The organism is Schaalia cardiffensis, assembly GCF_016405145.1.
GTDB lineage: Bacteria > Actinomycetota > Actinomycetes > Actinomycetales > Actinomycetaceae > Pauljensenia > Pauljensenia cardiffensis.
The window spans coordinates 1-49149 of the sequence record NZ_JAEKIA010000015.1; the positions used below are offsets into that span (position 1 = coordinate 1).

The 49149-nt window shown below is 58.5% G+C and carries 39 protein-coding genes and 2 pseudogenes; 12 read left to right on the top strand and 29 right to left on the bottom strand.

Annotated features, from left to right (window positions below; all coding sequences use genetic code 11):
* Positions 1–338: 338 nt before the first annotated feature.
* The gene (locus JFX23_RS08210; protein WP_198776492.1) at positions 339–1619 is read right to left on the bottom strand and encodes an RIO1 family regulatory kinase/ATPase domain-containing protein; all 1281 of its coding nucleotides are present in this window, start codon (positions 1617–1619) and stop codon (positions 339–341) included.
* 110 nt (positions 1620–1729) lie between these two features.
* Between JFX23_RS08210 and JFX23_RS08215 the strand changes: the two genes are divergently transcribed.
* The 4 genes from JFX23_RS08215 (at position 1730) to JFX23_RS08230 (ending at position 5410) form a co-directional block, all read left to right on the top strand.
* Complete coding sequence (locus tag JFX23_RS08215) at positions 1730–2422, top strand: DUF4191 domain-containing protein (protein WP_005963589.1); 693 nt, start codon at positions 1730–1732, stop codon at positions 2420–2422.
* Between the two features lie 314 nt (positions 2423–2736).
* Positions 2737–3672, top strand: coding sequence for an ABC transporter substrate-binding protein (locus JFX23_RS08220; RefSeq protein WP_198776493.1), 936 nt, complete (start codon positions 2737–2739; stop codon positions 3670–3672).
* A gap of 59 nt (positions 3673–3731) precedes the next feature.
* Positions 3732–4640 (top strand): amino acid ABC transporter permease, encoded by a 909-nt coding sequence (locus JFX23_RS08225; protein WP_198776494.1) that lies wholly within the window; start codon positions 3732–3734, stop codon positions 4638–4640.
* A gap of 14 nt (positions 4641–4654) precedes the next feature.
* On the top strand, positions 4655–5410 hold the full coding sequence (locus JFX23_RS08230; RefSeq protein ID WP_005963584.1) for an amino acid ABC transporter ATP-binding protein: 756 nt from the start codon (positions 4655–4657) through the stop codon (positions 5408–5410).
* 24 nt (positions 5411–5434) lie between these two features.
* On the opposite strand, the gene JFX23_RS08235 is transcribed toward JFX23_RS08230, so the two are convergent.
* Both JFX23_RS08235 and JFX23_RS08240 read right to left on the bottom strand, forming a co-directional pair.
* On the bottom strand, positions 5435–5617 hold the full coding sequence (locus JFX23_RS08235; RefSeq protein ID WP_005963582.1) for a hypothetical protein: 183 nt from the start codon (positions 5615–5617) through the stop codon (positions 5435–5437).
* A 25-nt stretch (positions 5618–5642) separates the two neighbouring features.
* Positions 5643–5831, bottom strand: coding sequence for a hypothetical protein (locus JFX23_RS08240; RefSeq protein ID WP_005963579.1), 189 nt, complete (start codon positions 5829–5831; stop codon positions 5643–5645).
* Between the two features lie 49 nt (positions 5832–5880).
* Here JFX23_RS08240 and JFX23_RS08245 point away from each other — a divergent pair, with 49 nt between their 5' ends.
* Positions 5881–6072: a hypothetical protein gene (locus JFX23_RS08245; protein ID WP_005963578.1), complete on the top strand. Its 192-nt coding sequence runs from the start codon at positions 5881–5883 to the stop codon at positions 6070–6072.
* 113 nt (positions 6073–6185) lie between these two features.
* On the opposite strand, the gene JFX23_RS08250 is transcribed toward JFX23_RS08245, so the two are convergent.
* Entirely contained in the window at positions 6186–7796 is a 1611-nt protein-coding gene (locus tag JFX23_RS08250) for an ABC-F family ATP-binding cassette domain-containing protein (protein ID WP_198776495.1), read from the bottom strand.
* 104 nt (positions 7797–7900) lie between these two features.
* On the opposite strand from JFX23_RS08250, the gene JFX23_RS08255 reads away from it, so the two are divergent.
* From JFX23_RS08255 to JFX23_RS08265, 3 genes are read left to right on the top strand one after another with little or no spacing between them, the layout of a single operon-like run.
* Positions 7901–8587 (top strand): queuosine precursor transporter, encoded by a 687-nt coding sequence (locus JFX23_RS08255; RefSeq protein WP_198776496.1) that lies wholly within the window; start codon positions 7901–7903, stop codon positions 8585–8587.
* Entirely contained in the window at positions 8584–9897 is a 1314-nt protein-coding gene (gene tgt, locus JFX23_RS08260; RefSeq protein ID WP_198776497.1) for a tRNA guanosine(34) transglycosylase Tgt, read from the top strand. Before JFX23_RS08255 ends, tgt begins: the two co-directional genes overlap by 4 nt.
* Positions 9898–9934: 37 nt before the next feature.
* Positions 9935–11665 (top strand): AMP-binding protein, encoded by a 1731-nt coding sequence (locus JFX23_RS08265; RefSeq protein ID WP_198776498.1) that lies wholly within the window; start codon positions 9935–9937, stop codon positions 11663–11665.
* 708 nt (positions 11666–12373) lie between these two features.
* Here JFX23_RS08265 and JFX23_RS08270 read toward each other — a convergent pair.
* From JFX23_RS08270 to JFX23_RS08340, 15 genes are all read right to left on the bottom strand, one after another.
* Positions 12374–12793, bottom strand: a complete 420-nt coding sequence (locus tag JFX23_RS08270) for a metal-sulfur cluster assembly factor (protein WP_198776499.1) — start codon at positions 12791–12793, stop codon at positions 12374–12376.
* Positions 12790–13260, bottom strand: a complete 471-nt coding sequence (gene sufU / locus JFX23_RS08275; protein WP_005963569.1) for a Fe-S cluster assembly sulfur transfer protein SufU — start codon at positions 13258–13260, stop codon at positions 12790–12792. Before sufU ends, JFX23_RS08270 begins: the two co-directional genes overlap by 4 nt.
* On the bottom strand, positions 13260–14552 hold the full coding sequence (locus tag JFX23_RS08280; protein ID WP_198776500.1) for a SufS family cysteine desulfurase: 1293 nt from the start codon (positions 14550–14552) through the stop codon (positions 13260–13262). The genes sufU and JFX23_RS08280 overlap by 1 nt, the downstream gene beginning before the upstream one ends.
* Complete coding sequence (gene sufC / locus JFX23_RS08285) at positions 14549–15301, bottom strand: Fe-S cluster assembly ATPase SufC (protein WP_005963567.1); 753 nt, start codon at positions 15299–15301, stop codon at positions 14549–14551. The genes JFX23_RS08280 and sufC overlap by 4 nt, the downstream gene beginning before the upstream one ends.
* A gap of 55 nt (positions 15302–15356) precedes the next feature.
* Positions 15357–16532: a Fe-S cluster assembly protein SufD gene (gene sufD, locus JFX23_RS08290; protein ID WP_198776501.1), complete on the bottom strand. Its 1176-nt coding sequence runs from the start codon at positions 16530–16532 to the stop codon at positions 15357–15359.
* A 1-nt stretch (position 16533) separates the two neighbouring features.
* Complete coding sequence (gene sufB / locus JFX23_RS08295; protein WP_233050705.1) at positions 16534–17982, bottom strand: Fe-S cluster assembly protein SufB; 1449 nt, start codon at positions 17980–17982, stop codon at positions 16534–16536.
* A gap of 35 nt (positions 17983–18017) precedes the next feature.
* Positions 18018–18728 carry a helix-turn-helix transcriptional regulator gene (locus JFX23_RS08300; RefSeq protein WP_005963562.1) on the bottom strand — a complete coding sequence of 237 codons (711 nt, stop codon included), beginning with the start codon at positions 18726–18728 and terminating at the stop codon, positions 18018–18020.
* 140 nt (positions 18729–18868) lie between these two features.
* Entirely contained in the window at positions 18869–19519 is a 651-nt protein-coding gene (locus JFX23_RS08305; RefSeq protein WP_416153028.1) for an NUDIX domain-containing protein, read from the bottom strand.
* Between the two features lie 31 nt (positions 19520–19550).
* Entirely contained in the window at positions 19551–20462 is a 912-nt protein-coding gene (locus JFX23_RS08310; RefSeq protein ID WP_198776502.1) for a copper transporter, read from the bottom strand.
* Positions 20456–21649, bottom strand: a complete 1194-nt coding sequence (gene steA / locus JFX23_RS08315; RefSeq protein ID WP_198776503.1) for a putative cytokinetic ring protein SteA — start codon at positions 21647–21649, stop codon at positions 20456–20458. The genes JFX23_RS08310 and steA overlap by 7 nt, the downstream gene beginning before the upstream one ends.
* Positions 21646–23316, bottom strand: a complete 1671-nt coding sequence (gene recN / locus JFX23_RS08320) for a DNA repair protein RecN (RefSeq protein WP_198776504.1) — start codon at positions 23314–23316, stop codon at positions 21646–21648. Before recN ends, steA begins: the two co-directional genes overlap by 4 nt.
* Positions 23313–24158: an NAD kinase gene (locus JFX23_RS08325; RefSeq protein WP_198776505.1), complete on the bottom strand. Its 846-nt coding sequence runs from the start codon at positions 24156–24158 to the stop codon at positions 23313–23315. The genes recN and JFX23_RS08325 overlap by 4 nt, the downstream gene beginning before the upstream one ends.
* The gene (locus tag JFX23_RS08330) at positions 24155–24991 is read right to left on the bottom strand and encodes a TlyA family RNA methyltransferase (RefSeq protein WP_198776506.1); all 837 of its coding nucleotides are present in this window, start codon (positions 24989–24991) and stop codon (positions 24155–24157) included. The genes JFX23_RS08325 and JFX23_RS08330 overlap by 4 nt, the downstream gene beginning before the upstream one ends.
* Positions 24992–25154: 163 nt before the next feature.
* On the bottom strand, positions 25155–28172 hold the full coding sequence (locus tag JFX23_RS08335) for an HAD hydrolase-like protein (protein ID WP_233050706.1): 3018 nt from the start codon (positions 28170–28172) through the stop codon (positions 25155–25157).
* 308 nt (positions 28173–28480) lie between these two features.
* Positions 28481–28837, bottom strand: a complete 357-nt coding sequence (locus JFX23_RS08340) for a hypothetical protein (RefSeq protein WP_198776507.1) — start codon at positions 28835–28837, stop codon at positions 28481–28483.
* Between the two features lie 671 nt (positions 28838–29508).
* Here JFX23_RS08340 and JFX23_RS09440 point away from each other — a divergent pair.
* Positions 29509–29676, top strand: a pseudogene (locus JFX23_RS09440) (IS481 family transposase); the annotation flags it as partial.
* A gap of 6 nt (positions 29677–29682) precedes the next feature.
* On the opposite strand, the pseudogene JFX23_RS08345 reads toward JFX23_RS09440, so the two are convergent.
* Positions 29683–30507: pseudogene (locus JFX23_RS08345) on the bottom strand (integrase core domain-containing protein).
* 1092 nt (positions 30508–31599) lie between these two features.
* Here JFX23_RS08345 and JFX23_RS08350 point away from each other — a divergent pair.
* From JFX23_RS08350 to JFX23_RS08360, 3 genes are all read left to right on the top strand, one after another.
* Entirely contained in the window at positions 31600–32073 is a 474-nt protein-coding gene (locus JFX23_RS08350; protein WP_198776508.1) for a hypothetical protein, read from the top strand.
* 44 nt (positions 32074–32117) lie between these two features.
* Positions 32118–32753 carry a toxin glutamine deamidase domain-containing protein gene (locus tag JFX23_RS08355; RefSeq protein ID WP_198776509.1) on the top strand — a complete coding sequence of 212 codons (636 nt, stop codon included), beginning with the start codon at positions 32118–32120 and terminating at the stop codon, positions 32751–32753.
* 385 nt (positions 32754–33138) lie between these two features.
* Entirely contained in the window at positions 33139–35754 is a 2616-nt protein-coding gene (locus JFX23_RS08360) for an ATP-binding protein (protein WP_198776510.1), read from the top strand.
* A 26-nt stretch (positions 35755–35780) separates the two neighbouring features.
* Here JFX23_RS08360 and JFX23_RS08365 read toward each other — a convergent pair whose 3' ends face one another.
* The 9 genes from JFX23_RS08365 to grpE form a co-directional block, all read right to left on the bottom strand.
* Positions 35781–36398: a vWA domain-containing protein gene (locus tag JFX23_RS08365; RefSeq protein ID WP_233050711.1), complete on the bottom strand. Its 618-nt coding sequence runs from the start codon at positions 36396–36398 to the stop codon at positions 35781–35783.
* A gap of 16 nt (positions 36399–36414) precedes the next feature.
* Positions 36415–37986, bottom strand: a complete 1572-nt coding sequence (locus JFX23_RS08370; protein ID WP_332874692.1) for an Hsp70 family protein — start codon at positions 37984–37986, stop codon at positions 36415–36417.
* A gap of 184 nt (positions 37987–38170) precedes the next feature.
* Complete coding sequence (locus tag JFX23_RS08375; RefSeq protein ID WP_198776513.1) at positions 38171–39883, bottom strand: TRAFAC clade GTPase domain-containing protein; 1713 nt, start codon at positions 39881–39883, stop codon at positions 38171–38173.
* Entirely contained in the window at positions 39883–41280 is a 1398-nt protein-coding gene (locus JFX23_RS08380) for a hypothetical protein (RefSeq protein WP_198776514.1), read from the bottom strand. Before JFX23_RS08380 ends, JFX23_RS08375 begins: the two co-directional genes overlap by 1 nt.
* A 129-nt stretch (positions 41281–41409) precedes the next feature.
* The gene (locus JFX23_RS08385; RefSeq protein ID WP_198776515.1) at positions 41410–42294 is read right to left on the bottom strand and encodes a GAP1-N2 domain-containing protein; all 885 of its coding nucleotides are present in this window, start codon (positions 42292–42294) and stop codon (positions 41410–41412) included.
* Between the two features lie 167 nt (positions 42295–42461).
* Complete coding sequence (locus JFX23_RS09445) at positions 42462–42980, bottom strand: hypothetical protein (RefSeq protein WP_233050707.1); 519 nt, start codon at positions 42978–42980, stop codon at positions 42462–42464.
* Between the two features lie 527 nt (positions 42981–43507).
* Positions 43508–46201 (bottom strand): fibronectin type III domain-containing protein, encoded by a 2694-nt coding sequence (locus JFX23_RS08395; RefSeq protein WP_198776516.1) that lies wholly within the window; start codon positions 46199–46201, stop codon positions 43508–43510.
* 56 nt (positions 46202–46257) lie between these two features.
* The gene (locus tag JFX23_RS08400) at positions 46258–47859 is read right to left on the bottom strand and encodes an Hsp70 family protein (protein WP_233050708.1); all 1602 of its coding nucleotides are present in this window, start codon (positions 47857–47859) and stop codon (positions 46258–46260) included.
* Positions 47860–47899: 40 nt separating this feature from the next.
* Entirely contained in the window at positions 47900–48718 is an 819-nt protein-coding gene (gene grpE / locus JFX23_RS09655) for a nucleotide exchange factor GrpE (protein ID WP_416153029.1), read from the bottom strand.
* Positions 48719–49149 lie beyond the last annotated feature (431 nt).

Sequence of the window (49149 nt, forward strand, 5' to 3'; positions counted from 1 at the left end):
CAGAAGAACACGACAACGCTCACACCCCACCCCCGCCGGAACAGACCAGACCCCACACCCCCCAAAAGGCAGCCGCCGCAACCAGATGAAACACCCTCTACAAAACCCGGGGCTTGACAAATACTCCCCGGAAGAAGGAACCCGATTACCAAGTCCAACTTCCGGGGAGCAGTCCATCTTCAGGCGCGGCCCCACCCCTCATTCTTCGACGGCTAAGACCTTCCCTGAAGCTGCCACATACTTGTGCTGGACCTGCACCGTTGCCCTGAACCCCGCACGCAAGACTCCCGGAGTCACGCCCGCGCTTTAGGCTCCCCCGCTTCGCCTTGGGCTTTCCCTCATTCCTCTACAGCACGGGCCTGCGTCCAGATCCACTCGGGGTTGGAGGCCACGAGATCGAAAAGAAACTCTTCACCGCCCGAAAGCTCCTGGCACTGTTCCGCTTCGCAGACTCGAGCGCTCTCCTCGCTAAGACGAACGCGCACCACCACGACGCCCTCGTCACAGGATGGATCGGCCAACACCTCAACCCGCGTTTTCAACGCTTCAAAACGCATTCCAGAACTCTTCATAGCCTCGATCCGAGCCCGGTCCTGCTCAAGCAAAGCTCCCCCGATAACCTCCTCAAGCCCCAAAGGATCACGAGACTCCAGGGCATGATCACGCAACTCGAGCGCCCGGCGCAGCGCTGAAGCGGCTTCCTCTCGACTTGGACACACCAGCCCCGATTCAGCGCTCAGGGCCGTGGAAGGGGAGGAAGAGGATAAGCCGATCATTCCCAGCCCTACGCCGAGCCCGACTCCGGCGGCGAGTACAAGAAGACCAAGAGGCGCCATCTTCCTTCGGCGGCGCACAGGGATCCGCATTGTCTCTTCGCGTGCGGCGGCGACGCGCAATCGAGATCCAGCGTCCTCATCCATGGTCAGCACCGGGGCTTGGGATGCTCTCTTCTTGCTCCGTATCCCCTCTTGAGTATCCTCCAAGCCTCCCTCCTTGCGCCTGTGAAGGCCGTCGGCCTCGAGCTCATGAACAGCCCCCTTCTTCGCCGCAGCCGCTGTGCTGCTCCGCTCCTGAGAAGGAGCACTAGTCTCGAGAGCCTTTTCGATCCTTTCCAGAGCCTCCCAATCGCTCTCGCAAGTCTTGTGTGAGGACACAGACCAGCCGACGCTTCCCTCCCCCTCATTGACGGGAACGGCGAGATCCACGATGACCGCCTTTTCCCCGTTGACAATAATGTTCGCCGGTGCGAGATCACCGTGAACAATCCCTGCGGCATGAAGAGCTCGAACACCGCAACGCAGATCCTCAATGATCTTCTCCCTAACGCCCCGAGGCCGGAGTTGATCCGTTCCGAGAAGCAGATCCAGAGGACGCCCGTCGACTCGCTCCTGGATCAACGCCCAGCGCCCGTCCTCGTGACGGACGAGATCGACGAGGCGCGCAACGCAAGGACTCGTGATCGTGGACCAGGCGCGCCAGCGTTCGAGCGTACTCTCACCGAAAGCGGAGGAATAGACGCTGATCAGCACGCTTTCACCCGAGGACGAGGTCGCCGCCCACAGTGGGCCAAGCGCACTCATATGAACGATTCCGCCGAGCTCGTACCCTTCAATCTTCATGTTTCAACTCTCAGCGCGATTCCGCTTCAAGGCAAGGGGCCGCGTATCCTGTGGATAAAGCCCCTCGGGCACGGGCGAACAGCGCCCCAGACAGCTAGGATCATCCCGCTATGAGTGAGAACAACACCCCGAAGAAGCGCCGCTGGTATCACAACCTCGCCGATGCCTACCGCATCACGAAGCGGACATACCCGTGGATCGCGTGGCTGCTCGTCGGCTCTGCGATCCTCACCCTGTGCCTCGCCCTCGTCATTGCGGCGCTGACGAATGGCAATTGGATTCTGTGGACGATTCTTGGCATCGCCCTGGGTGCGACCGTCGCGATGACGGTTCTTTCCCTTTTGGTTCGTCGCGCTATGTACGCGCAGATCGATGGAACGGTCGGCTCCGTTTACGCGGTACTCTCGCAGATCAAGTCCGGTTGGATCATTTCCGAAGAACCGGTCAATGTGACGCGTGAGCAGGATGTGATCTGGCGTCTGATCGGTAGGCCCGGCGTCGTCTTCATCTCCGAGGGCCCCTCGAACCGTGTTCAGCCTCTTCTTTCCGCTGAACGTAAGAAGGTCTCCCGCGTCATTAAGAACGTTCCCGTTCATGTCATCCAGGTCGGCCACGATGAAGGGCAGATTGAGCTCGCGAAGCTTGAGGGGCGCCTGAGGAAGCTGAAGAAGGTTCTGACGAAGGAAGAGGTTCCCGCGGTTTCGGCTCGTTTGAAGGCGCTCGGGTCTCGCGGCCTGCCGATTCCCAAGGGCGTGGATCCCACGAAGGTTCGTCCCAATCGTCGCGCCATGCGCGGCCGCTGATTCGAGGCTCCCTTCGATTCCCTGTTCTTCAAGAGCCCGGCTCGTTTCCCTCGAGCCGGGCTCTTCCGTATCTCTTTCACGTGCGCTCGTCTGTGTGGGGCAAGGGCGAATGATCGGCTGCATAGGTGTTGGTGTTGCCCAGGGGCAGGCCTGAGAGCTCGCGTGTACACGCAGGACTACAGCACTGTGAGTGCAAAGAGAGCACTGTGAGTGCAAGAAGGCTCACGGGAGCGAATCCGAGACAGATTGTGCATATTATGCATTCCAGTGCATACTTGGTTGTGTTGACGGACCCCATCACCGGAAGGCACACCATGCGCACTCTTCCTGCAGCCATCGCCCTCGCCGCTTCCGCGGCCCTCCTCCTCGGCGCCTGCTCAGACCCGACCCCCTCCACCTCGAACAGCGCCGACTCCACCTCTACAGCCACCACCGCTGCGATCACACCCTTCGACGTCACGACCATCCCTGTCTCAGAAGAAGTCGCTGCCCTCGTCCCCCAGGCGGTCAAAGATCGCGGTGTGCTGCGCAACGGTGCCTCCACGGACTACGCTCCCGGTGAATACCTCGCCGAAGACGGCCAGACCCCCGTCGGCTATGACGTCGACATCGTTAAAGCCCTTGCCCAGGCGATGGGCCTGAAGGAAGGCACCACTGAGACCGCGATCTTCGACACGATCCTGCCCGCCCTCGGCACCAAGTTCGACATCGGCGCCTCCTCCTTCACCATCACCGCCGAGCGCGAAGAGGCCGCCAACCTCATCTCCTACGTCCAGGTCGGCTCCGCCTACGCGGTTGCCAAGGGCAACCCGAAGGGCTTCAATCCGGATGACCCCTGCGGCACGACCATCGGCGTCCAGAACGGCACCTTCCAGCACGATTACGCCGAAAAGCTCTCCAAGGACTGCGTTGACGCGGGCAAAGAAAAGATCCAGGTTATGCCCCTCGACCTGCAGACCGACGTGTCCGTGAAGGTCATCGGCGGCCAGTACGACGCCACCCTCGCGGACTCGACCGTCATCGGCTTCACCATCTCCCTCGCCGAAGGCCAGCTCGAACAGGTCGGCGAAGTCCTCGAAGCGGCACCCCAGGGCATCGCAGTCGCCAAGAACGACACCGAACTCGCGCTCGCCGTCCAAGCTGCAATGCAGTACCTCATCGACGAGGGCTACCTCGAAAAGATTCTCGAACCCTACGGCTCGCAGGATGCTGCTCTCAAGACCGCCGAACTCAACCCGGCGGCGCTCTGACCGACTGAGGGCGTGGGCCGATACCCTTGCGGTATCGGCCCACTTCCAGTGAGGAACACATGGCACACATCAAAGACGGCGTCGAACTGATCGACGCAAAACCCGTCCCACGGCCCGGGCGCTGGGCGAGCGCCATCATCGTCGCCCTCTTCGCACTGCTCCTCGCTCACGCGCTTGTGACGAACCCGAACTTCCAGTGGGGAGTCGTATGGCAGTGGCTCTTCTCCAAGACCATCGTCTCAGGGGTCATGTACACCCTGCTTCTCACGGTCATCGCCATGGTGATGGGCACGGTCCTCGCGATCACCATGGCGATTATGCGCCAATCCGTGAACCCGGTCCTGCGCTGGGTCGCGACCGCGTACATCTGGTTCTTCCGCGGCACCCCGATCTACACGCAGCTCATCTTCTGGTCGCTCCTGCCGAGCCTGTACCCGCAGATGTCCCTGGGAATCCCCTTCGCTCCTCCCTTCGTCACCGTCGACACGGCCACCTACTTCACCTCCTTCTGGATGGCGTTCATCGGCTTGGGCCTCAACGAGGGTGCCTACCTCGCAGAGATCATCCGCGCGGGCCTCCTCTCCGTTGACAAGGGCCAGTGGGAGGCCGCCACTGCCCTCGGCATGCCCCGTTCAATGATCTTCCGGCGGATCATTCTGCCCCAGGCGATGCGCGTTATCGTCCCGCCCATCGGCAACGAAACGATCTCCATGCTCAAGACGACCTCTCTCGTCTCCGCGATCCCCTACACGCTTGAACTGACCTTTGTCGCTTCAACGAAGGGCCAGAACCTGTTCAAACCCGTGCCGCTCCTCATCACGGCGGCGCTCTGGTACCTCTTCATCACCACGATCCTCATGTGGGTCCAATCCCATATCGAACGCCACTTCGGCAGGGGTTTCGAGCGACGCGAGGACACGAACGCCGAAAAGACCGCCAACACTCAGTTTCTGGATGTGACACCGTGACCAATGAAACCCCTATGGTCTCCGTTCGTGGAGTCCACAAGTTCTTCGGCAATCTCCACGTCCTCAGGGGCATTGACTTGGACATCGCCCCCGGGGAGGTCTGCGTCATCCTCGGCCCTTCGGGTTCTGGCAAGTCGACCCTGCTGCGCTGCCTCAACCAGCTTGAGGAGATCAACGCCGGCAGGGTGAGCGTCGAGGGCGAGCTCCTCGGATACCGTGAGGGCGCTAAAGGCCAGCTCTACGAGCTCCCGGACAAGGTCATTGCCTCCCAGCGCTCGCGCATTGGCATGGTGTTCCAGCGTTTCAATCTTTTCCCGCACAAGACTGCCCTCGAGAACGTCATGGAAGCGCCCGTCCGCGTCGCGAAGGTCGAGAAGGCGACAGCGAAGGCGCGTGCACTCGAGTTGCTCGAGCGGGTGGGCCTGGCTGATCGCGCCGACCACTACCCTTCAGAACTCTCCGGCGGCCAGCAGCAGCGCGTCGCGATCGCGAGGGCGCTCGCCATGGATCCGGAGATCATGCTCTTCGACGAGCCGACTTCCGCCCTCGACCCCGAACTCGTCGGAGAGGTGTTGCAGGTGATGAAGGATCTGGCGGCTTCGGGTATGACGATGGCCGTCGTCACCCATGAGATCGGCTTCGCCCGCGAGGTCGCCGACACCGTCGTCTTCATGGACGAGGGGCAGATCGTCGAAATGGGCTCTCCCGCCCAGGTCATTGACAATCCTCAGGAGGAACGGACGCGCGAGTTCTTCTCGAAGGTCTTGTGACCCTGTCGCCATCGCCCCTCGGGACTACTCTTCGAGAACACGATCCGGGTCGAGGAGCGGCGCACTCACTTCGATGAGTTCCTTGCCGCCCTCACAGCGCAGCTGGATGAAATAGTTCTCGGAGAGCGCCGGGATCTGTGAGACGGATTTCCCCATCTCTTCAAGGACCTGCCGGTCGGCAAGGAGCTTGGAGTTTCGAACCTCCATCCTGCGGCCCCCGCTCTCGCTGTCTTCAGATCCCTTCGGGAACAACGAGGAAGCCCTTCGGATCATCAGGAATGACAACACCCGAGGCCGGGTAGGGATCGAGGGCGGGGTCTGGGACCGAGAGAGAGTGAAACGCCTCGAAAGTCTGATCGGAAACGTTCTCCACGGTGAAGTACCACGAGATCCTCTGCTCGCCGCCACAGATGATCCACATTCACCACTGGAACCCGCAATGAGATCGTCAAGTCGGGTAGGATGCGGGAATGGAGATCATTGCGTGGGTGGTCATTGTCCTCATCGGCATCGTCGGGCTGGGGATCTGGTGGCATTTCTCCTTGCGCAGGCGCATTGATGCCAGAATGCATGAAGCCCAGCCTGAGGAGAGGCAGGCTCTCATGGACATTCAGCGCGATATCGATCGGGGTAAGGCCGCCCGCCAGGGTTTCTTCTTTTGAGCTCCTACCAGCGAATTGACATCTTCACACCGATTGAGGGCCGCAAGTATTGTGAATAAGCCGCGGTGATCTGACAAGGCTCTAAACGCCCGCACTACATCAGCCATGCCACCTTAAGTCAGCGTGACCAGATCAAGGTAGGAATCGTCCCACAGGTCCTCATCCGCGTCGGGCAGGAGGAGCACCCGATCGGGATGCAGGGCCAGGACGGCACCCGGATCGTGGGTGACGAGGACGACCGCGCCCTCGTAGGAGCCGAGGGCGTTGAGGATCTCCTCGCGCGATGCCGGATCCAGGTTGTTCGTCGGCTCGTCGAGCAGGAGCACGTTCGCCCCCGACACGACGAGGGTCGCAAGCGCAAGCCGGGTCTTCTCCCCACCGGACAAAACCGACACCGGCTTATCGACGTCATCTCCTGAGAAGAGGAACTGGCCGAGGATATTGCGCAAATGCGTTTCGTCCAGCTCAGGGGCGGCGTGCGCCATATTGTCGCGCACACTCGCCGCATCGTCGAGGGTCTCATGCTCCTGGGCGTAATAGCCGAGCTTGAGGCCGTGCCCGGGGATGACCTCGCCCATATCCGGCTCTTCAATGCCGGACAAGAGGCGCAGCAGGGTCGTTTTGCCCGCACCGTTCAAACCGAGGACCACGACCTTCGCTCCGCGGTCGATCGCAAGATCCACACCTGTGAACACCTCGAGGGAACCATAGGACTTCGACAAGCCCTCGGCTGTCAGCGGCACCCGCCCCGAGGGCGATGGATCGGGGAAACGCAGGCGCGCAACTTTCTCCTGCACCGCTTCGGCACCGGCCTGGGCGAGAAGCTCTTCCGCCCTTCGCAGCATCTGCTGAGCGGCAACAGCTTTCGTCGCCTTCGCTCGCATCTTTTCCCCCTGGGCGCGCAGCTGTTCCGCCTTCTTCACGGCATTCGCCCGCTCCTTACGACGGCGCCTCTCGTCCTCCTCGCGCTGCTTGAGGTAGGCGGACCATCCGAGGTGGTAGATGTCGATTTCGGCCCGCAACGCGTCCAAGTAGAAGACCTGGTTGACGGTCTCCCCGAGGAGCTTGACGTCGTGAGAGATCATCATGACGCCGCCGGGGAAGGTTTTGATCCAGTCCCGCAGCCACAGGATCGAATCATGATCGAGGTGGTTCGTCGGCTCATCCAACAGCAGAACATCCGCACCGGAGAAGAGCACGCGCGCAAGTTCCACGCGGCGTCTTTGCCCGCCTGAAAGAGTGTCAAGAGTCTGTTCGAGCACCCGATCCTCGAGCCCCAAAGAGTGAGCGATCTGGGCGGCTTCGGCATTCGCCGCCCACCCGCCCTGGGCGGTGAACTCCTGGTCGAGACGCACGTAGCGTTCCATCGCCTTTTGCTGGCGGGCGCCCACGGTCGAAGCCATCTCGTGCTCCGCCTTACGGATGCGCGCGATGATCTGATCAATGCCGCGAACGGAGATGATCCTCTCCCGGGCGGTCATCGACTGGTTCCCCACATGCGTGTCCTGCGCGAGGTAGCCGAGCGCACCATTCGAGGTGATCGTCCCCTCATACTCTGCAGCCCCATGATCCGATTCACCGGCCAGGAGGCGCATTGTCGTCGTCTTCCCGGCCCCATTCCGACCTACGAGGCCGATGCGCATGCCCTTATCGATGCGGAAACTCGCATTGCGCACGAGTTCACGAGCGCCGATTCGCAAGGAGAAGTTCTGAACATTGATCACTCGACGATCCTAGTGGCTGTGGGCTGTTCTACCCTGTTCCAGTTCCTCGATTCCACGCAGGTGAAGGCACAATGGGAGGGACTTCACGACAGACAAGGCTCTTCATGATCGACTCCCCCGGCGCCAGCCCAGAGCGCGCACCCCGCATCTTCGACGTCATCGCCGTCATGTTCGTCGCTTTCCTCCTCATTTCGAACATTGCCGCAACGAAGGTGACGGCCCTGGATGCCGGGCCGATTCACCTCGTATTCGACGGGGGCGCGATCCTCTTCCCCCTCACCTACGTGCTCGGCGATGTGCTCTCCGAGGTCTACGGTTTTGCTCGGGCGAAGCGAGTTATCATCCTCGGATTCATCATGTCGGTTCTCGCCTCCCTGACCTTCCTCCTCGTGCAAGTCGCACCCATCGGCCCCGGATACGAGAATCAAGCGGCCTTCGAAGCGGTCCTCGGTTTCGTTCCCCGTATCGTTGCAGCCTCCGTTGTCGGCTATCTCGTCGGGCAACTCGTCAACTCCTTCGTACTCGTGAAGATTCGTCAGCGCTGGGGTGCCGAGCGTCTGTGGGCGCGCCTCATCGGTTCGACCCTGCTCGGTGAGGCCTTCGACACCGTCCTTTTCTGCACGATCGCCTTCGTGGGGATCATCCCTGGTCTCGACTTTTTCAACTACGTGCTCACCGGTTACGTCTACAAGGTCGGCGTGGAGGTCGTCCTCCTTCCGATCACCTACCGCGTGGTCGCCCTCGTGAGGAAACACGAAGGTCTGAAACCTGAGGAGGTTCTCGCCGCATGAACACCCACTGGCTCTCCACTGCCCCAACGCCACTTCCCACTGAGCCCCCTCGTGTTCCGACTCGCGATCGCGGCTTCGAGCTGGGCACTCGCCTCAATGCCGGGCCCGGACTTGGCCGCACCGGTGTCCTGCACACTGCGCACGGCGAGATCCACACCCCCGCTTTCATCCCGGTCGGTACGAAAGCCAATGTGAAAGCCCTCGTCCCAGAAATGGTGGCAGACTTGGGCGCCCAGGCGGTCCTCGCGAACGCCTACCACCTGTATTTACAACCCGGCTCCGATCTCGTAGACGAGGCCGGGGGGCTCGGCTCTTTCATGAACTGGCCGGGCCCCACCTACACGGACTCGGGGGGCTTCCAAGTCCTCTCCCTGGGCGCGGGCTTCAAGAAAGTCCTCTCCCAGGAGTTCTCCGGTTCGGCGAACACAGACGATCCGCGCCTCCATATGCAGGCCGTGAAAGCCTCCGAAGCGGTCGTCGACGAGGACGGGGTGGTGTTCCGCTCCCACATTGACGGCACCAGACACCGTTTCACCGCGGAAGTGTCCATGCGGATTCAGCACGAGCTCGGAAGTGACATCATGTTCTCTTTCGACGAGCTCACTTCCCTCCTGCACCCCCGCTCCTATCAGGAAGAATCCTTGGAGCGTACCCACGCTTGGGCGAGGCGCTGTCTGCGCGCCCACGCACGCCTCACCGAAGAACGAGTTGACAAGCCCTATCAGCAGCTATGGGGTGTCATCCAGGGGGCCCAGTACGAGGATCTTCGCCGAAAGGCCGCACGGACCATGGCGGAAATGGATGAAGGCGGGTGGCGTTTCGACGGTTTCGGTTTGGGCGGTGCTTTGGAGAAGGAGAACCTCGGGACGATCCTGACCTGGGTGAGTGAGGAACTCGGAGAGGATCGCCCCCGCCATCTCCTCGGCATTTCAGAACCGGAAGACTTCTTCAGTGGGGTCGAGGCCGGGGCTGACACTTTCGACTGTGTGAATCCTTCTCGCGTGGCCCGCAACGCTGCGATCTACTCTCCCGATGGCCGTTTCAATGTGACGAATGCGCGATTCAAACGCGATTTCTCGCCCCTCGTTGAAGGCTGCGGCTGCTACACCTGCACGCATTATTCGGCCGCCTACGTCCACCACCTGTTCAAGGCGAAGGAGATGCTCGCTTCCACTTTGGCGACGATCCACAACGAGTGGTTCACCGTCCGCCTAGTCGACGCGATCCGCGATTCCATTGACAATGGGGACTACGAGGCTTTCCGAGATGACATGCTCGGACGCTACACCTCGAAGGGATCGCCAGCGTGAAAGCCCACTCCAGCATCCAGACTCTTCAGGGAGGTTCATGGTGAATCAGATCGTGACCGAGGCTAGGCGCTTCTACGATCCGGGCTGCCCCTATGAGATCCCCGTCCCCGAGACCTCCCTGTTCTCCCTCCTCGAAGATGCGGCTTCCTTCTACCCGGATCGGATAGCGCTCGACTATTTCGCTAAGACGATGAGCTACCGAGATCTTTACGAGTTCTCCTTGCGCGCGGCGGGTGTCTTATGGGATGCGGGAGTGCGCAAAGGTGATGTCGTTGCCATTGCCCTGCCGAACTGTCCTCAAGCGCTCATCGTCTTCTACGCATGCATGAGGATCGGTGCTGTTACCGCCCAACACAATCCTCTTGCACCCGCCGAAGAGATCGCCGACCAACTCCGCCGCCATGGCGCGAAGATTGCGATCGTGTGGGAGAAGTGCGCTTCGAACTTTTCTCTGGACGATTCTGCTCTTGAGACTCTTTTCGTTGTGGATATCACCTACCACATGCCCGTGTCGAAACGCGTGGCGCTCAAGGCTCCCCTCGCGAAAGCACGCAGGCTTCGCGAACAGATGCGCTCACCGCGTCCCCACGATGCCCGTTCTTTTGATCTCGCCCTCGCCAGTGCTAGAAGAATCGACGAGGACGTCGAGGGGGCTGAAGGATCTGATCGTGCGGTCATCTTGCATACGGGAGGGACGAATGGTGTTCCAAAGTCTGTGCCTCTCACCCACCGCAATATCGGGGCGAATGTTAACCAGTGTCTCTTTTGGGTGTGGCGTCTTCACGAGGGCGCGGAGACTTTCTTCTCACTGCTGCCCTACTTCCATGCTTTCGGTCTGACCTTCTTTTGTTGCGCGGCCATTGGGAAAGCGGCGACGCAGATTATCTTGCCGAAATTCGATGTGGATCTCGCCCTCGAAGCCCATAGGCGACGCCCCGTCACCTTCTTCGTCGGTGTGCCCCCAATGTTTGAACGTCTGGAACGTCGAGCCGCTGAAAGTGGGGATTCTCTGCGTTCCATCCGCTACTCGGTCGCCGGCGCGATGCCGCTTTCAGTTGAATCTGCGAAGCGCTGGGAGGAGGCCACGGGCGGAATGATCGTCGAAGGATATGGGCTCACCGAAACCTCTCCGGTGCTCATGGGTGCGCCATTATCGCCTTTGCGTCGTCATGGGGTCCTTGGTTTGCCTTTTGCTTCAACCGAGGTGCGCCTCGTTGATTTGGATGATCCTTCACGTGATGTTGACGAGGGCGAGCCGGGTGAGATCCTTGTTCGCGGCCCGCAGGTCTTCGAGGGGTATCTTGACGCTCCTGAGGAAACGGCGCGCGTCTTCACCGAGGACGGCTGGTTCCGTACGGGCGATGTCGGTGTTCTTGACGATGGGTTCTTGCGGATGACCGATCGGAAGAAGGAGCTCATTCTTTCCGGTGGTTTCAACGTGTATCCGAGCCAGGTGGAGGCCGCGATCCGTGGACTGCCGGGAGTCAAGGATGTGGCGGTCGTCGGGTTGCCGAGCGGGGATGCGAAGGAGGAGGTCGCAGCGGCCCTCGTCCTCGAAGATGATGCGCCTGCGATTACTGTGGAGCAGGTGCGTCTGTGGGCGGAGCGAAGGGTCTCTCACTACGCTTTGCCGCGAGTCGTCTCCGTTCTCGTGGATTTGCCGAGGAATCCTCTGGGGAAGGTGATGCGCAGAAAGGTCCGTGAGCAATTGCTCGCTGCCCGCCAGAATCCTTCGTCTCAGGATGGGAAGAAGTCTCCGATGGCTTAGGGGCCCTTTGCGGTGAAGGCGCACTTACTTATTGCTGTGGTCGAGGTCTTTGACGTCATTGGGGCGCGGCGTCTTAGGGGCCCGGCGTTTTAGGGCTCCTCAGCCCGGGGCCCTCTCGTCATTCAAGCTGAAGTTGTGGAGCCTAAGGCAAAGGCGGGGTACTTGGGTCTCATGCGGAGATGGGGTACTTGGGTCTAGGCGGAGGCGGGGCGCGAGCATTCTTGCTGGCTGAGGGCACCTGAATGCCTCCCAAGGTCGATCCGCACAACCCCACACACAATCTCGACCCACCCCACCACAACCCGACGCAGCCGAAAACATAAACAGGGTGCCCAAACACCCCCGAACGCCGATTCCAACAACCCCACACACAATCTCGACCCACCCCACCGCCACCCGACACGGCCGAAAACATAATCAGGGTGCCCAAACACTCTCCACAATCCATCTGAACGACACATGCCCCGCGAATACCTCCGCGTTATGCGGTATCACCCCAGGATTCTTCTCAGCCCGACTGCTCCACGACAGCGCGACATTTCGGAGCAACAGAACGACAATCTGGAACGACAACGCGGTGTATGCGGACGACAGCGCCCCATTGCGGGCAGACAACGCGATGTGTGCGGACGACAGCGCGCCATTGTGGGCCGACAACGCGGCGCCCCGGCCACAAGACCGGGGCGCCTACAGTCAAGCTCGTGGAGCTCAGACGTTGAAACCAATGGCGCGCAACTGATCGCGCCCATCCTGAGTGATCCGATCCGGACCCCACGGTGGCATCCACACCCAAGAGATCACAACCTCAGGGCTCAGGGTCGACAAGATCACCTGCGCCTGACGTTCAATGACATCGGTCAGCGGGCAGGCCGCCGAAGTCAGAGTCATCTCGAGGACGATCGAGTCGTTTTGTGCAATATTGATCCCGTAAACGAGGCCCAAGTCGACAATATTGATGCCAAGCTCCGGGTCGATGACATCGCGGAGCGCTTCGAGGACGTCCTCCGCTTTGAGGCTTCCCTTCTCGATGACATCCGTTCCCTCAATCGAGCGGAGCACCGGTTCAGCAGACTCGGGAGCGGCGAAACGCTGCTCCACCGGTTCGGACTGGGCCATGGGGTTGTTCATGCTCTGTCTCCTGCGATATCGGTTCCAAGCTTCGCGAGTGCATCGCGCAGCGCATACCAGCCAAGAAGCGCGCACTTCACGCGGTTCGCGAACTGGGACGTCGATTCAAGAGCCGCCGCGTCTCCGAGCAGGTCAAGAACTTCCTCGGGCACGCCGCGATTGCGCGAATGCATCATCTGTTCCATCGCCCCATAAGCTTTCGCGACCTCGTCAATACTCGGTCGTTCATCGACGAGTTCGGCGAGCATCGACAGCGAGGCCTGCGAAATGGAGCATCCGTCTCCGTCCCACACGATCCGCTCAATGGCACCATCGGGTGCGAGCTGCACCCCCAGGGTGACTTCATCTCCACAGGTCGGGTTGACCTGGTGGCTCGATGCGTCAACGCCCTCGACCGTGCCGAGCCCGTGACGAGCTCTCGCATGATCGAGGATGACCTGTTGGTAAAGCTGTTCGAGACTCGGCATCAGTGTCCTTTGAAGAAGGAGCGGACGCGCCCGAGGGACGCGATGAAACGGTCGATCTCCTCCGGGGAGGTCATCGGTGAAACAGAAGCACGAGCCGATGAGCGTACACCGAAGAAGCTGTGAAGGGGGATGGCGCAATGGTGACCGACGCGAATCGCAACATCATCAGCGTCGAGCACCTGCCCCACGTCATGAGGATGCACACCCTTGACTGCGAAGGCGAGGACACCGATGCGCTCCAAAGCGCCGCTAGGCCCGAGGACCCGCACTCCCTCAAGATCGAGGATCTGTTCGAGGAGGCGGGCGGTGAGTTGTTCTTCCTGAGCGCGGATCCGGTCCATGCCGAGCTTCGAGAGGTATTCGAGGGCTGTGGTCCAGCCTGCGATCTGGGCGACCGGCTGTGAGCCCGCTTCGAACCTCTCAGGCGCCGGCATGTAGGTGGAGCCCTCCATTGTGACGTTTTCGATCATGGAGCCCCCGCTCAAGACAGGAGGCATCGCTTCAAGGAGCCCCCTCCTTCCCCATAGGGCGCCGACCCCGGTGGGGCCAAGCATCTTATGCGAGCTCATCACCGCGAAGTCGACGCCGAGGGCTCCAACATCAATGGGCATATGGGCGCTCGACTGGCAGGTGTCCAAAAGAACGAGGGCGCCGACACAGCGCGCTTTTTCGACGATCGGAGCGACCGGGGAGATCGCACCGGTCACATTCGAGACGTGCGTGAATGCGACGAGCTTCGTGTTCGCGCTGATCCTGTCGAGGGTCTCAAGGTCGATACGCCCATCAGGTAAAAGGTCGAGCCAGGCGAGCTCAGCGCCCGTGCGGGCGCACAATTCCTGCCAGGGCACGAGATTCGCGTGGTGTTCCGCCCGAGTCGTGACGATCCTGTCTCCCGGCCCGATCCTCAAAGGAGCAGCAGCCTTTCCTCCGCGCCCCAGGGAGGCGTGTCCGATTGAGAGAGCCACGAGGTTGATCGCCTCGGTCGCGTTCTTCGTCCACACGATCTCCTCGGGACGGCCCCCAATAAAAGAGGCGAGGGCGGCGCGCCCGTCCTCGAAAGCCGCAGTGGATTCGTCGCCGAGCAGGTGCGTACCCCGGTGGACCGCAGCGTTCGAGCGCCGGTAGAAGTCCGCTTCGGCGGAGATCACGCACTCGGGCTTCTGAGAGGTCGCTGAGGCATCAAGGTACGCGATCGGCTTCCCGCCCCGTCCCTTGCGGGACAGGATCGGGAAGTCCGCTCGAATGGCGTCAAGCTCTGCGGCGGTGAAGGCCGCGCCCGCGGAAGTGCTCACAGACCGAGGTACTCGTCGTAGCCGTTCTCTTCAAGCTGGTCGGCGAGCTCGGGGCCGCCTTCAGCGACGACGCGGCCCGCGACGAACACGTGAACGTGACTGGGCTTGATGTAGCGCAGGATGCGCGTGTAGTGGGTGATGAGCATGACGCCGCACCCGGTTTTGTCGTGGACGCGGTTCACGCCCTCGGACACGATGCGCAGCGCATCAACGTCGAGGCCGGAGTCGGTTTCGTCGAGAACCGCGAAGCTGGGCTGGAGGAGTTCAGCTTGGAGGATCTCGAGCCTCTTCTTCTCACCGCCGGAAAAACCCACGTTGACATCGCGCTCGGCGAAGTCGGGGTCCATGCGCAAAAGCTCCATGGATTCCTTGACGTCCTTCACCCAGGTGCGCAGCTTCGGAGCCTCACCGGTGATCGCGGTTTTCGCGGTGCGAAGGAAGTTGGATACGGACACGCCCGCGACCTCGACCGGGTACTGCATGGCGAGGAAGAGCCCAGCCTTCGCCCTCTCATCCACACTCATTTCGGTGATGAGCTGGTCGTCGAGCCAGGCTTCGCCCTGGGTGATCTCATAGTCGGGGTGACCGGCGAGAGCGTAGGCGAGGGTGGACTTGCCTGAGCCATTCGGACCCATGATCGCGTGGATCTCATTCGAGTTGATGACCAGGTTGACGCCCTTGAGGATCTCCTTGGGCCCCTCCGGGGTCTCAACGGAGACGTGAAGGTCCTTGATAGTCAGAGTCGACATTTCTTCTCCTGTTCGCGCAGATGCGCCAGTGTTTCGGTTGTGCGCTCTGCGCGCTTCAGTTGCGGTTCTTCGCGAGTTCGGCTTCGACCGATTCCATGAGGTGGTCGATGACCTCGGGCACGCCGATCTGGTTGATGAGTTCGGCGAAGAAGCCCCTCACGACGAGCCTGCGGGCATCCATTTCAGAAATACCGCGGCTCATCAGGTAGAAGAGCTGCTCATCGTCGAAACGTCCGGTCGCCGAAGCATGACCGGCGCCAGCGATTTCACCGTTCTCGATCTCCAGGTTCGGCACGGAGTCAGCCTTCGCGCCCTCGGTGAGCACGAGGTTGCGGTTGAGTTCGTAGGTGTCGGTGCCGTCCGCGGTTTCACGGATGAGGCAGTCGCCGATCCACACGGAGTGCGCGTCCTCGCCTTGGAGGGCGCCCTTGTAGGTGACCCGCGAGTAGCAGTTCGGCTGCGAATGGTCCACGAAGACTCGGTGCTCGAGGTGCTGTCCGCCGTCCACGAAGTACAGGCCGAGCATGGTGAGTTCCCCACCGGTCCCACGAAAGTCCGTGTCCGAGCAGATACGGACGAGGTCGCCGCCGAAGGTCACGACAATGTGCGTGAGCTTCGTGTCCTTGCCGAGGGCGAGGCGGTGATTCGAAGCGTGCAAGGAGGTGTCGTCCCATTCTTGGATGGCAACGAAGGTGAGCTTCGAGGCGTCGGCCGCGTTGAGTTCGATCGTCTGATTGAGGGCCGCTTCGGGGCTGCCGCGGTGCGAAAGGATGATCGTCGCTTCGGCGAGCTCACCGACTTCGATGCGGATGTGCTGGGGTCGGGTTCCCTCAATGGCATCGACGTTCAGGCGGATCGGCTCAGCCAGGACGCTTTCCTTGGGAATCGTGATGATGGTGGACTCGGTGAAGGTGTTCCATGCGACGACGGCTGTGCGGTCGCCGGGGGCGAGGACCGTGCCGAGGCGCTCATCGTCGCGGCCCGCCTTTTCAACGATCACGCCTTCGGGAGCCTCAACGGTGACGGGGGCGTCGCCCTCGGCGTAGGAGGCGGGGTCGAAGAGGCGGTCGATTCGCCGGATCGGGGTAAAGCGCCAGTCCTCTTCGCGCCCACGGGGCACGGGAATCGCTTCGAGGTCGAAGGAGACGGGACGATCCGCGCGCGAGGCGTGGCCTCCCTCTTCGTTCGGACCGTGCGAGTGGGGCTTGGCCATTGCTGTTGCGGTGGTCATATCAGCCGACGGATCCTTCCATCTGCAGTTCGATGAGGCGATTGAGTTCGAGCGCGTACTCCATCGGGAGTTCCTTTGCGATCGGTTCGACGAAGCCTCTGACGATCATCGCCATCGCCTCGTTCTCGTCGAGGCCCCGGCTCATGAGGTAGAAGAGCTGGTCGGCGGATACCTTTGAGACAGTCGCCTCGTGACCCATTTCGACATCATCCGTGCGCACGTCGACATAGGGGTAGGTGTCTGTCCTTGAGATCTTGTCGACGAGGAGCGCATCGCACAGCACATTCGACTTCGAGTGGCGTGCCCGCGCATTGACTTGGACGAGACCACGGTAGGAGGTGCGGCCGCCTCCTCGGGACACGGATTTCGACACGATGGACGAAGAGGTCTTCGGAGCCATGTGGACCATCTTCGCGCCGGTGTCCTGGTGCTGACCGGGGCCTGCGAAACCGATGGACAGGGTCTCGCCGCGGGCGTGATCGCCCATGAGGAAGCACGCCGGGTACTTCATGGTGATCGCAGCACCCATATTGCCGTCGACCCATTCCATGGTGCCGCCTTCTTCCACGATGGCGCGCTGCGTCACGAGGTTGAGAACGTTGGTGGACCAGTTCTGGATCGTCGTGTAGCGCACGCGTGCGCCTTTCTTCACGAAAATCTCAATGACGCCCGAGTGCAGGGAGTTCTCGTCGTAGATCGGGGCGGTGCACCCCTCGACGTAGTGAACATAGGAGCCTTCGTCGGCGATGATGAGGGTGCGTTCGAACTGGCCGAGAGCCGCAGTGTTGATACGGAAATATGCCTGCAGGGGGATGTCGACGCGCACGCCCGGCGGAACGTAGACGAAGGAACCTCCCGACCATGCCGCAGTGTTGAGTGCGGAAAACTTGTTGTCACCGGAGGGAACGGCTTTGCCGAAGTACTCGTTGAAGATCTCCGGGTATTCACGAAGACCGGAGTCGGTGTCGAGGAAGATGACGCCTTGGCGTTCGAGGTCTTCTTGGATCTGCTGGTAGACGACCTCGGATTCGTACTGCGCGGCGACACCTGCGACGAGGCGGTTTTTCTCAGCCTCCGGGATTCCGAGACGGTCGTAGGTGTTACGAATCTCCTCGGGCAGGTCCTCCCAGTTCTTCACCAGACGATCAGTCGGGTTCACGTAGTAGCGGAATGCGTCGAAGTCGATCCCGGACAGATCCGGACCCCAAGTGGGCATCGGTTTGCGGTCGAAGATTTCAAGGGCTTTGAGGCGGCGCTCGCGCATCCACTCGGGTTCGTTCTTGTGATCCGAGATGGAGCGGACGACCTCGGCGTTAATGCCGTATTCGGCATCCTTCGCATAGTCGTCGTTATCGCGCCAGCCGTACTCGTATGCGCCGATCGACTCGATGATCTCGTCATCGGTCATGTGACGGTCATCGAGGTCTGCGACCTGCGGTGACTGGGTCATATTAATGTCAACCTCTCAATTAAACGGTGTGCGCGCTACTTGCGAAGCGCGGCACGGGCTGCGGGGTGAATCACGGGTGCTCCCACAGGAATGTGGGTGGTGCACACGTGGTCCCCTCCTGCCAAGGTGGCGAGTCTTTGAACATGGACGTCGAGTAGCCTAGCGAAGGCTTTGGTCTCCGCTTCACACAGCGCCGGGAAATCGCCCGCGACCTGCTGAATCGGGCAGTGGCCCTGGCACAGTTGCACGGCGATCTGTCCGCCGCCAATATCACGGACTGTTGCGGCGTAGCCGTCTTGAGTGAGCGCATCAGCGAGGGCGAGGGCGCGGACCCGAGGGTCACTTCCCGCCGCCCGGACGATGGGCGCGTAGCGTCTTTCGATCTCGCGGGAGCGGGCTGCGGCGAATCCTTCGACGGCTTCTCCCCCGCCGACTTGCCCGAGATAGCCGAGCGCCTTGAGTGCGAGTTCCGAGTAGCCTTCGGGCAGGCTCGTGTGAGCGTTCTCGGTGGCGACGTAGTGGCGTGCGGGGCGGCCGCGTCCTCTTTTGCCGATGACTCCGGGTTCGTGTTCAACGATTTGTCCGGAGTTGAGGAGGATCGTGATGTGACGACGCACTGCGGCAGTTGTCAGGCCAAGGATCTTCGCGATCACGGTCGCCGTCACGGGGCCCTTTTCAACGATGAGGTCGAGGACTTGTTCGCGCGTGCAAACGTCTTGTTGCTCCGTCACGGCCTCTCCGTTCATCTCGCCACCTTCAGATATGGCAAGTCTACGTCCTTTTACGCGCCATAGGCTTCACTTAATTACTATTCGGGCACTTTCGTGTAGCGAAATAAACGAAGATCACAACACGGTGACACATCCGCGCTGAAATGCGCGGATTCTCAACGCATCCAGGGAGCATCGCTGGGACGAAGATCCTGCCAGTTCCTTGCGCGCGCAGCAGCTGCGGAGAGGATTCCGACAAGCGCAGTGGGATTGTGAATCCGCCCGGCCAGAACATGGCTGACCGCCTCGTCGAGACTCACCCAGGCGCTCACCATCGTCGCCTCCTCGTCCTCACGTGTGAAGGTCTGCTCAGTCTCACTCACCTCACGGGCGAGGAAAACCCTCAAGGACTCGCTCGAACCACCCGGGGAGGTGAACAGGTCGACGAGCACATCCCAGCGCCCCGCCTCCAGATCCGTCTCTTCGGCGAGCTCACGCGCGGCCGCTACCTGGTAGTCCTCTCCTTCAATGTCGAGAAGCCCAGCTGGGATCTCCCACAGTTCCGCTGACACGGGGTGACGATACTGGCGCAGGAGCAACACCTCCTCTTCACCGGCTTGTCCGCGCACCGCGAGGACTCCGACGGCCCCCGGGTGCTGCGTGTACTGGCGGATCACGGGCTCGCCTTCGTCGGACACGCGCACTAGGTCTTCCTTGAGGGCGATGATTCGCCCCTGCCAGATGCACCGCTGTTCGACGAGTTCACGACTCGTCTTCCGGTCGCACAGACGTGACTTTTCCTCGGGCGTAATCTCCTGCAAGCTCACCGGAGTCCTCCTTGGTTGAACAGGTGAAGCATCACGGAAGAGTCGGCATGAGTGACTGGGCACTCGGCTCCGATCCGAAAGCACGCGCCGAGGCGGAAGCGTCCTTCAAAGCTGCAGTGGCTGAGACTGCGGAGAGCGCGGTTCCAGGAGAGTCGATGGTCGTCACGGGGTCCGCTGCGGCCCTGATGGAGGCGACCATTGACGTAGAGTCGTGGGCGTCGCCGATAATGACACCAGACTTCGGGGCGGAAGGAAGCGCTCGGGCAAGGCCTGACCAGGCCCTCGGAGAGGCGATGGACCCGGCAGATTGATCGGCGTCTTGCGACTGGGAGGAGTCTCTGGCGCCCACGACGACGATCGCCGTCGCAGAGCCTGCAGGATCGGTGTTAATGCTCAAGATCGGTGTGGAGTCATCCGTGAGGATCTCCTGAACGAGGGCCGTCTCAGGTCCTGTTGAGGTCAGGGCCGCGACAATGGCGTAGCCGATGACCGCTTCGGAACTCGCATCTGAAGGCAGTGATGGCAGATGAGCTGCCAGCGGTGTGGCCAAGGTTTCACGGTATTTCGCCATCGCACTGGATTCCCAGTTCGAGGTGAGGGCCGCTGAGCCAACGACCTCGGCTCCGGCTGCTTGGAGGCGCTCGGACACCATCGTCGAATCCTCAGCGTTCGCACCGGGAAGGGAGACGAGGGCAACCTTCGTGCCCGTCAAAGTGCCTTTGAGACGCTCGTCGGCAAGGGAGATCAGGCCCTGAGCGTCAGTGTGCGCGATCCTCGTGACCTGTGTGAGCGCTTGCGCGTCGACCTCGTTGGTCGAGGCCTTCGTGGAACGCAAGGAGTCCGCGAGTCGTGATTGGAGCGGGCCCGCGCCAAGCACGACGCCAATCGCGAGAGCCGCGAAAACCGCGATCAATGAGACGAGGTGGTAACGGAAATTCAGCATGCGAATGCTCCTTGAATGAGCGCGGTCAAAGCGGCGGGCTCTTGGGCGGTGTGGTTCGTTCCCCACTCCACGAGCAGGCGGAAAAGATCTTGGCCAAGGGGCGTTGACCAGAAGGCGGCTCCCAGTCCTGCGAGCATCGCGATAAGGAGGAAGACGAGCCATGTGGAAGAGATGCGAGGACGGTGGGTGGCGGCGACCGCCTTCGCACTGACGAGGGCATCGCCGGCTCCAAGACGCGTGAAGAAAGAGGGGGCCATCGCGCTTCGCCCACGGTCGACGAAATCGTCGAGGTCGTGGCTTGCACCTGCGATCACAATGGAGGAGGCCCCCGAATGCGTGGCGACGAGCAGGGCCGCATCCTCTGAGGTCCCCGACATTTCAATCGTCTCGCAGCCCAACCCCATACGGTCGAGTCTTTCATGACCTGCGGTCAGGCCATCGTGGCCGCGGCGCAAGATCCGGTGCTTCGCGTGACGCAAGACACCTTCTTTCATCTGGTCCATGTCACCGACGACGAAAGTGGGCTTCAGGCGGCGTTCCTTCGCCAGGTTCGCTCCCCCGTCGATGCCAAAGACGATCGGGGCGGCGTCTGTGATCCAGCGTTTCAAAGACTTGAGATCCTCGTTTGCGTGCTCGTCGTCGAGCACGAGGAGCACGGGATGCCCCTCAATCTCCTCGCGGTACGTGGGCACGCCCTCGCCTTTCAAAAGGGCGCCGTCACGTTCGAGGTATTCGTCGATTGATGCCGCGAAGGAGCCGATCTGGGTGGAGATCATGCGCCGTTGTTCGCGTTCGTCGTTTTCAAGGTCTGAAGCGTCGAGGAGGTGCCCGTTTGCGATGACGTCTCCTGCGCGCAAGATCTCTTGTCCGCGCACTTGGAGGGTTTCTCCTTCACGCACGGTCATGATGTCGGGGCCCAGATCGTCAATGACGAGGATTCCCGCGTCGAGAAGGATCCTCGGTCCGAGGACGAAGTGGCGTCCTGAAGAGGAGGGCGCGGCGTTGAGGACCGCGATGGGGGCTTTGGACACGAGGGCGCGCGCGGAGGCTCGATCAAGGTCGCTCTGGTCGATAATCGCGATCTCGCCGGGTTCGATCCGCGTTACAAGGTTGCGGATGCGGCCGTCGACTCGTGCGAGCCCAGTGATCAGGGTCGGTGTCGCCGAAGAGTTTCGTTCTTCCATCATCCCTGTGATTGTGGCATGGCTGAGGTGAGGACCTCGATCGCGTTGCGGCGTGCCGCCTCGGAGTGGGGATTTCCACCCATCATTCGTGTCAGTTCAGCTTCCCTTTCGCTTCCGCTGACCGCCGTGACACTCGTCAGCCCTTGCGTCTTTGACACGACGAGGTGGGTGGAGGCGAAGACGGCGACTTGCGGCAGGTGAGTGACGACGATGACCTGTTTGTTCTTCGCGAGGCGGGCAAGGCGCGAACCAACTTCACTTGCGGTTCGTCCGCCAATGCCCGAGTCGACTTCGTCGAAGATGAAGGTGTGTGCACTCGAGTTCTCGCCGAGGACGACTTCTAGGGCGAGCATGATTCGTGAGAGTTCACCGCCGGAGGCCCCTTGTCCGAGGGGTCGGGCTTTCGTGCTCGGGTGTGGGCGCAAAAGGAGCGTGACTTCGTCGAGTCCGTGGGGGTTGGGGCGCGCCTTGACGACCTCGATTTCCAGGTGGGCGTCTTTCATTGCGAGCCCGGCGAGTTCAGCATCGACTTGTCGTGACAGTGCGGAGGCGAGGGCGAGTCGGGATTTGCGTAATCTTGCGCCGATCTCTAATACGCGTTCTTGAGCTTTAAGGAGAGCTTGGCGCACTTCTTCGGGGTCGGAGGCGGAGCCTGTGAGCTCGTCGAGGCGTTTGCGCGCTGCATCCGCCCACGCGAGGAGTTCAGTGACGTCTGAGACGCGCCCTTCGAGGAGGTTTTTGATCTGGGCTCGTCTTGAGTGGATCTCGGAAAGGCGAGCGGGGTCGGTGTCGAGGTTTCGCAAGTAGACGCGCAGGTCATCGGCGAGGGTCTCCACATCGATGATCGCCGATTGGAAGCGGGCGTGGAATTCCTCGAGTGAAGGATCGAGTCCCTCCCCCTGGGCGGTCCGCTCCCCCGCTTGGCGCAGGAGGGAGGCGGCACCCTCGGCGTCTTCTGTTCCTGAAAGCATCGCGGCTGCGGCGCCCACGTAGGAGCGCAGGTCCTCCACGCCCATGAGGCGTCTGCTTTCGAGTCTGAGTTCCTCGTCTTCGCCCGGATGCAGGTCAAGGGCGTCGATCTTTCCGAGGAGCTCGCTTAGCTCTTCCATCTCACTCGCGCGGTCTTCGCGGTGGAGGAGGAGGTCGTCGAGTTGGCGTTTGAGGGCGACGGCCTCGCGCCAGGCGGCGTGGTATTCGTCCATGAGTGCCGCGTGCTTTTCACCGCCGTAGGCGTCGAGGAGTTCACGCTGGGCGGCCGGGGACTTCAAACGCATCTGCTCAGCTTGGCCGTGGATTGAGATGAGGGGGGAGACGATTTCGCTGAGCAGGGAGGCTGGGACGGGTCGTCCGCCCAGGTGTGCGCGAGATCGGCCTTGAGCGGCGAGGGTGCGTGAGACGATGAGTTCTCCCTCGTCGATGCTCGCTCCCGCTTCGAGGGCGGCCTCTTTTGCGGTTTCATCGGCAAGGAAGACGCCGTCGACTTCTGCGCGTTTTTCGCCGCTTCGGACGAGGGCGGGGTCGGCGCGTCCTCCGAGGAGGAGTCCTAGGGAGGTGAGGACCATTGTTTTGCCCGCACCGGTTTCGCCTGTGAGGACTGTGAGGCCTTCACCGAATTCGAGGACGGCACGATCAATCACGCCGAGGCCTCGGATTTCGATCGTGGAGATCATCGCTTCTGCATCCTTTGGGCGCTGCGCCATCCTCGAACGGGCAGGTTGAAGCGTTCAACGAGGCGTGTTGAGAAGGTCGTGTCGTCGAGGCGCACGAGTTTCACTGGGCGCGCACCGACGGTCGTGGATACCACTGAGCCTGCGGGGAGGACCATGCAGCGGGTGCCGTCGCTCCACATTTCCGGTTCTTCCCAGTTCTCCTCGAGGATGACGACGTCGAGCCTCGTTGAGGGGCCGACGACGAGGGGGCGGGTGAAGAGCCCGTGGGCGGCCAGGGGCGCAACGACGATTGCTTCTGTGTCCGGCCAGACGACTGGCCCGCCCGCTGAGAAGGCGTAGGCCGTGGATCCTGTCGGTGTCGCGAGGATGATGCCGTCCGCACCGTAGGTTGATACGTCTTGTCCGTCCACTGCGAGTGCGAGGTGGACGGGGTGGGCGACGTCGGCGTGGATGATCGCTGTTTCGTTCCACGCCCAGTCCCGTGTGCTCGTGCCGTCGAGGAAGTGCACGACGACGTCGAGAGTCATGCGTTTTTCGATCCGATAGTGTTCGTCGGCGATACGCCGGGCCACTTCTTCGAGGTCTGGGCCAATGTCTTCGGCGAGGAAGCCCATGTGTCCGAGGTTGACGCCGAGGAGGGGCACGTCCCATTTCCTCGCGCTTTCCGCTGCGGAGAGGATCGTGCCATCGCCTCCCATTGCGAGGACGAAATCGGGGTGCTTGCTGTCTTGCTCCGCAATGACGCGGATACCGAGGTCTTCAAGTCGTGCCTGGATGACGGACGCCGCCGTGATCGCGTCAGGCCGGTGGATGTGGCGCACGAGCATGACGGTGTTGATCATCGTGTGTCCTCTCCCCCGCCGGCGGGTCTCCTTCTGACTGCGTCTTCGATGCGCGAGTGCAACTCCTCAGACGCTATCGCATCTGAATCGCCTGCGCGCATGTGAAGGAAGTACTCGACGTTGCCGGAGGGGCCGGGAAGCGGAGAAGCCTCGATCGCGAGGATCCCCAGGCCATTGTCCATGGCGCAGCGTGCGACGCTCTCCACGGTTTCGACGTGGTGCTCCGGGTTGCGAACGACGCCCCCGTGGCCGAGTCGTTCTTTGCCGATTTCGAACTGCGGTTTCACCATGAGCAGGAAGTCCGCATTTTCGGCGGCAACGGCAACGAGGGCTGGGATGACGAGGGTGAGTGAAATGAAGGACATGTCGCCCACGACGAGGCTCGGCGCCGGATCGACGTCGCCTGCTTTCATTGTGCGAACATTCGTGCGGTCGCGGACTTCGACTCGGGGGTCGGATTGGAGACGCCATGCGAGTTGCCCGTAACCGACGTCAACGGCGACGACCGAGGCGGCGCCTCTTCGCAGCAAGACATCCGTGAATCCGCCTGTGGAGGCTCCAGCGTCGAGGCAGCGACGTCCCCTGACGATAGGCGCTGCTTCGCCGAGCGAGTCGAGAGCACCAGCGAGCTTATGGGCTCCGCGTGAGACGTATTCGATCTGTTCGGATTCAGCGATGACAATCGCCTGGGCGGGGTCCATCTGACGAGCCGGTTTCATCACCACTTCCCCGTCAAGTTTGACTCTTCCCTCTGCGATCATCTCTTGGGCGTGGGTTCGTGAGCGCGCGAGCTTGCGGCGGACGAGTTCAGAGTCGATCCGTCGAAGTCTCATGACTGTTCCGGTGCGTCGAGGCTTTCTCGAAGGCCTCGCTCCAGGGTGGAGAGCATGTTGATCTTCACCTCGAGGGGGGCTTCGTCAAAGTCGGCGAGTAGGGCCTCAGCGTCGACACTCTGGGTCCCGGCGGGGGGCCGCCGGGACCCAGGAAGCGGAGTGCTCATTCGAGTTCGTCTCCGGAGCTCTTCTCGGGCTTTTCTTCGCTCTCCTCGTTCTTTTCGATCTGAGGAATGCTCAGGAGTTCGTCTTGAGTTTCTAAAAGGAGTTCGGCTTGAGCAGGAGCCTCTTCAGGCTCAGCCTCAGCAGGAACCTCCTCAGGCTCAGCCTCCGCAGGAACCTCCTCAGGCTCAGCCTCAGCGGGAACCTCTTCAGGCTCAGCGTCTCCGGGAGCCTCTTCAGACTCAGCCTCCGCAGGACCTTCTTCAGGCTCAGCCTCCGCAGGAGCCTCCTCAGGCTCGGCTTCCACTTCAGGCGTCACGCGCTCATTGTCAGCCGCTTCGCTTGCGGCCTCCTCCACGCCTTTGGCACCGGCCTTTTCAGACTCGGCCTCGTCCTCGCTGCCCTGCTCTTCCTGGGGCTCTTGCATTTTTGCAATTTGAGCAAAGTCATCGGATTCGACCCCTTCTTCCGTTTCAGCGAGGAGCCGTTCGAGCTCTTCTTCGCCGGGGAGGAAAGCCGGGGTGTCGAGTGCAGGATCGAGGCCATCAGCATCGGAAGAGAGCTCAGCATCCGTAGCATCGAACTCTTCGCCCTGCGCCTTCTCATCGGCTTCGTCGAGGACTAGCGGGGCTTCGATGACGCCGGAGGGGTCAGCGTTTTCAACGACCGTGATCGTGGCACAGCGCGGGGCGCGGCCAGACTCGTCCGCGTAGTCCCAGGCGGCAGCGGCGAGTGCACGGTAAGTGTCGAGCGTGACCGTGTACGACTCCTCGGCTTCGAGTTCGACATCATCAACCAGGAGCGTGCCGTATCGAGTCGCTTTCACGACCTGCGACTCACCACAGGTCCAGGTGTTGTCACGGTGGTGCTTGGCGCGCGGGTGCTCTTCGAGGAGGCCGCGCATGTCGAGCGCGAGGAAGCTCGGACGCTGACCGCGCTGCGCGAGGATGACCTCGCGGGCGCCGTGAACGCCGGTGAGGACGTGCAAGGAGGGGATTCCCGCTGAAACGGCGCCAGCGATGTCGGTTTCGAGGCGGTCGCCCACCGCGATCGGCTTCTCGGAGTCGACGAGTGCGGCTCCGCGCAGGTAGATGCCCGGTTCGGGCTTGCCTGCCGCGATCGGGCGGGTGTGTGTCGCATGGGAGATCGCTCTCACCAGGGAACCATTGCCGAGGGCGAAACCGCGTTCTTGCGGCAAGGTCGCGTCAAGGTTGGTGGCGAAGTAGGCTGCTCCGCGTTGAATCGCGAAGGCCCCTTCGGAGAGCATCGCCCAGTCGATGCTCTTATCGAGTCCCTGCACGACCGCGACGGGTTCGTCATCTGCCGAATCGACGAGGACGTACCCGGCGTTCTCGAGTGCCTGGCGCACGCCGCTTCCGCCGATGACGAAGACCTTCGAGCCGTCTTCGATGCTTTCCTTCATGATCGCGACAACATCCATCGCGGAGGTCATGACCATTGAAGCATCGGCTTCGAAGTCCATGCTGTTGAGTTTGTCGGCGACCTGTTCGGGGGTGCGCATCGCGTTGTTCGTGAGGAACACGGTCTTCATGCCTTGAGCGCGAGCCTCCACAACCGATGGCGCGGCGTGTTCGAGCGGAGAATCACCGTTCCACGAGGTCCCATCAAGATCGAGGAGGACCGCGTCGAAGAGTTCGACGAGCGGAGTCTCTGTTCCTCGAAGGGCGGTCCGCTTATTGTCGACGTCGCAATCCGCGAAGAGGGAGAGGTCGACGATCTCCGTGTCTTCGATTTCTTCGGGAAGATTCGCTTCGACCTCGTCAGCTTCCGATTCGCGTCCGAGTTCACGCAGACGGTCGATCTTCACTTCCATGAGTCTGCGGAGCAGTTCAGGATCCGTGTCGGCTGGCAGAGCGGCGAGTGCGTCGTCAACGATGAGGAGCCCGACCTCGTTCTCACCAAGATCAGCTCGAGCACCGGAGGAGACGAGGATGAGTTCGACCTGTTCGGAGAGCTCCATGCCCTTTGTCGTGGTGGCGTCGATGATTTCGATGGCTTTCTCGGGACGTCCGAGGCCGCGTTCGCAATCCGCTTCCACTGCGCGCAGGGAATCGTCACCGCGCATGCGTCGCACGGCGCGTACCTCGCGCAGGGCTTCTTCGTAACGGCCGGAGGCGTATGCGGTGAGAGCCGCCGCCTCACGGACCACGTCGACCCGTCCGGCGCGCGAAGATGCTGCTGCGGCGTGCTTGTAGGCCTCTTCAGGGTCAAGGTCGATGAGCTGTCCGGCCATCACGAGGTGACGGGCGACAATGTCTTTGTTCGGGCCGGAAAGGGTGTTGAGTGCGCGAAGCGCGTTGGCGTCGAGTTCCTCGGCGGACACGCCCGCGGGGATCGTCGGCTCGTCCGGATTCGGGGAGATATATTCCTCCGTGGAGGAGAAGTTCTGGTAGTCGGCGTCTTCACGGCGGGGTCCGCGCCTTTCGTCGCGGCCACCTGCAAAGCTTCCCTCTCGGCGTTGGCCGAATCCGCTTTCGCGGCGGTCATCACGACGTTCGTTGCGGCGCTCATCGCGGCCACGGTTAAAGCCTCCTGCGCGCCGGTCATCGCGGCCGCCAAAGCCTGAGCGTTCACCGCGACCACGCTCGTTGAAGTCGCGCCCGCGGTTAAAGCCTCCCTCTCGTCGATCGTCTCGCCCGCGGTTAAAGCCGCCTTCTCGACGATCACCACGCGCATTGAAGTCCCGACTGTCGCCGCGACGATCCGAACGCTCACCGTAGGAACGATTCGAATCCCGATCGAAACGACGCTCCCCATCACGACGATTCCCGAATCCGCCCTCACGACGATCGTCGCGGCCGCGACCGTAGCCTCCTGCGCGCCGCTCATCACGGCCGCCAAAGCCTGAGCGTTCACCGCGACCACGCTCGTTGAAGTCGCGCCCGCGCCCAAAACCGCCCTCACGGCGGTCATCTCGCCCTCGCGAGTCACGCCATTCCTGTCGGCGTTGGAATCCACCACGGCCTTCGTGTCCGCTTCGTCGCTGCTCGTCTGCCATAGTGTCTTCCTCTATTCCGCGCCATCTGCGCTTGTTGATTCGCACGGATTCGCACCGCGCGTTGAAAATCATGATCTGCTTCCAATCCTAACGAAGACGGGAAGCAAACAGGAGGCGCCCTCATGAGCATCTGCCCACAATCCAGAGCACCATCATCTGGCTCTTCGCGGTTGTGCGTACCCGATACCCTTGTACCTATTCTTCGCAATTGAGGGTGCAGGTCCGACTGGCGTGTCGGTGTTGGCTTGGTGTCGGCTCCCTTCATCGGAAGGCCCCGACCGGATTCTATGGGTGATTGCAGGGGGTCTTTATGGTGTTGCGTTCGACCGAAATTGACTACCCCGATCCGAACGCACAATTAACCCGGCAAGGTTGCCGCGCATGCGAACAGCGTTGATCAGGCGCATCTCATACAAGATGGAGCCGTTTTCGTGTGGGACCCGAGATTGAAAAGTGTCGACGATCCGGTTAGAGAACACGTCCCAGGCAGCGTCATTATTCGCTTTGCTGTGCTTTCGCAAGTCAGGGCGCTCGGTGACGTCCATACGGTCGCAAACGCTTCGATGCATCAGCGCCGGACCGGTGACCGCGTCCTCATCTTTTGCATCGATAACCGTGCACAGGTCGCCTGGGATAACAAGACCATAGGGATGCTTGCTTCTCACTGGCGTTTCTTCTCTCGCAAAGTGCTCCACCACTGGTTTTCGGGGCTCTTCTCATTTGAGGGTGTAGTGATGGTGTTACCTGGGGGCGGGTGGTGTTGCACGAATGGCCCCGTTGAGCCGCTGCGATCTCGAAGTTGTCGGTGGCTTCCCAAGAGCCCTTGTCGCCCACGAGTTCAGCTCTGTGGAGGAAGTTGAGTGCTTGGGCAAGCGCGTTGTCGCAGGAGTCTGCCTTGGAGCCCGCCGAAGTGACGGCATCACCATCGGCGAGGGCTTGCCCCTAGCGGATCGCCCCGTAGCGCACACCCCGATCCGAATGATGGATAAGGTTCTTCAAAGGGTCTTTGCCGCGCCTACGCTACCAAAACGCTACAATTAACGCATTCAAGGCAAGGTCGGTGTACAGGCTGGTCGAGGTGGACCAAGCGAGGATCTGAGCCGAGTAGAGGTCGGTGACGAACGCGACGTACGCCCATCCCGAGTATATTGTCACATAGGTAATATGTGCCACCTACAAGCTGTTGGACGCGAGCGCAGCGAAACGCCACTTCACTAGTTGTACTGATCGGGGATGTTGGTTGAACGAGTGCGATCCGGAGGTGTGAGCGCACGGAGCGGGCCTTGCTGGTTGAGTGGTTGTTGCGACAGTTCCCTCAAGCTAGGAAGGCCCTCTTGTGTCCCACGCTGACGCAGCTTTGACTGCGCGCGCCCGTCTTCGAGTCTCTCAACTCGTCGTCAACGAGGGGTAGCCGATCTGCGAGGTCGCCGCCCGATTCCAGTGCGCTTGGCCCGCGGTCAACCCCAGGGCCAAGCGATGCGCCGTGGGCGAACCAATGTCGAACGTTCCTCTAGTTGTGCTTCCTCGGGAGGTTGTGAGCGCGTTGCGCGGGGGTGGGGCCTTTGATGCTGGTGTGGGGACGGTGGTGATTGTAGGTGTGGAGCTAAGGCGCGTAGGCGGCTTCGCGTTCGGTTTCGCTGGTGTAGGGGCGCGTGTAGGCCCATTCGGCTGCGAGGGTGCGATTGAAGCGTTCGACATTCCCGTTCGTAGGGAGACGGTAAGGCCTGGTGTACCGGTGTTTGACTGTGCCTGTGAGCGCCTCGTTGAACACGCGCGATCGGTAGCACGAGGCGTTATCGGTCATCACCGCGGTGACCGTCACGCCCAGGCTCTCGAAGAACGCGTTGGCGCGGGTTCAGAATCCCGCTGCGCTCTGATTGCGTTCGTCGTCAAGAATCTTTGAGTACACCACCTGGGAATAGTCGTCAACAGCGTGGTGGAGGTGGCGGTAGTCGCGTGAGCCTGCCGCTCATGCTCGAGCGGTTTGGCTTTTCGCCTCGAGCTTGCTTCAAGGTCCTGAGCAAAGACTCGGCCGTGGACACGCCAACCGCTGCCGAGGATGCGTGCGAGCTTCTTGATGTCCACATGAACCAAATCACCCAAAGCGGGCCTCTCATAGCGCACCGGCAGCCCGCTAGCCCGGTCCACGTGCGCTAGGAGGAGCATACAGGTAGCGCTCCAGGACCCGCCCGACACCGGTCCACCCACCGCTTGACCGTCGTCGGCGAGCATCCAAACCGTTCAGCCACCCTGCACATCGACCACCCCCATCGAGCACCAAAGACACCTGGCATCGCCTTCCCTCCGGACTCAACGGTGCATTAGCGTGCGTCACGAAGGCCTTCTTGTACGAACTGTGAGTGTGATTACCCACATCCTGCCAAAAAGGCCTTCACCATACCCACACCGTTCACAACCTCCCGAGGAAGTACACCTAACCCCCTGTCGCTATAACCTGCACCAGCCCCCAGGCCCCGATGAGCATTTCCTGGATCGAAAGACCCTGGACGCGCCACCCGAAGATGAGCATGCGCTCTTACAAGAACAAGAATCGTTTGCTTACCCAATGAGGCCGACACTTCATGTACAGACGGTACCGATCCGCCTGCGTGGCAATACTGGCACGCTCACACCGCCCACTTTGGCGAGTACGCCCATTACGCCAGACCTTGCCCGTCTGTTTCAACGCACCAACACCGTGAGCCGCCTGCGCGAAGTTCAAACCATCCACAAGAGCCAAAACACACGCCCAACGCCGAACCTGACACGCCAACCTACGCCAGGGATACACAACCCCACCAAAACACGACCAAAACCAGCCACAACGAACCCCCTACACAAAGACCCCGTTGCAACCACCACAAAAACCTAGCCCTTAGAATCCAACCAACCTCCCACACACAACTATGGCGAGGTAGAGCATCGTATTACTCCCCACTCTACGATCAACTACAATGGCGGTTACTTTTCGTTGCAAGTCGGCTACGATTCCCCGTGTGAGATTGTCGAGGGAAGAGGGATTTTAAGCTGTGTCGAGATACTGTAATGACATTCCCACTATGAGGTGGCACTTCCGGTGAGCACCGTATTTCAGGACTGCTCGAATCCCCGATGCATGGGCAGACGAACGGTACACCGCGGAATGTGCACTCGCTGCGGCATGCGCCAGGCAGCTCCCGGTCCGTCTTCTCCCACCCCCTCGAGTGCTGTTCCGGCGAATGGTCAGTCTGACAGTTCTCACCCGCTGCCGCAAAGAGCTGCCCCACAAGCTTCCCCTCCAACACGGGCGTCCTTTCAACGATCAACTCAGGAACCTCTTCCGCCGACGTCGCGAGCGGTCTATACCAATTCGACTTCGAGTATTCACCCCACTTCAACAAAGGCAGGAACGATCGAGGGCAGGATAGTAAACCTTCCCGATCCCAGGATGGAGTCGGTCGAGATCGGCATGGGCAGCGCGCTCGCTTTTGCCGCCGCGAGTTTTGTGATGCTGCCCATCAGAGCGATCTTCGTGCTCCTAGCCCTCGTTTTCACTCCTTTTCGAACATTTCTTCCTTTCCTCCTCTTTGGAAGATCTACGAAAGCGCTCGAAAGGCGTGAAGTACAGGTGCCCCTCCATGCGTTCACACTCGAGAGGAGCTCGACCGGCGAGCGGATAGATGTCATTCTACGAGGGGAACTGTCAGGTGGTTATCTTGCTCTTGGAGATCTTGTCTTGGTGGATGGGCGTCAGAAACGGTCGGGCATCGTTGAGGCACGAAAGATCACCAATCTCGAGAAGGGGACGAGGATCAGCGGCCGTGAGCATCCCGCGATCCGGCGAGAGCGAGCACAGATCATGGCTGGTGTTTTCCTCCTCGTTGTGATCATTCTCTGCATCGCTTCCTGGTTCCTGAACTGAGCAGCATTATGATGGGGGACAATACCGAATCCACCGTGGACAACTTGGCGATCGAACCTGAACACTGCCCTGAATTGACCGAGTTCAACGACACATCACTCATTGAGATAGGACCAAGGGCTGAACTCCACGGCGCCGTTGACGTTCAGGAATTCAGGGAATTCTACGAGGGCGACTACATCGAACGTGGAACCGGAACGAGAGAGGTTTTTCCCTTCGAAGATCCCCGCAGCTTTGTCACGGAGATCAATCCACACTACGTTGACGGTGGGTATGCTTACGAAGTGAACTGCTCTGACTGCGCACGTTGCGTCGAGTCACGTTGGCGGGGAAGAGCTGTGGAGGCCGCAGGCAATCGCCGTGACGGAGAGCCGCTCGAACGGATGGAACGGTGGACGGGGGAAAGAAACTATGAGGCAACTCCAGCCGAGATCCGACGGGCTCTTGAGTTCGGCGGCCCCGGCTCAAGCGCGATTATCGGAACGCAGTGGGAAGGCCCGTTCGACGGGGGTCATCATTACAATGTCGTCAACAATCGTGGAACCCTGGAAGTCGTTGACGGCCAGATCGGCCGGGTACTTAGCTTCGACAATGAGTGCATTCACGCCATGCTCGACTCATACACTGGACTGAACCATCACGTGGTTGCGTGGGACGCTCGAGGACGGAGGATCCTGTGAGTTACGAACTGACTGAGGCCCAAGCGAGGGATATACTGCGCCGAGAGGGATCTCTCGCCGCTAACGTGAAGGAATATGATGCCGTCGAGACAGAGGGCGGCTTTTGGTTTCGTCGGCGCCAAACTTCCGCTGGGATTATCGGTGCTTTTCCGAGAGTTGTATCACACAATGGGCGAACCGGCACAGTTCGCCTCGGGGAAACCCCAGAGTCCGCAATTGCACGGATTTCCGGTAGTTTATGAATTTCGGGCTCGCTGAGGTTCTACTTGGAAAGCCTCCAAGATCGGACGAATCAGAGGAACGTGCTGCCGAGATCCTCGATTCTCTCAACCATGGATCCGTGTACGAAGCGTGCACGGCCCCCTCATTCCGTTCGACTGCATGGATGCGAGTACGTGTCCTCCCTTCGAGGGAGCCTGAGTCGCCCCTCCCATTTGAAACCCTTCTCAGAGCATTATCTGGTGGACTGAACACTGTTGAAATCCTCATATCGTCGACGAGAGGCGAACTTGAGTTCAGGATCGGCTCGAATGCTCAGACACTCGAAGAATGCAGGCGCCTCCTCGCACCAGGCTTGCTGATGGAAAAAGTACCGTCTGCCGGAACGCTCCCACGCGATGGATTCGGCGCTGTGTTCAGAGTCAAGGCAGAAATCTCCACCCGCGATCCCCGAGACAAAGGCCGCGTTTCTCTTCTTGATAAGCTCGCAGTTCTTGAGGATGGGTGGGCATTGCTTCTACGCTTCGAAGCAGTCCAACCCGAAGATATTTTACCAATCCGATTCCAATTGACAACACTTGAGGATGAAGCCGCTTCAAGCACACAGATTTCTTACGCTGTTACACAGACTGTCAGTAAGGTCAAGATTTCCCACCGATGGTCAAAAGTCACCAAGTGGCTCGCGGTACTCGAAGGACTTCTCGACGAAGGAGAGGGAGAGGGGCTGTGGGCTGTCGAGACCTGGCTTCTCGCAAATGACCGAAAGCGAAGATCCGGCGCATTTACAGCGCTTTCCTCCTCGATCCGGTCACGCGAAGGGCGTTGGTATTCAACGCGAGAGGTGGAGATCAATTCGGCTGGAGTCTCACCAACGTCTATTCTGCCAACGGCTGATCTAGCTTCGCTTCTTGAAACGCCTCTACGCTCATTCAATGGCCTCGAGGTGCGTCCAGCCCCACCCGATTCGCGTCGTCCTGCCGTTGGCGGCGACGCGCTTGTTCTTGGCACTTTCCTGGGGACTTCTGCGACAGCATCTATCCATATTAGCGATCTTGAAGGGCACGGGTTCATTACGGGAACAACAGGGTCGGGAAAGACGACGACTCTTCACACCATACTTGTATCGTTGTGGAACGAACATCGGATTCCTTTTTTGATAGTCGATCCGGTAAAGGACGACTACTCGAATATTTCCGACCTTTTCGATGGGGGAATTCAAGTCTTCCACGGAGCAAACATTCGATTCGATCTTCTCAGCCCGTGGTTTGGCGAAGAGCGACGCAGGCACATCACGCAAATTGCTGATGCCTTTCGCGGTGCCTTCACAATGCCTTCACCAACCCCCTACGTCGTTACAAGGCTTTTCGATCAACTATCGCTCATGCCTGGCGAGGGTCGTGGGGCCACTCTCTTCGATGCCAGGGACATGGTGCCAAAACTTGTTGCCTCCCTCGGGTACGCTCCTGAGCAGGAAGCGAATATTTCCGCGGTTCTTATGACCCGTTTAGACCTTCTTCTTTCGCCGGTTCGGGCTCACCGCTTTGTTTGGCCCGATACTGCGCTGATCGCGGATCTATTTGATCGTCCCACAGTTGTGACGCTCTCGGATCTTGGTGACGAGGAAGAGCGCTCTTTCCTTGTTATCCTCCTTGCAATCGCCGCCGCTGAACGGGCACGATCACAGAGTGTCGGGAGGGATGGCCCGAAGCGCTCTGTCGATCACGTGCTTGTTCTTGAAGAAGCCCACCGTGTTCTGCCCGAGGTTGGCATGGGGCTTGCAGACCCGGAATCAGGATCCGCAAAGAGAGTTGCGACCGAACTTCTCTCTTCTATGCTCTCGGAGGTCCGAAGTTACGGAGAACAGATAATTGTCGTCGACCAGAGCCCGTCTCGTGTTTCTTCCGAGGTTATTCGGAACACTAACCTCAAAATCGTTCACAGGGTTGTCCACCCCGACGATCAAGAGATAATGGCGGGCGCTCTTGGACTCGATACAGCTAAAAGGAGTGTACTCGGATCTCTTGGACGTGGAACTGCTGTGCTCACAACGAGGATGGAGCCGAGTGCGCAAACTATCGCCGTACGACGAGCTTTCCCGACTCGAAAGAGAAGCACTGTTTTTCCTGCAGAGGTTGTCTCTCCTTGGCCGTGTTCCTGCAAATCCCGACAGCATTTCGACGCTTGGGGACGAGCCCATCGTGCAGCCAGTCCGATGGCAGAATTTCTTGCTTCCCTAATGTGGGGAGAGGGCGACGGTCGAGAGGCAAGGGCTCGTATTCGCTCCCGCCTCGTCGCTATCGCAGAGGGAAACCAACAGCTAGTCAACTGTCTCGCCTGGTCAGGGCTCCGTACCCTTCTTTCAGATCGAAGACGTCTCGGCCACGCTACTGGCCCGCACTCAGCGGACGCGATGCTTACCCAGCTCTTTGACGCGTGGGCTTCAGGTCGGCCACTCACAGCATTCGAATTCGAGGACGAAATCATCTTTCCAACCAGCCGTGTTCGTGCAGACGGGGCACGGGGATTGTCCTGGGAAGAACGGGCCATTGCACGTTCGCTTCTCTCCGAAGAACCCCGTGACGGATTTGCTGCGCTTCGGACCGACTGGCGTAGGGGCATCGGTGACGTTATCGGCCGCCTCAATGAAATACGCAGAGATTTCGACCCCGTTCTCGGAGAAGGAACTCCTCGGCTCCTGCGTGTGCTCGTATTCGTCGCAGTCGAGCAAATGAAGCTATCAGACAGCGTCGCCCATGAGATTCTCGACCGTTCGGGGCTATGATTCCCTGATACGAGACCGTCGCGAGATCAGAACGAAATTCCGGAAATCCTTCGCAGCCCAGTCGCTAGTTCACGGATTGATTGCTCGATCGCGTCGGATGAGGCATGACGGCGCTCCTCATAGTCGGCTAATTCACCTAAAGCATCTGCAGAATCCTCTCCGAGCCCACAGGTAATAATCCGGATGCCATCGGCACGGATTTGCGCGGCAATCTCGAGTGCACGCTCACGATCGCCAAGGTCCCCATCCCCAAAGATTGCGATGACCCGGTCGCCGCTAGGGTCATCCTTCAGATCAGACCAAGCCACCTTCAGTGCCGGGACAACATTGGTGCCCCACCGCGCTTCCGCTGTTCTAAGAAGCTCTAAAGCCGCATGTGACTCACGCCGAAGCTCTACGTGCCCTGCTACGGCGCCATGCCATAGAACTAAACCGACCGAGTAGCCCCCATCTGCCGCTTCCGAAAGAAAATCTTCGGCTCCACGCTTTGCGGCGTTGAGAGGCTCCCCCTCCATCGAGTACGATACGTCAAGAGCGAGGACGACGGCGCCTCTGAAAAAAGAAGAAAGCGCTTCGAAGGCCGGACCGACAGGGTACTCCGTTGCCTCCATCGATTCAAACTGTCTCTTCATCCATTTTGCCATCGAATCCACCACACCTTCAACCGATCAGCGCAAGACCGCCAACACTCGATTTCTGTTCCTCTATCTCCCTCTCGTCAACCACTCCGTTGACGAATGCTTCTAGCTTAAGCGGGGCCCCCGTATCGTGCATCTTTGCAGACATCTCGACACGACCGTTCGAGTCAAGTAAAATAAGAAGATCAACAGGGGTTCCCGCATCTAGCGGCGGGATTCCTGTAATCTGTGCGTCAAAAACGATCGAGTTGTTCTCCAGCCGTTGTGATGGAAATATACCGTTCTGTTCCATGATCCGCACACGGATGGCAGGCTGCCGGTCCTGAATCGTGGCAAGAACGATCGCCCTTTGTGCAGGGAGACGAGTTCCTCTAGGAAAAATTGGAAGAACAATAGGTATTGGGGAGAACGGTGCAGCGGACGACATAATCCTTACTCCGAGCTGCCGAGAAAGCACGTTCCCGATTCTCACGGTGGAGTTATGCGAAATGATACGCTCTGCATAGAGAGCAGCTCCGCGTGCGACAGCACGATCGGGATCCACTGTTTCAACGGGAAGAGAAAACGTACGTTCGATCGCCCTCCGAAGCATCGGCATCCTCGTCGAACCACCGACAAGAAAGACCTTCGTCGGTTTTGGCCCACCCCGCTTTTTAGATTCCTCGACGGTCCTTTCTGCGGCTTCGACGCAGATTCTGACGAGATCCGCCGATGCGCGCTCGAATTCTGCACGCGATATGCATACTGTGCGTCTAACGCCATTATATTTTAAAGAAACCGTCGCAGACTCATGTATCGACAAGCGCTTCTTTAGAATTTCAGATTTGAACGACACTTGGTCCACAAATTCCAAATCCGCTTCTGCATTCGAATCAATTCCGGCTTCGAACAGGCGCCGCCATACGAGCGTTTCAACACGCCGATCCCAGTCGAGTCCACCGAGACGACGTTCCCCGTCAACGGCCCAGACTTTCTGATTCTCTCCCCACCATTCAATAAGAGCTACGTCAAACGTCCCACCACCAACGTCAACCACGAGCGGAACTTCTCGAGAATCCTCCGAAAGCACCGCACAGGCAGCAGCAACAGGTTCGGCAAGCAATTCGAGACACTCTATACCCGCTATCCTTGCAGCTGCCCGCGTCGCTTCTTGCTCCGCCAAACCAAAATAAGCTGGGATGGTGATGACCGCTTTTAGTTCTTCTGGGGCACAATCAAGGAATGATGCGCTATCGCTTGCGATGCGACGGAGAATAATCGCCGAAAGAGCTTCCGGCGTGAAGACAGCACCACCAACGGCGAACGATTCTTCCTTTCCCATATACCGCTTAATTCCGACGACGATTTCTTCATTCGTTCCGAGAAGCACCTTCGCGTCGTCACCAACTAAGACTCTACCATCACTTTCAAAGAGAATCACGGACGGCGTCAAATCACGTCCGGTTGAAGAAGGGATCACCCGCGTCTCACCATTTTGTGAGATCATCGCACAACTGTAGGTTGTTCCGAGGTCTATACCAATTACAGGCATGTCGACCAACCTCTCCTTTGTTTTAACCTTCCCAGGGGAAAGGGATCGCTGTCGAGAGTTCATAGCTTACCAATGAAATTTCATTGTACACCGCATTGAAAAGCCGCAGCCCATTACCGTCAACAATGATCCACAAACCTAGAAAAAACGCGATAGCGCAGACAAAAATAATATGAATAAATGACCAAAAAACTCGGTACAACGTGTAACTTCTAGGGACCTTAATGTCACGCATCAATTTTCCCTTTCATCGCGAATTAGAAACAGGGGTAGCTGGCAATTTGTTCGAAAACTCCACGGCTGGAAGAAGAGATACGGGAGATCCCTCGGCCGAGAAGAGCCAATCAAGTACAGCGATTGGTGAGGTGCGTGACCACTCATCCTGAACATTCAGCGAATCGACCGCAAAATAAACGACTTCTTTAAAGTCCGACTCGAATGTCCGAACAAGCCCCTCAATCCCCGTTTCTACGAGCCATGAACGCACCGATTGCGAGGAACTCGGATCGATGCTCACACCCGCACCAGTGCGGCGAAGAAGATCGAGCTTGGAGAGCACGACGCCGAGACGTCGGCGCTTAAGACTGATACCAGCATCACGTAATCGCTGTGCCACCGACTGGTAGGCGTCCTCTTGGTCGGAACTTGCGATCTCGTCCTGAATTCCTCCGGATACGTAGAGATCGTCGAAGACTCGAGGCAGCGCGAGAGGATCAAGGACGAAGATCATCGTCTTAGCTACGTCGAAATACGAGAGCGCTGAGCCAGAATCGCTTGTTACAAAACGCTCTCCGGCAACGTCCACAAAGTGAACCTCGAGCTGTTTACCACGCGCGTCCAAGAAAATGAGCGGCGTTCCGTTCGGTTTTTCCTGGCTCGGTGTCTTTGCCGTTGTCGTCCTCGAAAAAATTACGGAACGTGCTGTCTGGAGAACGCTATTAGCTTCGGGCGTTAAGGCTTCGACACTTCCCTTTTCCTTCACAAGTGCCCGCTCTGCTTCAACCAGAGCTGCTGAAACTAATCTAGTCTTACCGGCAGAAATCGCTCCGAAAACGGGGATTCGGAGCGTCATGCGCGTTCCGGCGCCACTCGGTAAAGTTGCGCGACATGAGGGGCAAACCGATTCAAGTACATTGGAAGCGTGAGTAACTGTTGTTGGTAATACAGCTCCACAGCCGCAGAGACGCTTCACAATTCCAAGTGCCCCTGGAGAAATGTCCGCGTGAATCTCTTGGCATGAAGAGCACTTGTATACCGGATTTGAATACTCCGCATAGCAAAAAGGGCAGGCGGAGCTCGCGTGTACAAGCCGCCGTTTAATCTTTTCGAAAAGGGAGTAGGCAGACGTGACCACAAACTGAAGAAACCAGATTCCTCCCCCGAGTATGAGCATCACGACTGTCCAAACGCCAACAGACATGACCAGTCCCGCACTAAAGGCAATGACGAGCGGAAGGAGAACAAGTATCCAGAAGAGCATGTTGCGGAGCCCGATGATAATTAAGTGAGTTTTGCCGATCTCCTCGGGCCCATGGTCGCGGACAGCGGCAGACCATGCGGCGAATGCGATCATCTGACGTTTTGTCTCACCATGGATGGCCCTCATGTCCCTGCGCCCCTGGTACGGAATATACAGGGGCCAAGCTCGATCCCATCCGAAGTGCCGCGCAAGACCCCTTGGGGCACGCTGGTGGAATACCTCTCCGGCAACAACGAGATCAGGAGAAGCAATCTCAGGCTGCACAGAAGAATGTCCCCAGAGAACGCGTATGGGAACTGCACATCCGCTAATCACTCCAACGGAAAATGCAATAAAGAATCCAATCGCAAACAAGACGACAACGACCGCGAGCACCTTTAAGATTACAACGAGCAGTATCCAAAGAAGATAGAATACTGCTGCAACAATGAGCACGAACGCTATGATCGCAACAAGTAAAATAGCAAGTCCATCATCCATTATTCTGTCTCCTTTTTGAAAACTCTCTTAAACACGCGAATCGTTTTTCTAGAAAGCCTTCCTCTCTTCGTTTGCTCCGCAAAATTGGCAAGCAATTTCTGACTGCGAAGGCCAAGGAATTGCGTCGATTCGGCGGAAAGTAGACGCACCCGAAGTTCATTGTCATCACAAACCCAGGTGAGAAAATCCTCAGCCACTGCAGATTGGACGGATTTTGAATCTATCTCGAGCCATTCGAAGAAAATGTGAAGCAGCGGAGAAATACGTCTGGGATCAGACTTTCGCGATTCGAAGTCCCGACGCAGGCAAGCCTTCCAGAGAGTAAAATTTTTACCGACAAGAGTCGCAAAAGCACCTTGATTCCGCATATCGCAGAACGGGCTGACCATCTCATGGGGGATCGCCCAACCACAGGAGTCCAGCAAATTTGCGAGTCGGATTACGTCAATCTGAGCGCAGCTCTTGTTTCCAGATTCAAGCTCACTCAAAACAGACAGGGCTTCAACAGTTGCTAGCGCAAGATCAAGAAGGGAACCGAAACTCACGACATTGCTTGAAGTAGCGATCGCCGTGAGAAGAGGGGAAAATCTAGGAACTGGGCGGAGATTCCGTGCTGCTGTTTCGTATGATGCGAAGATACGGTGGCAGAGTCTATCTTCAAGAAAACCAACGCTCTCAAACCAGGCTTCAACAACCGCGATGTCTTCAGGTAACCGGCAATCAGCGAGGTAGTAGACCCAAGATCCAGGAGCCGGTCGGGGACGTTGGGATAAACGGTTGATTCTCTCCTCGATCCTGGCATCAGCGAGCGTAGCAGCCTCCCGCCACAGGTCAGCCAGGTGACGGAGTGGATCCGCAGCGTCCAGCTCATTAATGAGTGATGACCATTTTCCGCCCTCAAGCTCTTCGAGCGCAGATCTGTCGCCCGATTCCCACGCAGAAATAAGGTCTGTCAGCACCACGCGCAAGAGTCCTTGATGAAACCTGTCCGGGGCGCTGAGAATTGAGAGATCACCGCTGCGGATATCCTTAGCAATAGTCTCCTGAGCTAATCTCAACGCGTCAGACTCAAGGTCAAGGTCCAGCAATGTCGCACATAAGTAGAGTGCATAAACGAATCGTGTTTCGCAAGAAAATAGACGGCTCGACACTAAGTTTGAGGCGAGCTGTTGTGCCTCCGCATTGTTCCACGAGAAGATCATTATGCCGAAATGTTTGGCAAGTTGCCCCTCCCACACCGCGAATTCAGAATCCGAGGTTAGTGCAGCCTCCAGGCAATGAAGTACAAGGCTTTCGGCAAGTTCAACATGTCCGTTGAGAGAGAGGGCTGCGACCGCTGTGGCGGAGGCCCTGACCTCTGCATCATCTGTCGGCATTCGAGCAACGAGAAGATCCATCAGGGAGTCACCATGATCGAAAATCTCATCCTCATCAGCAGCCAGAACTGAAAGAAGGTTCGCTACGCTGCCCCAGACCTCACTGTCGGTCGAGCAGTCAGAGACAAGAGCATCAACGACCTCCGCTGCTCAATCTGGAGTAATGTACAAAGACCAGCGCCTTACGAGCTCAAGGGACTCGATTGCTTCGAATGGTGTGAACTCACGCAGCCGACGCGCGATACGGGTCGCTGCGACTGTCGGTAGCAAGTCGGGAAGGATCCATTGGTCGAGGTTGATCACGTTGATTCCAAGATCCTGCTCATGCGGGTCTGGCGCAAGCCCAAATTTAGGGTGCACAGCAACAACTTGCCCACGGCACTTGAAAGGCTCTGCTACGAAACCCTCAAAACGGATGTCGCGGCACTGAGCGGGTTCGAGCAGGATGGAAACTACTGCGAACCATTGCATTGCGGTCACAGCATTCTCTGTAACGAATGCAAGCCGCTTCCCCTCAGAAGACAGCTGCTCAACCGCTGTGAGGAAAATCGGAAGCCCAAGGTCACCCCACGGTGCCTGCACTAACATCTCAACAAGGGCGTCAGTTTCAAAGGCTTCATCGAGGAGTAGCGGTGCAGCCCATTGCAAGCAGGTGGTCGATGTCGGGACTGTAAGGTCCCACTCAGTTGCACCGAAAAGCTGAGCCGGTCTCAGCGGCTCAAAATCGAGCGTCGATGAGGTTAGCGCGCATTGTGTAAGAAAGTTGCCGCTTCTGCCGCCAATTGTTAATCCTGTTGGGATCCCACGGGCAATGAACATAATCCCATCGTGAGAATCAACAATGAAACTCTCAGGATGCTCGAGTGGATCATGTTCAAGATCCCACCCTGTTCGAAGCTCAATTAGCATCCGACTCCGAATAAAAGCCATTTCAGCTTGTGAGATGCCTTCGGAAACTGCCGCGAAACCGAAACCCGAGGCACCTTCGACATTTGTCTCCCTCGTGGTATCGGTATAAACGACAACGTCAAACATTCCTCAGCCCCCCCCTTTTCAGCACACCACGTTCAGCGAGGAGCCACAGTAGTGGCTCTCCTATCCGGTGGGGCGCAATTCCGTGAGAATCGACCTCGGTGGTCACGTAATCAGGTTCTGCTCCTAGCGACGAGATAGCGAAGAGGCGGTAGTTTTTACAGTTGAGATCAAGAAGATCGATGAGCCCAGAACCCCCCCCATTCGTGAACGAGGGAAGCAACGTGATCGTGGACGTTTTTTGACTCAGCGTCGTCGAAGTATGGGACATTCGGGCTAGCTGCACAGAGTGGATTGGATTGCGAAAGAGAAGGAAGAAAGGCATCGATCTTCGAAATTACGACCGCGATAGGCTGGACGATCTTCTTGCCCCGTTTGGTTCCCTCATTCGCCCTGAGAACATCGATGACAGCACCGACGACGCTTTCAGGAGCATCGGTTCCCATTCCGCTTGGAGCTACGTCGCCTCGACGACCACGGTTTGCAGGGAAAGAAAATGGATCGAGCAGAAGTATGAGCCCCTTTGTGGCGCGGAGATAACCGATCGACATCGCTCGGTCCACACCATGAGACAAATCTTCACCTGCAGTGTCATAGAAGGAGAAGATCGTACAGTTGAAATCCTTCCAAGCCCTGCGTGTGGGGACCTTCCACTCAAAAACCACAGGTGAGCGCTTCTTGTCACGCATTACGTCTGTCTGATCGGGAAGAGTCCCATGCTCGCGCTCCATTTTCGCGAGGTTATTATCAAGTTCCCGCGAGGACTCTGAATCATTACGACAGTAGAAAACGTGACGATCGAAACGACGTGGGATCGAACCGTGTACCTGATTAAGCTCTCTCTTTAGCACAGAGAGCATAACTGTCTTACCTGCGGACCGTGCACCGACGAGGCCGAATATGGAGCTTTCTGAGCTGAATTCACCCGGAAGGGAAGAATGGCAATGCGGACAGAGACGAATCCGAGTCTTACCTCGACATTGTGGGCATTTTGCGCTCCGCGGTTCGGCAGAGAATCCCCGCTCTTCAGGTTCGAACGAGGGAAGAAGGGGTCTAGTATCTGAGAATATCTGTTTCAGCCTTGCATCTTCAACTTTCGGGCAAGGTGTACAGCCAGCATCGGGGGTGCCGGCACAACGGAAGTGTACCTCTTTCAAGTTAATAGGGGTGTAGCAATAAGGACAGGGAACACTCTTGTTGATAATGGACACTGGACTCAGCCTTTGAGATTCTGGGTGGGGGGATCGATAAGTTCGACATCGCCTAGAGAAAATAGACGAATCCAATAGGGACAGTTTGTTCGATTGAAATGAACCGATGTCGTAAACGGCTTCCCCACTGATAGATTTGCGGCAAATCTTGAGACAACCTGTCCGTCCTCCGGAGAGTTCGGCATATATCTCCCCTGAGACAGAACTAGAACGCACTCGAGGGAGCCTTCGTAGTTTTCTGTCGACAACTCGATATCAGCTTTCGGTGAGCCGAACAGTGGCCGGGAAATACGCAACTTATAGGCTGCGCGGCGAGTCACCCGCGTCGGAATATACTCCAAAGGAGCTGAATCGATATCTCCGTTTTCATCTTTGAGAACTGCCCGAACGCGAACAAGCGAAACGGAGTCGGCGTCGGGAATGATTACGCCACCAGCCTGCTTATACGCAGTTCGACCGATATGCCGTGATCCGGAATGCTCGCCTTCCCATTCGACAAACGCTTCATATCGACCATACGGCCAGAGCCACGAAACCAAGAGGTTCGATCCCCGACGCTCCGCGATGAGCTCCCGCATCGGAGGTACAGAACCCCAGAGTATAGAACGACCAATAAGAGCGCTATCCGAATCCCACGTGACGGGCAGTAGAACGCGTATCTCGTCCAAAACTGGAAGCCGTACTTCCTCCTTATCCTTCTGTCGCGAGATTGTCTGACCCGCGCGAGACGCCCCAATATCCTCGAGATCCTCCACAGTACGCACTTCGCCATAGCGAGGATGTGGCACACCGACAGGAAGTGACCAGAGTTCTGTCGTGTACCCTGGGACGGCACTCCACGAAACCGTTCGAGCATCTGAGCTGATCTGTAAGTCTCCGACAGCGTGGATTTTGCCACGCGAGATCACTTCGATACTAACTGGCGCCGCGGTTTCAATCCGCCCCTGAACCGAGTAAAGGGCGACAATCTCAAAACGCAGCCTACTGCCGATAGTCAGTCCTTCAACCGAAGCTTCTTCAACAGTCGAATCAGGGAGAGTCGAGTGACCGTCGTCGGAAAAAATCGTTACCCGCGCACCTGTGGAGGCAGACGGGCACTTCCAACGAACGCCGACGGAGGTTGCTTCTGCCCATGAAGTCGGGGAGCTGATCGGAGGAAAGACAGGAACAGTGCAGTCGACCGGAGAAGATTGGATGCCGTTCTCATTCCGACCCGTCACGAAATAGGTTGTACGAGCCCCAATGACGGGTCGGTTATCGCACGCTGAAGCTACCCCCGAAACATCCGAAATCGGGAGATCTAGAATTTCCTCAGAGCCGCCAGCAAAACCGGCTGCTCGCCTGCGAATTGTGTAGACAAGTCCGGGCACAGTTTTCCATCGAAGGCGAACTGAACCTATCTTCGGATCGAAGACAGCTTGTACGTCGGCGGGAGCGAGAGGGGGAATCTGCCGGGCTAGATCTTCGATAACGGGATCTGTACGGTCAACCCTGGCTAGATCAGTAAGAAGCGCATGACACTCATCTATATCTCTTTTAACGAGAGCTAGGCGTAAATCGTCCAGAGCACGCGCCTTCACTTGCTCGCGTTCTTCGACCGATTCTTTGGCGTGAAGGTAATCTAAATCCGTCCGAGCGGCGCCTGCAGGCGCAAAAGCGTCGAGGACACGACGCGCCGAAATAAGGTCACCTGCAGCAAGTAGCGGCGCAATGTCTGCGATGCTCATACCTTGCGCCCCAGAACGGATGGCCGCGTGGCTCGCAATCCTGCAAGCATCAACCTCGTCAAGTCCTCTTTCGACAAGTTGATCCCTCGTCTGATTCGCAAGCAGGCCATCCCGATTAAGCAGCTGCTCAGCTAGGTCAACAAACCATCTGAAGCAAAGATCGTGGTAGTGCACATCTGACTCGTCGGACCCCATCGCTTGGAGGGCCTTTCTTACGCTTTCGACGGTGTCCCCCCCGCTTGCGTCAGCATGTGCTTTTGACTTCCGAGCATCATCTGCGCAGATCGGACGTCTCTTGCTACCGTTTTCGACCGAAAATTCGTCAATAATCCTAATGCCCGACGCGGGATGCCTTTCGTAGAAAAGTAGGACGTCGACCGGAGATCGGAGAGCAGCATCGAGGTCCTTCGTTAGTGCAGGAGAATCCGCTCGAACCGATGGAAGTTCAAGCGCGGGAAATGCTCTGATTCCCTCATTTTCAAGGGCTGCAATGAAGTCATTCGCCTCAAGAGAGTTCCTTGTCGCTAGATCCACTGCCTCTTCCAAGGTGAGAACCTTGAGAGGATGAACCTCGGCGGTCTTCTTTGCAAGATCAACGAGCACTCGTTCTTGTAATTCGGCAGCTGCCTCTCTTAATGTGTGCCAAAAGTGGAGTTTTTCCACATCTTCGGAAAAGCGGTTCCGAATCGCATTAAGGAGGCGCTGTAGCGGAGCAGAACCTTGTAATCTCGCAAACGCGTTGAGATATCGCGACACCGCATCAAGCTGAGCGGCCACCTCAATGTCGTTGAGTGAATCATCAATCGCAAAGAGCGTCGAGACATCCGCGAGTGCAAGTGCATCCATTGCTTTATCGCGATCAAAGTTGGGCGCATTGACAGCGTTTGCCGCGGAATTGACTAGCGCAATACGCTTCTTCGACTTGGCTAGAGGTTGGAGAATCGTTGTTTTGTACTCCGCCTTTTCGATCATCGCACGACTAACTCCTCTATCTTTTACGACCGCCCCGAAGGGCTTCTAAGGCAGTATCATGACTGTGTCGTAATTGCTGCAATCTGCACTCGGCTTGCCTCAACTTCTTCCTCGGTCAAAACAGAAACAGATGCCGTCGCGCGTACTTCCTTGCCGGTTGTCGGCTCCTTGCCAGTGAGCAGAATAGTCCCGTCCGAGTCGATTTCGATATTGATATCGACGGGCGATCCCTTCGGAAGCGGCGGAAGCCCAGAAATACAGGTATTCGGACCGGACACAAGTTCTCTGTTAGCCGCCGTATCGTTACACTCCACTTCACCGAGTTGTTCGTAGAGTTCGATCTGGATCCGCGTCTGGTTGTCCTGAAGAGTTCCCGCACGGAGAGTAGCTGTCATCGGGATAGAGTCATTCGCGTGAGCAAGAAAGGCAATCGAGTCAATGTAGGCCCCACTCGGGTCAACGTCAGTAACCTTGACACCGACACCGCGAGCAAGAACATTAGACACAGCGACAGCCGTTCCAGGACCGACCAGGAGGGAAGAGTTTGCAGGCGGTGTCTTTTCATCGTAGTCTCCGCCCCCAATCTCGAGATTTGTGGTGCCAAGCGCAAAAATCGCAGCCCCCTTCGCAACCGCAAGATCGTACTCAGTCGCCTCAGGAGTGAAACCCTCCGCTCGCAGCCGATTCTCGATCATCGGCATACGACACGAACCACCAACGAGAAGGAAATGGTCGATTTCAAGACCCGGTGTTTTTGCTTTTGCGGTCTCGATGCAGCGTTTTGCTATTTCAAGGGTCTGCTCGACAAGATCGTGCGTTGCCTCTTCGAATTCCTCGACGCCAACTTCAATCTTCTGTGAGATATCCTCGAATTTCATGCGGATCGCTGCTGAGGGGCGACGAGAGAGTGTCTTCTTCGCCTCCTCTACACTGGCACGCAGCTCAACCATAAAATCTTCGTCAGCCTCTGGGTCTCGATCGAGTCCCAGCCCTGCGGATTCTCGGAATCGTTCGAGGAATAACTGTTCCAAACGTCGATCCCAATCCGCCCCGCCCAGGAGGCGATTGCCATCAATAGCTATTACATCAACACGTCCCTGGGAGGCGCGCATAACAGTAGTATCAAAGGTACCGCCGCCGAGATCAAAAACCATGAAGGTTCCAGAAAGACCTCGTTCTGAGCTAACCGAAATCGAAGCTGCAACAGGTTCCGGGATGATCGAAACTACTTTGAGCCCTGCGATAACTCCTGCCTGGCGAGTTGCCTGTCGCTCCTGAACTCCGAAGTATGCAGGGACTGTGATTACAACGTCTTCGATCGCTGTACCTCGCTGATTGTTCGCGTTCGCGACCAGCTCTTTTAAGATGAGAGCGGAGATCGATTCGGGAGTGAATGTCTGCCCGCGATAATCTAGTGGAAAAGATTCTCCCATATGGCGCTTCACCAATGAGCTCGTGTTGTCAGGGTCGGAGATCTGCTCTCGTTTTGCCTGAGCACCGATGACGGCCGAACCGTCGTCCTCGAAATGAACGACCGAGGGTGTTGTATTCTCGCCCTCAAAGTTGGCTATCACCTCGGCTCCCCTTACGGGGTCGGCGATAGCGATTGCGGAGTAAGTCGTGCCGAGGTCAATGCCGAAAGGCTGCGGAGTCATCATTTTACCTTTCACCTTAATGGAAATCTTCTGAAAAGGTACACTACTGAGTGTACCGGCTAACAGAGACGTCTGCGGGCACAAGGGCGCGGTCTTCTCCGAGCATGACGAGTCCCTGCTTGTAGACACGTACGATGAGGCCGTCGAATTCAGGGTTCTGAGTCTCTACGCTTCGTCGGGCATAGTGGAGATTCCTATCGAAAGGCTCCCCTATGCGCGCCTCGACGCTGCGCACGCCGTAAAGTTCAAGCATTTCGAGGAGCAACTCCTCAACATCCGAGAGTACTTCGTTGGCCGAGCGCTCGTCAACGACCGAATCGGATCCCGTCTCCTGGATCCTCGTGATGATACGGGAAGCAGCGCGGAAAAAAGGGCCAAGAAGACGCCTTAACTGGTCAGAGCGCAGCTCAGAATTCTCAGCACGCAACTCCGAGATGATCAAAGCGTTCCTTTGATCGCTCCGTTCAATCCTCGACAGACTACATTCGAGGCGCTCAAATGCGGAGCGAAAATCAAAATCAGACGAGGATTGCTCGTCCCCGATAACGGAAGTCTTAGCATCTGACAGAAGGTTTATCGGGAATCTGCTGGGACCTCCACAGCAGACATCCATCTCCGGAGAGCAGACAGTAACGCTTTTCTCTGCAGTAGGCATTTGTGCCTCATCAAGAGTCGAGCTATTCGATTCGGAAAGTTCACTCGTAGCAATATCACGGTCCCCCATCGATTGGGGACCAAATTCCTTCGCTGTTTCACTCATGTCAATATCCGACTCTACGGATCTACCTTCATCCGACGCGCTTTCGAAAGCATCCAACGGGGGTTGCGCATCGGGAGCCTTCGAAGGATCGATTCTGTTCATGAAGTATCACCTCATATTGGGGATTCGAATAACGACTCCAGTACCCACCTGTCTGACGCCTAGAGTAAGGCAGCAGATTGGCGTTCACAAGCTGTGTCAAGCCTCTGATTAGTTCTGTCTGTTAAACGGTGTCTAGGATACAGCAGTTTTCATTAGTGGATTGTTCATTCGAACCGTCTGATGAAGGTGATCGCGATCAGGTTCAGCGTGGGCTTCCACCTCATCATCCAGTGTGCTTTCCCGCCGCCGGGGACAACAAGCGACCTTGCCATGGGGCAGAGGCACTTCAGTGCGGCCTGCTCGTTCGGGAAGTGTCAAGCCCCGGGTTTTGTAGAGGGTGTTTCATCTGGTTGCGGCGGCTGCCTTTTGGGGGGTGTGGGGTCTGGTCTGTTCCGGCGGGGGTGGGGTGTGAGCGTTGTCGTGTTCTTCTG

Coding starts and splice junctions, on each gene's coding strand:
- JFX23_RS08270 (WP_198776499.1), bottom strand. CDS start 12,793: ATGAACAACCCCATGGCCCAGTCCGAACCGGTGGAGCAGCGTTTCGCC.
- sufC (WP_005963567.1), bottom strand. CDS start 15,301: ATGTCGACTCTGACTATCAAGGACCTTCACGTCTCCGTTGAGACCCCG.
- JFX23_RS08215 (WP_005963589.1), top strand. CDS start 1,730: ATGAGTGAGAACAACACCCCGAAGAAGCGCCGCTGGTATCACAACCTC.
- JFX23_RS08235 (WP_005963582.1), bottom strand. CDS start 5,617: ATGGAGGTTCGAAACTCCAAGCTCCTTGCCGACCGGCAGGTCCTTGAA.
- JFX23_RS08375 (WP_198776513.1), bottom strand. CDS start 39,883: ATGGATGATGGACTTGCTATTTTACTTGTTGCGATCATAGCGTTCGTG.
- JFX23_RS08400 (WP_233050708.1), bottom strand. CDS start 47,859: ATGATGACTCCGCAGCCTTTCGGCATTGACCTCGGCACGACTTACTCC.
- JFX23_RS08360 (WP_198776510.1), top strand. CDS start 33,139: ATGCGAGTACGTGTCCTCCCTTCGAGGGAGCCTGAGTCGCCCCTCCCA.
- JFX23_RS08370 (WP_332874692.1), bottom strand. CDS start 37,986: ATGAACTCTCGACAGCGATCCCTTTCCCCTGGGAAGGTTAAAACAAAG.
- JFX23_RS08220 (WP_198776493.1), top strand. CDS start 2,737: ATGCGCACTCTTCCTGCAGCCATCGCCCTCGCCGCTTCCGCGGCCCTC.
- sufU (WP_005963569.1), bottom strand. CDS start 13,260: ATGCCGAGTCTCGAACAGCTTTACCAACAGGTCATCCTCGATCATGCG.
- JFX23_RS08230 (WP_005963584.1), top strand. CDS start 4,655: ATGGTCTCCGTTCGTGGAGTCCACAAGTTCTTCGGCAATCTCCACGTC.
- JFX23_RS08255 (WP_198776496.1), top strand. CDS start 7,901: ATGATCGACTCCCCCGGCGCCAGCCCAGAGCGCGCACCCCGCATCTTC.
- recN (WP_198776504.1), bottom strand. CDS start 23,316: ATGATCTCCACGATCGAAATCCGAGGCCTCGGCGTGATTGATCGTGCC.
- JFX23_RS08265 (WP_198776498.1), top strand. CDS start 9,935: ATGGTGAATCAGATCGTGACCGAGGCTAGGCGCTTCTACGATCCGGGC.
- JFX23_RS08385 (WP_198776515.1), bottom strand. CDS start 42,294: ATGTTTGACGTTGTCGTTTATACCGATACCACGAGGGAGACAAATGTC.
- JFX23_RS08240 (WP_005963579.1), bottom strand. CDS start 5,831: ATGTGGATCATCTGTGGCGGCGAGCAGAGGATCTCGTGGTACTTCACC.
- JFX23_RS09445 (WP_233050707.1), bottom strand. CDS start 42,980: ATGCGTGACAAGAAGCGCTCACCTGTGGTTTTTGAGTGGAAGGTCCCC.
- tgt (WP_198776497.1), top strand. CDS start 8,584: ATGAACACCCACTGGCTCTCCACTGCCCCAACGCCACTTCCCACTGAG.
- sufB (WP_233050705.1), bottom strand. CDS start 17,982: ATGACCCAGTCACCGCAGGTCGCAGACCTCGATGACCGTCACATGACC.
- grpE (WP_416153029.1), bottom strand. CDS start 48,718: ATGAACAGAATCGATCCTTCGAAGGCTCCCGATGCGCAACCCCCGTTG.
- JFX23_RS08245 (WP_005963578.1), top strand. CDS start 5,881: ATGGAGATCATTGCGTGGGTGGTCATTGTCCTCATCGGCATCGTCGGG.
- JFX23_RS08365 (WP_233050711.1), bottom strand. CDS start 36,398: ATGGCAAAATGGATGAAGAGACAGTTTGAATCGATGGAGGCAACGGAG.
- JFX23_RS08325 (WP_198776505.1), bottom strand. CDS start 24,158: ATGATCAACACCGTCATGCTCGTGCGCCACATCCACCGGCCTGACGCG.
- JFX23_RS08395 (WP_198776516.1), bottom strand. CDS start 46,201: ATGATCGAAAAGGCGGAGTACAAAACAACGATTCTCCAACCTCTAGCC.
- JFX23_RS08335 (WP_233050706.1), bottom strand. CDS start 28,172: ATGGCAGACGAGCAGCGACGAAGCGGACACGAAGGCCGTGGTGGATTC.
- JFX23_RS08210 (WP_198776492.1), bottom strand. CDS start 1,619: ATGAAGATTGAAGGGTACGAGCTCGGCGGAATCGTTCATATGAGTGCG.
- JFX23_RS08380 (WP_198776514.1), bottom strand. CDS start 41,280: ATGGATCTTCTCGTTGCTCGAATGCCGACAGATGATGCAGAGGTCAGG.
- sufD (WP_198776501.1), bottom strand. CDS start 16,532: ATGACCACCGCAACAGCAATGGCCAAGCCCCACTCGCACGGTCCGAAC.
- JFX23_RS08350 (WP_198776508.1), top strand. CDS start 31,600: ATGGAGTCGGTCGAGATCGGCATGGGCAGCGCGCTCGCTTTTGCCGCC.
- JFX23_RS08330 (WP_198776506.1), bottom strand. CDS start 24,991: ATGAGACTTCGACGGATCGACTCTGAACTCGTCCGCCGCAAGCTCGCG.
- steA (WP_198776503.1), bottom strand. CDS start 21,649: ATGATGGAAGAACGAAACTCTTCGGCGACACCGACCCTGATCACTGGG.
- JFX23_RS08310 (WP_198776502.1), bottom strand. CDS start 20,462: ATGCTGAATTTCCGTTACCACCTCGTCTCATTGATCGCGGTTTTCGCG.
- JFX23_RS08225 (WP_198776494.1), top strand. CDS start 3,732: ATGGCACACATCAAAGACGGCGTCGAACTGATCGACGCAAAACCCGTC.
- JFX23_RS08300 (WP_005963562.1), bottom strand. CDS start 18,728: ATGAACGGAGAGGCCGTGACGGAGCAACAAGACGTTTGCACGCGCGAA.